Origin of the sequence: Halobiforma nitratireducens JCM 10879, from assembly GCF_000337895.1 — an archaeon.
In the GTDB taxonomy this organism is placed as follows: Archaea; Halobacteriota; Halobacteria; order Halobacteriales; family Natrialbaceae; genus Natronobacterium; species Natronobacterium nitratireducens.
Window position 1 is genome coordinate 1 of the sequence record NZ_AOMA01000045.1, and the last position, 56,791, is coordinate 56,791.

50 protein-coding genes, 1 tRNA gene and 3 pseudogenes (1 of these 54 cut by a window edge) are annotated in these 56,791 nt (G+C 64.2%); 24 read left to right on the plus strand and 30 right to left on the minus strand.

Annotated elements, in window-relative coordinates; genetic code table 11:
* Positions 1 to 110: 110 nt before the first annotated feature.
* Positions 111 to 416: a sulfurtransferase TusA family protein gene (locus tag C446_RS03185; RefSeq protein ID WP_006671621.1), complete on the minus strand. Its 306-nt coding sequence runs from the start codon at positions 414 to 416 to the stop codon at positions 111 to 113.
* A 246-nt stretch (positions 417 to 662) separates the two neighbouring features.
* On the opposite strand from C446_RS03185, the gene C446_RS03190 reads away from it, so the two are divergent.
* Entirely contained in the window at positions 663 to 1,733 is a 1,071-nt protein-coding gene (locus C446_RS03190) for a PLP-dependent cysteine synthase family protein (RefSeq protein ID WP_006671622.1), read from the plus strand.
* Between the two features lie 42 nt (positions 1,734 to 1,775).
* Here C446_RS03190 and C446_RS19815 read toward each other — a convergent pair whose 3' ends face one another.
* Entirely contained in the window at positions 1,776 to 2,345 is a 570-nt protein-coding gene (locus C446_RS19815) for a hypothetical protein (RefSeq protein WP_006671623.1), read from the minus strand.
* Positions 2,346 to 2,545: 200 nt separating this feature from the next.
* On the opposite strand from C446_RS19815, the gene C446_RS03200 reads away from it, so the two are divergent.
* The 4 genes and pseudogenes from C446_RS03200 to C446_RS03215 all read left to right on the plus strand — a co-directional run bounded on the left by C446_RS03200 (position 2,546) and on the right by C446_RS03215 (position 5,633).
* A complete protein-coding gene (locus C446_RS03200; RefSeq protein ID WP_006671624.1) occupies positions 2,546 to 2,989 on the plus strand; it encodes a hypothetical protein in 444 nt (147 codons plus the stop codon).
* 162 nt (positions 2,990 to 3,151) lie between these two features.
* The gene (locus C446_RS19015) at positions 3,152 to 3,853 is read left to right on the plus strand and encodes an HTH domain-containing protein (RefSeq protein WP_006671625.1); all 702 of its coding nucleotides are present in this window, start codon (positions 3,152 to 3,154) and stop codon (positions 3,851 to 3,853) included.
* Between the two features lie 44 nt (positions 3,854 to 3,897).
* Positions 3,898 to 4,351, plus strand: a pseudogene (locus C446_RS03210) (PIN domain-containing protein); the annotation flags it as partial.
* Positions 4,352 to 4,604: 253 nt separating this feature from the next.
* A complete protein-coding gene (locus C446_RS03215) occupies positions 4,605 to 5,633 on the plus strand; it encodes a substrate-binding domain-containing protein (RefSeq protein WP_006671627.1) in 1,029 nt (342 codons plus the stop codon).
* Between the two features lie 205 nt (positions 5,634 to 5,838).
* On the opposite strand, the gene C446_RS03220 is transcribed toward C446_RS03215, so the two are convergent.
* From C446_RS03220 to C446_RS03230, 3 genes are all read right to left on the minus strand, one after another.
* On the minus strand, positions 5,839 to 6,105 hold the full coding sequence (locus C446_RS03220) for an elongation factor 1-beta (RefSeq protein ID WP_006671628.1): 267 nt from the start codon (positions 6,103 to 6,105) through the stop codon (positions 5,839 to 5,841).
* Between the two features lie 10 nt (positions 6,106 to 6,115).
* A complete protein-coding gene (locus C446_RS03225) occupies positions 6,116 to 6,295 on the minus strand; it encodes an HVO_2753 family zinc finger protein (protein WP_006671629.1) in 180 nt (59 codons plus the stop codon).
* Between the two features lie 421 nt (positions 6,296 to 6,716).
* A complete protein-coding gene (locus C446_RS03230; protein WP_006671630.1) occupies positions 6,717 to 8,564 on the minus strand; it encodes a cation:proton antiporter in 1,848 nt (615 codons plus the stop codon).
* A 100-nt stretch (positions 8,565 to 8,664) separates the two neighbouring features.
* Here C446_RS03230 and nreA point away from each other — a divergent pair, with 100 nt between their 5' ends.
* The gene (nreA, locus tag C446_RS03235; RefSeq protein ID WP_006671631.1) at positions 8,665 to 9,966 is read left to right on the plus strand and encodes a DNA repair protein NreA; all 1,302 of its coding nucleotides are present in this window, start codon (positions 8,665 to 8,667) and stop codon (positions 9,964 to 9,966) included.
* A gap of 130 nt (positions 9,967 to 10,096) precedes the next feature.
* Complete coding sequence (locus C446_RS03240; RefSeq protein ID WP_006671632.1) at positions 10,097 to 10,396, plus strand: hypothetical protein; 300 nt, start codon at positions 10,097 to 10,099, stop codon at positions 10,394 to 10,396.
* Positions 10,397 to 10,409: 13 nt separating this feature from the next.
* Here C446_RS03240 and C446_RS03245 read toward each other — a convergent pair whose 3' ends face one another.
* The gene (locus C446_RS03245) at positions 10,410 to 11,477 is read right to left on the minus strand and encodes an AI-2E family transporter (RefSeq protein WP_006671633.1); all 1,068 of its coding nucleotides are present in this window, start codon (positions 11,475 to 11,477) and stop codon (positions 10,410 to 10,412) included.
* Positions 11,478 to 11,622: 145 nt separating this feature from the next.
* A complete protein-coding gene (locus C446_RS03250) occupies positions 11,623 to 12,087 on the minus strand; it encodes a DUF302 domain-containing protein (RefSeq protein ID WP_006671634.1) in 465 nt (154 codons plus the stop codon).
* A gap of 222 nt (positions 12,088 to 12,309) precedes the next feature.
* On the opposite strand from C446_RS03250, the gene C446_RS03255 reads away from it, so the two are divergent.
* The 3 genes from C446_RS03255 to C446_RS03265 all read left to right on the plus strand — a co-directional run bounded on the left by C446_RS03255 (position 12,310) and on the right by C446_RS03265 (position 15,388).
* Positions 12,310 to 13,797, plus strand: coding sequence for a geranylgeranyl reductase family protein (locus tag C446_RS03255; protein ID WP_006671635.1), 1,488 nt, complete (start codon positions 12,310 to 12,312; stop codon positions 13,795 to 13,797).
* 205 nt (positions 13,798 to 14,002) lie between these two features.
* Positions 14,003 to 14,482, plus strand: coding sequence for a redoxin domain-containing protein (locus C446_RS03260; RefSeq protein ID WP_006671636.1), 480 nt, complete (start codon positions 14,003 to 14,005; stop codon positions 14,480 to 14,482).
* Between the two features lie 93 nt (positions 14,483 to 14,575).
* A complete protein-coding gene (locus tag C446_RS03265) occupies positions 14,576 to 15,388 on the plus strand; it encodes an HD domain-containing protein (RefSeq protein WP_006671637.1) in 813 nt (270 codons plus the stop codon).
* A gap of 2 nt (positions 15,389 to 15,390) precedes the next feature.
* Here the strand turns inward: C446_RS03265 and C446_RS03270 are convergent, their stop codons facing one another.
* Positions 15,391 to 15,627 carry a helix-turn-helix domain-containing protein gene (locus C446_RS03270; protein WP_006671638.1) on the minus strand — a complete coding sequence of 79 codons (237 nt, stop codon included), beginning with the start codon at positions 15,625 to 15,627 and terminating at the stop codon, positions 15,391 to 15,393.
* A gap of 161 nt (positions 15,628 to 15,788) precedes the next feature.
* On the opposite strand from C446_RS03270, the gene C446_RS03275 reads away from it, so the two are divergent.
* Complete coding sequence (locus C446_RS03275) at positions 15,789 to 15,983, plus strand: XapX domain-containing protein (RefSeq protein WP_006671639.1); 195 nt, start codon at positions 15,789 to 15,791, stop codon at positions 15,981 to 15,983.
* Positions 15,984 to 16,027: 44 nt separating this feature from the next.
* On the opposite strand, the gene C446_RS03280 is transcribed toward C446_RS03275, so the two are convergent.
* From C446_RS03280 to C446_RS03310, 7 genes are all read right to left on the minus strand, one after another.
* On the minus strand, positions 16,028 to 17,332 hold the full coding sequence (locus C446_RS03280) for a 5'-deoxyadenosine deaminase (protein WP_006671640.1): 1,305 nt from the start codon (positions 17,330 to 17,332) through the stop codon (positions 16,028 to 16,030).
* A gap of 61 nt (positions 17,333 to 17,393) precedes the next feature.
* Positions 17,394 to 17,582: a hypothetical protein gene (locus tag C446_RS03285; RefSeq protein ID WP_006671641.1), complete on the minus strand. Its 189-nt coding sequence runs from the start codon at positions 17,580 to 17,582 to the stop codon at positions 17,394 to 17,396.
* A 139-nt stretch (positions 17,583 to 17,721) separates the two neighbouring features.
* Entirely contained in the window at positions 17,722 to 19,563 is a 1,842-nt protein-coding gene (locus C446_RS03290; protein ID WP_006671642.1) for an FAD-binding protein, read from the minus strand.
* Between the two features lies 1 nt (position 19,564).
* Positions 19,565 to 20,443, minus strand: coding sequence for a succinate dehydrogenase/fumarate reductase iron-sulfur subunit (locus tag C446_RS03295; protein WP_006671643.1), 879 nt, complete (start codon positions 20,441 to 20,443; stop codon positions 19,565 to 19,567).
* Between the two features lies 1 nt (position 20,444).
* Positions 20,445 to 20,810, minus strand: a complete 366-nt coding sequence (locus C446_RS03300) for a succinate dehydrogenase hydrophobic membrane anchor subunit (protein WP_006671644.1) — start codon at positions 20,808 to 20,810, stop codon at positions 20,445 to 20,447.
* A complete protein-coding gene (gene sdhC / locus C446_RS03305; protein WP_006671645.1) occupies positions 20,810 to 21,235 on the minus strand; it encodes a succinate dehydrogenase, cytochrome b556 subunit in 426 nt (141 codons plus the stop codon). The genes C446_RS03300 and sdhC overlap by 1 nt, the downstream gene beginning before the upstream one ends.
* Before the next feature lie 206 nt (positions 21,236 to 21,441).
* Entirely contained in the window at positions 21,442 to 22,563 is a 1,122-nt protein-coding gene (locus C446_RS03310; protein WP_006671646.1) for a succinylglutamate desuccinylase/aspartoacylase family protein, read from the minus strand.
* A 160-nt stretch (positions 22,564 to 22,723) separates the two neighbouring features.
* Here C446_RS03310 and C446_RS03315 point away from each other — a divergent pair, with 160 nt between their 5' ends.
* The 6 genes from C446_RS03315 to katG all read left to right on the plus strand — a co-directional run bounded on the left by C446_RS03315 (position 22,724) and on the right by katG (position 30,357).
* Positions 22,724 to 23,473, plus strand: coding sequence for a GNAT family N-acetyltransferase (locus C446_RS03315; protein ID WP_006671647.1), 750 nt, complete (start codon positions 22,724 to 22,726; stop codon positions 23,471 to 23,473).
* A 35-nt stretch (positions 23,474 to 23,508) separates the two neighbouring features.
* Positions 23,509 to 23,931 carry a VOC family protein gene (locus tag C446_RS03320; RefSeq protein WP_006671648.1) on the plus strand — a complete coding sequence of 141 codons (423 nt, stop codon included), beginning with the start codon at positions 23,509 to 23,511 and terminating at the stop codon, positions 23,929 to 23,931.
* Between the two features lie 284 nt (positions 23,932 to 24,215).
* Complete coding sequence (locus C446_RS03325; RefSeq protein ID WP_006671649.1) at positions 24,216 to 25,697, plus strand: flippase; 1,482 nt, start codon at positions 24,216 to 24,218, stop codon at positions 25,695 to 25,697.
* A 94-nt stretch (positions 25,698 to 25,791) separates the two neighbouring features.
* Positions 25,792 to 26,967, plus strand: a complete 1,176-nt coding sequence (locus tag C446_RS03330) for a putative ATP-dependent zinc protease (RefSeq protein WP_006671650.1) — start codon at positions 25,792 to 25,794, stop codon at positions 26,965 to 26,967.
* A 59-nt stretch (positions 26,968 to 27,026) separates the two neighbouring features.
* On the plus strand, positions 27,027 to 27,272 hold the full coding sequence (locus tag C446_RS03335) for a PRC-barrel domain-containing protein (RefSeq protein WP_006671651.1): 246 nt from the start codon (positions 27,027 to 27,029) through the stop codon (positions 27,270 to 27,272).
* 946 nt (positions 27,273 to 28,218) lie between these two features.
* On the plus strand, positions 28,219 to 30,357 hold the full coding sequence (gene katG, locus C446_RS03340; protein WP_006671652.1) for a catalase/peroxidase HPI: 2,139 nt from the start codon (positions 28,219 to 28,221) through the stop codon (positions 30,355 to 30,357).
* On the opposite strand, the gene C446_RS19485 is transcribed toward katG, so the two are convergent.
* The 3 genes from C446_RS19485 to C446_RS03355 form a co-directional block, all read right to left on the minus strand.
* Positions 30,264 to 30,731, minus strand: a complete 468-nt coding sequence (locus C446_RS19485) for a hypothetical protein (protein ID WP_204365906.1) — start codon at positions 30,729 to 30,731, stop codon at positions 30,264 to 30,266. The two genes, katG and C446_RS19485, sit on opposite strands and share 94 nt — an antisense overlap.
* A 109-nt stretch (positions 30,732 to 30,840) precedes the next feature.
* Positions 30,841 to 31,431, minus strand: a complete 591-nt coding sequence (locus tag C446_RS03350) for a DNA-3-methyladenine glycosylase family protein (protein ID WP_006671654.1) — start codon at positions 31,429 to 31,431, stop codon at positions 30,841 to 30,843.
* A gap of 70 nt (positions 31,432 to 31,501) precedes the next feature.
* Positions 31,502 to 33,367: an L-aspartate oxidase gene (locus tag C446_RS03355; protein WP_049920004.1), complete on the minus strand. Its 1,866-nt coding sequence runs from the start codon at positions 33,365 to 33,367 to the stop codon at positions 31,502 to 31,504.
* A 148-nt stretch (positions 33,368 to 33,515) separates the two neighbouring features.
* Between C446_RS03355 and C446_RS03360 the strand changes: the two genes are divergently transcribed.
* Entirely contained in the window at positions 33,516 to 34,037 is a 522-nt protein-coding gene (locus C446_RS03360) for a metal-dependent hydrolase (protein WP_006671656.1), read from the plus strand.
* A gap of 323 nt (positions 34,038 to 34,360) precedes the next feature.
* Here the strand turns inward: C446_RS03360 and C446_RS03370 are convergent, their stop codons facing one another.
* The 5 genes from C446_RS03370 to C446_RS03390 form a co-directional block, all read right to left on the minus strand.
* Positions 34,361 to 36,910: a heavy metal translocating P-type ATPase gene (locus C446_RS03370; protein ID WP_006671657.1), complete on the minus strand. Its 2,550-nt coding sequence runs from the start codon at positions 36,908 to 36,910 to the stop codon at positions 34,361 to 34,363.
* A 99-nt stretch (positions 36,911 to 37,009) separates the two neighbouring features.
* The gene (locus tag C446_RS03375; RefSeq protein WP_006671658.1) at positions 37,010 to 37,768 is read right to left on the minus strand and encodes a helix-turn-helix domain-containing protein; all 759 of its coding nucleotides are present in this window, start codon (positions 37,766 to 37,768) and stop codon (positions 37,010 to 37,012) included.
* An 86-nt stretch (positions 37,769 to 37,854) separates the two neighbouring features.
* The gene (locus tag C446_RS03380) at positions 37,855 to 38,925 is read right to left on the minus strand and encodes a glucose 1-dehydrogenase (protein ID WP_006671659.1); all 1,071 of its coding nucleotides are present in this window, start codon (positions 38,923 to 38,925) and stop codon (positions 37,855 to 37,857) included.
* A 218-nt stretch (positions 38,926 to 39,143) separates the two neighbouring features.
* On the minus strand, positions 39,144 to 39,797 hold the full coding sequence (locus tag C446_RS03385) for a bifunctional 4-hydroxy-2-oxoglutarate aldolase/2-dehydro-3-deoxy-phosphogluconate aldolase (protein ID WP_006671660.1): 654 nt from the start codon (positions 39,795 to 39,797) through the stop codon (positions 39,144 to 39,146).
* Between the two features lie 155 nt (positions 39,798 to 39,952).
* Positions 39,953 to 41,014, minus strand: coding sequence for a TrmB family transcriptional regulator (locus tag C446_RS03390; protein ID WP_006671661.1), 1,062 nt, complete (start codon positions 41,012 to 41,014; stop codon positions 39,953 to 39,955).
* Positions 41,015 to 41,160: 146 nt separating this feature from the next.
* Between C446_RS03390 and C446_RS03395 the strand changes: the two genes are divergently transcribed.
* Positions 41,161 to 43,278: a hypothetical protein gene (locus tag C446_RS03395; RefSeq protein ID WP_049920000.1), complete on the plus strand. Its 2,118-nt coding sequence runs from the start codon at positions 41,161 to 41,163 to the stop codon at positions 43,276 to 43,278.
* 413 nt (positions 43,279 to 43,691) lie between these two features.
* Here the strand turns inward: C446_RS03395 and C446_RS03400 are convergent, their stop codons facing one another.
* Together C446_RS03400 and C446_RS03405 are read right to left on the minus strand one after the other, a co-directional pair.
* Positions 43,692 to 45,833 carry an alpha-amylase family glycosyl hydrolase gene (locus C446_RS03400; protein ID WP_006671663.1) on the minus strand — a complete coding sequence of 714 codons (2,142 nt, stop codon included), beginning with the start codon at positions 45,831 to 45,833 and terminating at the stop codon, positions 43,692 to 43,694.
* Between the two features lie 121 nt (positions 45,834 to 45,954).
* A complete protein-coding gene (locus C446_RS03405) occupies positions 45,955 to 47,085 on the minus strand; it encodes an ABC transporter ATP-binding protein (protein ID WP_006671664.1) in 1,131 nt (376 codons plus the stop codon).
* A 184-nt stretch (positions 47,086 to 47,269) separates the two neighbouring features.
* Between C446_RS03405 and C446_RS03410 the strand changes: the two genes are divergently transcribed.
* From C446_RS03410 to C446_RS03420, 3 genes are read left to right on the plus strand one after another with little or no spacing between them, the layout of a single operon-like run.
* Positions 47,270 to 48,469, plus strand: a complete 1,200-nt coding sequence (locus C446_RS03410; RefSeq protein WP_006671665.1) for an extracellular solute-binding protein — start codon at positions 47,270 to 47,272, stop codon at positions 48,467 to 48,469.
* A gap of 25 nt (positions 48,470 to 48,494) precedes the next feature.
* Positions 48,495 to 49,532 (plus strand): carbohydrate ABC transporter permease, encoded by a 1,038-nt coding sequence (locus C446_RS03415; protein ID WP_006671666.1) that lies wholly within the window; start codon positions 48,495 to 48,497, stop codon positions 49,530 to 49,532.
* Entirely contained in the window at positions 49,525 to 50,445 is a 921-nt protein-coding gene (locus C446_RS03420) for a sugar ABC transporter permease (RefSeq protein WP_006671667.1), read from the plus strand. The genes C446_RS03415 and C446_RS03420 overlap by 8 nt, the downstream gene beginning before the upstream one ends.
* Before the next feature lie 138 nt (positions 50,446 to 50,583).
* On the opposite strand, the pseudogene C446_RS03425 reads toward C446_RS03420, so the two are convergent.
* The 4 genes and pseudogenes from C446_RS03425 to C446_RS03440 form a co-directional block, all read right to left on the minus strand.
* Positions 50,584 to 51,688 (minus strand): annotated as a pseudogene (locus C446_RS03425) (mandelate racemase/muconate lactonizing enzyme family protein); the annotation flags it as partial.
* Positions 51,621 to 51,938, minus strand: a pseudogene (locus tag C446_RS20675) (hypothetical protein); the annotation flags it as partial. The pseudogenes C446_RS03425 and C446_RS20675, both read right to left, overlap by 68 nt.
* A gap of 456 nt (positions 51,939 to 52,394) precedes the next feature.
* Positions 52,395 to 53,786, minus strand: a complete 1,392-nt coding sequence (locus C446_RS03435) for an alanyl-tRNA editing protein (RefSeq protein WP_006671668.1) — start codon at positions 53,784 to 53,786, stop codon at positions 52,395 to 52,397.
* Positions 53,787 to 53,910: 124 nt separating this feature from the next.
* Positions 53,911 to 54,462, minus strand: a complete 552-nt coding sequence (locus C446_RS03440; protein ID WP_006671669.1) for a helix-turn-helix domain-containing protein — start codon at positions 54,460 to 54,462, stop codon at positions 53,911 to 53,913.
* A gap of 160 nt (positions 54,463 to 54,622) precedes the next feature.
* Here C446_RS03440 and C446_RS03445 point away from each other — a divergent pair.
* Together C446_RS03445 and C446_RS03450 are read left to right on the plus strand one after the other, a co-directional pair.
* Positions 54,623 to 54,707 (plus strand) — tRNA-Leu (locus C446_RS03445).
* 391 nt (positions 54,708 to 55,098) lie between these two features.
* Positions 55,099 to 55,662, plus strand: a complete 564-nt coding sequence (locus C446_RS03450; RefSeq protein WP_006671670.1) for a DUF420 domain-containing protein — start codon at positions 55,099 to 55,101, stop codon at positions 55,660 to 55,662.
* An 18-nt stretch (positions 55,663 to 55,680) separates the two neighbouring features.
* Here C446_RS03450 and purF read toward each other — a convergent pair whose 3' ends face one another.
* Positions 55,681 to 56,791, minus strand: the 3' portion of a protein-coding gene (purF, locus tag C446_RS03455) for an amidophosphoribosyltransferase (RefSeq protein WP_006671671.1). It continues 362 nt past the right edge of the window; the window shows 1,111 of its 1,473 coding nt (coding positions 363-1,473); its start codon lies off the right edge, out of view; the stop codon is at positions 55,681 to 55,683.

Below are 56,791 nucleotides of genomic sequence, written 5' to 3' on the forward strand. Positions count from 1 at the left end.
CGACTCCGGACGGATGTCGACGACCTGTACGTCGTCGTCTTCGAGCTTTTCCTTGACTTCTTCCGGGGTGACTTCTTCGACCATAGTTACGTTTCGTTCGGCGTCTGCTTTTATTTCTTCGAGAGGAAAATCCGGTACAGCCCCGATCCGCTCTTCCAGACCTTCGCGTCGGCGAGGTCTTCGACCGCCTTCGGGACGTTCTCGGTGCTTGGCACGTGGTCGGTCTCCTGGACGAGCAGGTCACCCGACTCCAGGCCCTGGATCGCCTTCTTGGCCTCGAGTTGCGGGTACGGACAGACCTCGCCGGTCATGTCCTGGACTTCGTCGGCCTCCTCGTAGAGCTGTTCGGCCGTCTCGTCGTCGAGTTCGTCTTCCTCCGGGAGGTCGACGACGTCGTCCCAGGTCGGTTTGCTCATGTGATCCCGGTTCGAGTTGGTGTCGGAGACCGTTAACAGCTTTCGGCCGGGTCAGTTCTCTCTCGTATCTGCGACGCCGTCCTGGCCCCGCTCCGCAGGCCGTCATCGACCGAACGCGCCGTCTCCGCCTCGAGCGAGCACGACGAGAGGAATCGACGCCGACGAGCGCCGCTCTCCCGGAACCGAGACGGCCGCGGAGACGGCCGGTTCCGTCGAACCCATATTCGTACCGTAACAAGGACCGGTATGACCGACCAGCGGACGCCGGACGATGTGGCCGGCGGAACCGAGCACGGAGTCGACATCGCCGTCGACGAGTCGACCATCTTCGAGACTCCGCTGCTCGAACTCGAGGTCGACGTTCCCGGCACCGTTTACGGGAAAGCGGAGTGGTTCAACCTCCCTGACGCGCCACACGGCGGTGGCTCCGTCAAGTCCCGTATCGCCAAAGGCATGCTCGATGGAGCGGAAAAGCGGGGCGAACTCGACCCCGAGGATTCGGAGACGACGATCATCGAACCCACCTCGGGAAACACGGGCAGCGAGATCGCCCGCCTCGCGACTGCCCGCGGGTACGACGTCGAGATCGTGATGCCGGACAACGCCAGCAGCGGCAAGATCGACGCAGTCCGGGACGCGGGCGCGGAGGTCCACTTCGTCGACGCCGACCTCGGCTACGACGCCGTCATCGAGCGCTGCGAGGAACTGATCGCCGCGGAGCCCGACGGCTACTACCGACCGAACCAGTACGAGAACCCCGACAATCCGGGAACGCACGAGCGGACGACCGCCAGGGAAATCCTCGCCCAGACCGACGGCGCAGTCACCCACTTCGTCGCGGGGGCCGGCACCGGCGGCACGATCACCGGGACGGGCCGGGGACTGCACGACCGCGGCGACGACATCACCGTCGTCGGCTTCGAGCCCGCCGAGCCCCTCCATGCCATCGACGGGCTGAAATTCCTCCGGACGGGCGACCACTACCACCCCGACACGTACGACGAGTCGGTCCTCGATCGCAAGGAGTACGTCTCGACGAGCGACGCCTACGACCGGGCTCGAGACCTCCGAAACCGGTATCTGGACCGCGACGTTCGGATTCGGAGTCGGGGCCAACACGATCCGGAAACCGTCGATCGACATCTCCGGGTCGACGGGCAGTTCGTCGTCGGCACCTCGAGTGGGGCCGGTATCCAGGCCGTCCACCAGCTCGCCGCCGACGGCGACCTCACCGAGGAGTCGGTGACGGTCGTGATGCTCTGTGATCGCGGGGACAAGTACGCGGACATCCCGCTGTGGGAGGGGTATCTGGACTGACCGCTCCCGGCGAACCGCGGGAGTTCGCCACCCCAAACCCGATCACTCCCGAACGATCTCCCCCTCGAGGTAGTTTTTCGTCTTGTCGTTTGTCGACTGTGTCAGTTTGCGGAAGGTGACGACGCGGTCGCCCTCGCGGACCGTCTCGACGGTATCACGTATCGACAACAGGATCGCCTCCCGAGTTCGTGAGCGTGCTCGCAGGCTCCGTCTCGTCGTCGAACTCGATCGACTGAAACGCTTCCCTGAGACGACTGGACAACAGTCAGTACACACCGATCGCGTCTCGACGCCCGTCGCGGAACTCGACGGCGTCTCGAGACGCGATCGGTGTGCATTGTTTTGGCAGGCAGTATGAGTAGCCGCCGGAAGATAAGCGCCTGGCCGTAGTCGAAGGGGAGGGCGGTTGTCGGGGACGTGACGGTACGTGCGCCCCTCGTAACTGCGTTCCTCGAGGTGTTCGGCGAGCTGCCGGAACGCGGCTCGGCCGATGCCGAGCCGTTTGTGATAGCCCCACTCGAGCAGGGCGTCGGCGTCGAACCCGGAGCCAGGGTCGGGCTCCGAGCCGGAGCGTGAACCCTCGCGGCCCTCTGGAGCGTCGCGGTCGGCCATATCGGCCAGTACGATCCCGCAGACAAAGAAACCGCCCGGCGACGTGGGACTGACAGGCTCGCGTCGACGAGACGTGGGTCCTGAGAGACGAACACGGGGGTCGCGAGTGGAACCTCGAACCGAGGTGAGAGAGCGGATCGTCGACCGGGAAAGTAGCGGAAACGGAATTCTCATCGGTGTCCAGCGATAACGGCCGAGTAATGCGACTCGAACTCCGCGTCTGCCAGCACTGCCTCGATGGCGATCATCCCGGTCACGAGGGGAAAACGGCCCTCCTGCAGGACATGGTCACCTGCGCCGAGCGGATCGAGGAGTACAAGCACGTACTCGACCTCGACGACGTTCACATCCGGAAGGTCCGCGACGACGAACCGGGCAAGCCGGCGGCGTTGCCGGTCGTCGCCGCGACGATCCAGAACGACCAGGTCGTGTTGAACGACACCCAACTCGTCGCCGAGGGCCAGGACGGGACCATGCTGTTGTACGCCAACCCGGACGACATCCTGACGGTACTGGCCGGCAACGTCGACGAGATCAGCAAGGCTATTCCCGAGGACGTTACCGTCGAACTCTCGGAACCGGGCGCGAAGATCGTCTCCGAAGCCGACCTCGGTGCGGACCCTGACCGACAGCCCGATCAGTAACCGTTCTTTTCAGTTTGTACTCGGTCACGCGGTCACGTCGTATCCGTCGTCGTTCTCGAGCGATGACCTGAGCGCGACGGCGAGAGTCGGAGCGAGTGACGGATTGATACCTTTAACCCCAGCGGCGATGCCGGCGATAGTAACGCTGTTTCCCTTCGAACGATGACTGCAACCGATACCCGTCCGCGAGAACCGGTTCGAGTCGACCTCTACCTCCGCGCTCGTGCCCCGTCCGAAGCCGTGACTCGGATACGGTCGCTGGTCGACAGGGCGCGCCAGCTCGAGGAGATAGACCACGTTGCTGACGTCACGGTGACGACGTGGTGCTCGGTACGGCCCGCGCTGGAGACGATCGCCGACGGGCCAGCCTCGGTGACTGCCACCGTGGCCTCGTTCCGGTCGTGGGCCCAGCAGGAAGGCTACAGCCTCGGCCCGGCGTTCAGGCGTCGACGGACCTCGTCACTGCTCGAGACGGGTCGGGACTGTGAGGGAAGCGCTGGCCCGGGAGCCAGCGCCAGCACTAGCACTAGCACCAGTACCAGTACCAGTACCAGTACCAACACCAGTACCAGCACCAGTACCAACACCAGCGACGGCACCTTCGAAGAGCTTCGCGTTCCAGCCGTCTGTGCCGCCGTATATGCGGGTGACACCCTCGAGTGCGTTGCCCCGTGTTCGGACGACGAACGAACCTACTCCGTCGAAGAGTGTCTGACTGCGCTCGAACGCGGGACCGTCGAACGACTGCCGGCGATCGACTCGGAGAGTGTCTCGAGCGTGAGGTCGCGTCCCGACCCATCCACCAGGGCCGGTGGAGGGACGCGACCTCACGAAGACGCCGGGTCGTCCGCGTCGGATCGGTAGCCCGGGCCGACGGCTCACGTGTTTTCCACGCGGGACGAACTTCGAGCCATGCCTGGCTCAACCTCGGAATTACCTGTTACGTCCCGCCGACGATTCACGACGAACTCACGACGATGCTCGATACTCGAGACGTCGACGAAGAGGTCTACTCGAAGCTCAACACCTGGGTCGTCCGCAAGCATCCGGACCGGTACGGGATCGAGATTCCGGGAAACGTCGTCTACAGCTTCGTCGACGAGATGAGCGACCGGGTCGACCGCGGGCTCCGAGTTTCCGAGAACGCGGTTCGACGCGCGGAACGGGCATACTCGACTCGAGAGAGGACTTCGATCTCCTGATCCTCGCCCGCGAACTCGACGCCGGCGTCGTCACGAGGACACGAGGATCATCGACTGGACCGAAGACTTCGGACTGCGATCCATCCGTGGTCGGGAGTTCCCGGACCTGCTCGAACAGTACCTCGTGACGGTCGATCCGGAGACGAAACGGACGCTCGATCGAGACGGACCGCTGCCCCCGAGGACCGCAGTACGGAGTCATCCGTCGGATCGAGTTCGTTCGACTCGAGCCGAACTGGCCACCAGCTCCGCGATAGAAATGCCACAAGCACCCACGACACCACCTATCACGTGCACCAATAACATACGTTTGTCAACCGATATACTAAATAATCGTTCGTTCGTATACGAGATACCTGTAACTCTTGCATGGGCGGCCACCCTTATCATTGAACTAGGGGCTACGGGGGTGTATGGATCGACGAGACGTACTGAAGGGACTGGGTGCGACTGCAGGAGTTTCGATTACCGGCCTCGCGGGGTGCCTCGACGACGAAGGGTCCGGCGACGGTGACACCGGAGCCGGCGGCGACGAGTTCCCGACGGATTCGGTGACGTGGATGATTCCCTGGTCCGAGGGTGGCGGGACGGACGCGTACGCACGCCAGCTCGCTCCGCTGGCAGAGGAGGAACTCGGACAACCTATCGAGATCGACAACCGTCCCGGTGCGGGCAGTCTGCTCGGTATCGAGTGGCTCTCCAGCCAGGACGGGGACGGTTACACGTTCGGAACGGCGAACACGCCGAGCTGGCAGTTCGCCTGGCGGCTCGAGGAGACCGACTGGGAGCCAAGCGATTTCGAACCGATCTCTATTTCCGGAATCTTCGGCTACACGATCATCGTCAACGACAATCACGACATCGACGACTACGCTTCCCTCCGGGATGCGTACCAGAGCGGCGAACTCGAGGACTTCGCGTATCAGGGCGTCGGCCACGACAGCCACGCGATCTCGCATCTGCTGCGTGACGACTACGGCCTCGAGTGGGACAACGCCGTCCCCTACGACGGCGGTGGCGACGTAAACGAGGCCGTCCTCTCCGACGAGGTGCCGGCCGGTATCGCGACGAACACCTCCGCGGCTAGCATCGTCGGCGACGATGTCAGTGCCGTCGTCAATCTCTCCGACACCGAGTTCGCGGCGTTCCCCGAGATCGACCGAATTACCGACTACGGCGACAGTATGGCGTACATCAGCGAGTTCCGGCTCACACAGATCGCGCCGCCGGGAACGCCCGAAGACGTCCGCCAAGAGTTGGCCGACGCCATCGAGTACGCGGCGACCCACGAGGACACCGAAGCCTGGCAGGAGGAGACCGGCAACATCGTCGAGTTCCACGGCGTCGAGGAGACCGCCGAAGACCTCGAGGGCGCAGTCGATGCGCTCGAGGAGAACGTCGACTTCGAGGAGTTCCAACAGCAGATCGAAGCCCAGGAGTAGGCTCCCCGCTCCGATTGCCACCGGGGGTAATTCCCGCTAATTGTTCGGTTTCGCTGGTCGTCGACGACTGTCGTCGGTCTTTGCTGTTACCGTCGTGGCCAGCGTTTTGCAGCGACGGGTGCAGCGGCTCGTCGTCGTTCGTTAGCTGGGGCCGAAAACGAAGTGTGCGTCCGGCCCGTAGAATAACTGATCCGATCTGCTCCGCTCAGATCCGGCCGACGTTATCCACGTCGACGCTTTCGACGCCGTCGACCTCCGTGAAGTTCTCTTCGACCGTCTCCGTCCCACCCGCGCCGTCCGGGACGATCACGGTTGGATAGAGGGCGGTGAGGCCGAACGCGACCTCTTCGCGTTCGACACCGTTGATCTTCGCGCCCTCGGGCAGCGCGCTCTCGAGGTCTTCCTGGAGCGCGTCGAGGTCCATTTCGGGGCTGTCCGGCATGACCTTGATTTTGGCAGCTACTTTTCCCATGGCAGTAGTGTTATGGGCCGGTGAACCCGCAGTCGGGGCACTCGTAGAGGTTGCTCTGTTTGCGACACTTGGCACAGCGGTAGATCTGCTGGCCGCAGTCGGGGCACTTGAACGACGCGGCGTTCGTTCCCGCGATGTTGAGCCCGCAGGAGACGCACGAGCGCGTTCCTCGGTCGTTCGTCGTACTCATACCCCTCCCTTCCCGCCCGGCGTTTTTAACGGTTGTCTTTCGCGTGCTCGCACTGGTCCGATCCCCCGGGTGTTTTCTGGATCGGAAAACGCCCTGCTGGGTATTTTATTCACCCCGTGGTACGGTGACGTGCGGCCCGCAGTCGAGTTCGATGGAGTGCCCGAACGCCGGTGGGGCCGTGCCTCTGACATAACCGGATCGTCGCGGACACCAGACGGTGTCCGGGCGTCCGCTTAGCTTCACTCGGTGTCCAGGGAGAGTACGTTTCGTGTGTTCTGCCGTCCGTTAGCCACAGCACAATACGTTCGGTCGTTCGTCGATCGACGCGTCGGTACACGTCTCATACGGGGTTCTGTCCGTCAGTTCTAGGACAATCACTTCGGGGCACGGTTGCACCGGCACATCGGTACAACACTCCGTCTCAGTCGTGGGGATGGAAGCGCCGTACCGCCTCCTCGACGGCGTCCTCTCGCCCGATGAACGTCACCCTATCCCCGTCCTCGAGCGCGGTGTCGGCTTCGGGCACGTAGGTCTCGCCCTCGCGGGCGATGACGGCGACGATGACGCCGTCCGGAATCTCGGCGTCCAGGTCCGCGATCGTCGAGCCCACCAGGTCGGTCGCGGTGACCGAAATCTCCTGGGCGTCGTGGCCCTCGCCGAGTTCCGTCATCCAGTGGGCGAGGGCGGGCCGTTCGATCTCGTTGTCGATCGACCACGCGGTCGCGCTCGCGACGTCGATCGCCCGGACACCAAGCGTTTCGAACGCGTCGACGTTCCCGGGGTCGTTCACCCGGGCGACGACCGTCTCCACGTCGAAGGTCGTCCGCGCCAGTTGCGAAACCAGCAGGTTGGCGTCGTCGTCGGCCGTCGTCGCCACGACGATCCGTGCCCGCTCGATGTCTGCTTCGCGTAACGTGTCCGGGCTCGTCCCGTCGCCGACGACGGCGGTGTATCCGTCCTGCCGAAGCCGTTCGACGACCGTCTCGTCTTCGTCGACGAGCACGACGTTTTCGCCCCGTTTCTCCAGTCGTGTGGCGAGCGCCCGGCCGATCCGGCCGCCGCCGACGATGATCGCTGGCATGGGTATCACCTCGAGGTACTCCGCGATCTGGCGGGCAAAGCCCGCCTGCAGAATCACGGTCAGGAAGATAACGAGAAAGACCGTCCCCGCGAGCGTCCGAGCGGCTTCGAACTGCCCTGCAGCCTCGAGTTGCAGGGCAAACAGCGTCGCCACCGAGGCCGGGATGATCCCACGGGGGCCGACAAACGACAGGAAGAACCGTTCCTCGCGACTGAACTGACGGTCGGTCGCCGACAGTGCCACCAGTAGCGGCCGGACGAACAGCGTCACGGCGACGACGACGGCGATACCGCCGGTCCCGAGGCCGAAAAGCGAGTCGAAGTCGATCAGCGCCGCCAGCGAGATGAACACGAACGCGAGCACTACGAGCGTCAGGTCGCGGTTGAACGAGAGGATCTCCTCCCGGTGGGGGAGATCGAGGTTCCCGAGCACGATCCCGGTCGTCGCGGCGGCAGCGACGCCCGTTTCGGGGAACACCGACTCCGCGAGCCCGAAGGAGACGAGCGCTCCCGTCAACGTGACGAGCCGTGCCATCTGTGGCGCGTCGCCGGCCGGCGGCTGGACCTTGACCAGCAGGTACCAGACGACGGCGGCGACGACGACGCCGATGCCGACCCCGGCAGCGAGCCGCTGCAGGAATCCGGTCGGTATCAGTTCCGGCGCGTCCCCGACGACGACGGCCTCGAAGATGACGATCGCGAGCACCGCCGCGGTGACGTCGTTGATGATTCCTTCGGCCTCGAGTGCCGCCTCGACGTGCTCTCGGACCGTGACGACGTCGAGGATCGGCGTGATCACCGTCGGCCCGGTCGCGATCAGCAGCGAGGCGATCAGCAGCGCGATCTCCCAGTCGGTACCGAGAAAGAGCCAGGCCGCGGCCGCCGTGCCGGCGAAGGCGATTCCCGCGCCGATCGTCGTCAGTCTGCGGACCGCCTGTGGTGCTCGCTCGAGTTTCTCGCGCCGGAGGTGGAAGGCACCGTCGAAGATGATGATCGCGACGCTGAGGCCGACGACCGTCTCGAGCCCGTCGCCGAAGGTTTCGATCGTCACGAAGCCGAACCCCTCCGGACCGACCAGGACGCCGATGACGATCAGAAAGAGGACGCTGGGGACCCGAAATCGCTTCGCGACTATCTGGGCCCCGATCCCGAGTGCGAGGATACCGATGACGACAGGCAGGACGTCCACGATTTCCCGTTCGTGAGCTAACCGTAAGTAACGGCCACCATACTCGTCTGGGTCGGCAGAAGCTCAAGATTCAAACCCGGCCCCCACCAACGTCCGGTGAATGCGCCTCGACGAGTACATCGAGGATCTCGAGCCCGACGAGGAGGCCAGACGCCGCCAGCTGGCCAAGGAGAAATCCTACGAGATCACCGACCACCTAGAAGCGTTCGAGCGCCGGTTCGACGATGCACTCTCCGGTGACACGCTCGTCGGCTCGACCTCGCCCTCTATCTTCGTCGGACGGTCGAACTATCCCGACATCCCCGTCGGCCTGCTCTCGCCCGTCGGCGACGAGGGCGACGCCGAGGAGTACGTCACCGACGGCGACTGGTACCGCCAGGGGTACGCCATCGACGACGTCCTCCAGCGCCGGACGGGACTGCTGAACTCGAACAAGCGCGCGAACGTCGACTCGCCGTCGATCGCGAGCCGACTGACGCCGTCGGTTCACGACGCCTGGGACGGGTTCGTCGGCGTCCAGCGGGAGGTCGCCATCGCCGACTGCCCCGTCGACCTCGAGATCGGGCTCGACGACACGCCCGATCTCGGACTCGACGCCGGGACCGACGTCGCGACCCCTCGTGGCCCGCGCGCGAACGCTCGTAACGCCGAACTCCGGGAGAACCCCTACGTCCCGCGACCCGTCAAGAAGACCCTCGAGGACGACGACTGGCAGGCCCAGGGTGCAATGACCTACCTCTACCGGCGCGGGTTCGACGTCTACGACATCAACTCGATCCTCTCGGCCGGCGCGCTCGGCGAGACCGAACAGCGCCGACTCGTCCCGACGCGGTGGTCGATCACCGCCGTCGACGACACGATCGGCCAGTTTCTCCGGGGTCGCATCCGAAACGAGCCCAGCATCGACGAGGTTCAGGTCTGGGCCAACGAGTATATGGGCAACCGTTACTGGGTGATCCTCGCCCCAGGCAACTGGGAGTTCGAACTCGTCGAGATGAAAGCCCCCGGCAGCATCTGGAACCCCAACCCCGAAGACGATGTCTGGCTCCAGGCCGCAAGCGAGGGCTACGAGGGCCGCTCGAGTTACGTCGAGGAGACCGCAGGTGCCTACTACGCCGCCCGACTGGGGGTGTTAGAGCACCTCGAGTCGATCGGCCGCCAGGCGAAGTGTCTCGTTTTGCGGGAAGTCTCCGACGACTACTGGGCCCCGGTCGGCGTCTGGCAGGTCCGCGAGAGCGTCCGCAACGCCTTCGAGGGGGAGTACGGCGAGGCGGAGACGTTCCACAGTTCGGTCGCGGAGGTATCGACGCAGTTGCCGGTCTCGTACGACCGATTGCAGCGAAAGTCGGAGCTCGCGGCCGGGCTGCAGGCGAACCTCGACGCGTACGGCCGATCGAACTGACCAGGGGCCGAATCGGTGAGACATCACAAGGCTGGGCCGTCGACCGTGGGGAGACGGTCGTTCCGTCCGAGAGCTTCGGACCGGAATCCAGGGACAACGCCTTTGAACGACCGGAACCGACGCGTACGCAATGGTACTCGTCGCTTCGATTCCCAGCGATCCGGTGACGCTTCTGACGGCGCTTTTCGCGCTGTTTGGACTGCCGTTGATCTTCTTCAGCATCGTCCTCTTTTATGCCGGCTACGTCCGGTACGACGCCGACCAGTCGCTCGAGAAGCTCCAGGCCGATCTCGACGATGCCGAGAAGGCGGCCGAGGGCGGCCGGGACGGCGACCCCGACGACTCCGGCGACCCCGGTGAATCCGATCGAACGGCCGGACAGACCGGACCCTCGACCGACGCCTCGAGTGCGGACGTCGATCGGCAGTGAACGGCTCGGACCCTTACTCGGCTTCCGCGGGATTCGCCGCGCTCGGGGCTCGCTTTTCTGGTGCGTCCCCGTGGGAGTTTACGCGGCTGAAGACCGTCAACCCGGCCTTGAACACCGCGAGCAACACGGGACCGAGGAACAGCCCCATGATGCCAAGCAGATAGATTCCACCGATGACTCCGACGAGGACGACCGCCGGGTGGAGACCGGAGCCACGGTCGACGAAGATCGCCCGCAAGTAGTTGTCGACAACCGAGAGGACGGCGACTCCGTACAGGAACAACGCGATCGCTTGGAGAGGATCGACGACGATCGCAAGGTACACGACCGCTGGCCCCCAGACCAGCCAGACGCCGATCGCCGGCAGGAACGAGACCACGATCATAACGACCGTCCAGAACGCGACGTTCGGAACGCCAAGCAGGTAGAACCCGAGTCCCCCTAATACCCCTTCGACGAGTGCGACGAGGACGTGGCTCTGGATGACGGCCCAGGTGACGACCTCGATCTCGTCGAACAGCTCTTTGCGGACCTCCTCCGAAAGCGGTGCGACCGCGCTGAGCCAGTCGATGAACGTGTCGCCGTCGACCAGCAGATAGTACAGCACGAACACTAACACGAGCAGCCCGAAGCTCATCCGGATGCTCGCGTTCAGCAACCCGACGACCTCCATCAACACGACCTCCACGGCTCCGCCGAGCGACCCCTCGATCTCCGAGAGGAGCTCCGCCTCGATCGACTCGAGGACCTCCGGTTCGATTCCGGCATCGAGGGCCGTCTGTCTGACTGTCTCGATCGCGGCCAGTTCGTCGAACGATTCGATGAATTCGAAAACCGTCTGGAGGATGACGATCGAAAAGTAGAGGATCGGAACGACGGCAACGACGATAGCGAACCCGGTCAGTGCAAGCGCCGACAGCCGTTCGTCGATTCGTTCCTCGAATCGCCTGTGAATGGGATACAGGACGAACGCGAGGAGGGCAGCTGCCATCAGGTACTGCAACAGCGGCATGACCAGGAGCGCGCCGATCGCTCCCAGCACGACGAGCAGGAGACCAAAGAACGTGGTACGGACGTCCATGTCTCGAGGTGATTCGTCGCATACGTAAGTATTGACATCTCGACGCGCCACGGGGTCGATCACCGCGAGTCGTCGCCGACAGTCAGGCCGTAGCAAAAACCTGAGGGGACGAGGCGATCACCGTAGAGACCCGACCTGTGGGGGTTCAGTCGGCGGTCTCGGTCTCGACGGCGTCGAGTCGCTCGAAGGTTTCCTCGACGTAGTCGCCGGTCTCGTCGACGATCGCTGCCCACTCGTCGTTGTCCGGTGCCATCCCGAGCAGTCGTGCGATCTTCATAATCGAGACGTGGTAGACGTGCTGGCGTCCCGGTTCCTCTTCCCAGATGATCATGTTACACGGGAAGAGCCCCCCGATCCGGAGGGTCTCGTCGAGCGCCCGGTCGGCGATCTCCGGATTGCAGGCCCCGAGCACGTAGTACGGGTCACGGTCGGCGTCGACTTTCTCGTTGAGCAACTCGGACGGGGAGAACTCGGCGGGGATACCGAACCCGACCTCTTCGCAGACTTCGCGGACGTGTTCGATCGCTTCGTCGTGGTCCATCTCGAGGACGGCGCGGTTCTCTCCGTACTCGTCGGGGTCGATCGTCGTCGGGTCGATGGGGAGACTCATACTTGTTCGTTGGTCGCCTAGCCCTTAATCGATCCCCTCGTCCCGTACCTGTCGCTGACGATCTCGCGCAACGCCGGCGTCACGGCTGTGCCGACGAGGCACACAGCCGAGCGAAGACGAGCCCCTACGGCCTCGCTTTCGGTTCCGGTCGTCCGCAAAGCACCGCAAAAGCGCAAAAGCAAGAGTTACGTTCCGCATTTCCGAACGGAGGAACAGTACCAAATGGCGCACAACCAGTACGACATCGTCGTCGTCGGGGGCGGGATAGCGGGCTGTTTCGCCGCGGCGACGGCAGCGGCCGAGGGGCTTGAGGTCGTCCAGCTAGAGCGCAAACCGCGCGACCGGGGCGGGTTCATCGCCTGTGGCGACGCGATCAAGAGCCCGCGAGACCCGAGTAACTACCCGGGGCCGATCGACATGGACGCGATCGCCGACGACGAGGCCGTCCTCGTCGACAACAACATCGATCGGATCGAATACTGGGACGAGGAACTCGACGTTCGGAAGGTGTTACCGTACGAGAACGGTAGCAACGTCGTCGGTCGGTACGAGTTCGGGCAGCGCCTCCTTGAGCAGGCCGCCGACTGCGGCGTAGAGCAACATTACGATACCGTGGTCAACGATGTCGTCCAGAACGGCCGGGTCACTGGCGTCGAGGCGGTTCGGGACGGTGAGCCGGCCACCTACGAGTGTGACGTCCTGATCGACGCTGCGGGCGCACAGTCGATCTTGCAGGACCTGATCGATTTCGAAGGGCTGGACGCGGCCGGCGAGTCGACGTTCGAGGTCCCCCACTTCACTCACTTCGGTTCGGCCTACCGTGAAATCATCGAGACCGAAGAGCCGGTCGAGTACCACGACGCCATCGTCGGGAAACCACTCGAGGAGATGGGCTACATCTGGTATTTCCCCCGGACACCGACCCGGATCAACGTCGGGCTGGGGTTCCAGATGAACAAAGAGCCGATCCCGCTTGCGGACCGCCTGCGTCGGGACATCGAGCACCGGTCCGAGTACCAGGGTGCGGCGGTCGCCGAGCGATTCGGCACCGAGAACAAACTCGGCTCGGCGATCGCGCTTCGTCGGCCGCTGGATTCGATGGTCGCGCCGGGCTACCTGGCTGCTGGCGGGGCAGCGGGGACGACCCATCCGATCACGGGCAAGGGTATCCGTGGGGCGGCTTACTCGGGGTACTCGGCTGGACGCGCCGCCGCCCAAGCCGTCGCGGACGGGGACGTTTCCGAAGCCGGACTCTGGGAGCACAACCGCTGGCTGTACCGCGAACACGGGGAGGCCGCGAAACTCGCCTCCTGGGACGCGTACAACGTCGCCGCGAGTTCGATCGACGTGTCGGCCCTTCGGGCGCTCACCGCCCTGTTGCCCGAGACGGAGCTCCGGGAGATCGTCGGCACGTCGGCGGAGGTCGACAGTCTGAAAAACAAGCTGCTCGTGGGCAGTGGCATCCTCAAGAACTTCGTCTCGGAGTCTCGGGCGGGGACCTTCGACGCACTCGGGGTGAGCAAGCGCGAACTAATTGAGGCCGTCCTGACTGTCAGACAGACACGTAACTACGTCGCCGAGTACGAACGCCACTACGAGGCGTACCCGGACGACCGGTCGGGGTACGAACGGTGGCTGTCCCAGCGTGACCGTCTCGATCGGGAGTTCTACGACGCACTCGATCTCCCCGCCAGCGAGCACAAGTACTGACGGTCTTTTCCACTCGTGGAGGCTGGTGCTTTGTCCCAGATATAGGGGCTACTCGCTACTCGAGAGGTGTTCAGCCGCAACGAATTGCAGCCTGGTCACGACAGTTCCGCTCGCCCCTTGCGCTTGTAGCCCCGGCTCGCTTCGGATCGCAAACGCCAGTCCGGTAACGAAACTGACTTTCACCTCGGCGCGAAACTAGATACCGATGGTAGACACAGGAGACGCTGCACCCGATTTCACCGCACCGCTTGCCAACGGCGATGTCACCTCGTTTACGCTGTCGGACCGCCTCGAGGACGAGGCACCGATCGTCCTCGCGTTCTTCCCCGGCGCGTTCACGAGCGTCTGCACTGACGAAATGTGTACCTTCCAGGACCGACTCGCCGCGTTCGACGACGTCGACGCCACCGTCTACGGTGTCAGCCGTGACACCCCCTTCACGCTCAACGAGTTCCGTGCCCAGAACGAACTCGAGTTCGGCCTCATCAGCGACCTCAACGAGGCAGTTATCGAGGAGTACGATGTCGCGATGGACTTCGACGACCTGGGCGTCCACGGCGTCGCCAAACGCTCCGTGTTCGTGATCGACGCCGACGGCGAGGTCACCTACTCGTGGGTCAGCGACGACCCTGGCGTCGAGCCGGAGTACGACGAGGTCGAGGCTGCCGCCGAAGACGCAGCGTAACTGACCACGGCCGTCGGTCGACGATCGACCCGCGTTTTCGCGGTATTGCGGAGCCGGCACAGGGTTTTTCTAAGCGGCAGGCGTCGTTCAGCTATGAGCGACTCTGCAAGCGAATCGGACTCTCGTCGCGTGTACGTTCCCGACAACGAGCACGCGTTCCCCGACGAGAAACTGAACCGCGTCCTCGAGTTCGTCGACGACGACGAGGAGATACAGACGTACCTCGAGGCACAGAACGTCAACGCCGTCGATCGGATGCAGTACAACGATCACGGCGCGAAACACATCGAGATCGTCCGCAACCGCGCACTGTGTCTGTACGACCTGCTGAAAGCCGGCGGCGTCGAATTCCACGCCAAACAGCAGGGGCTTGCGGAGGAAGACGAGGCGGTCGTCGTCGCGCTCGCGGCGACGCTACACGACGTCGGCCACGTCGTCCACCGGGACGAACACGTCTACTACTCGATCCCGCTCGCCGCGGACATTCTCGATCGCGTCCTCTCGGAGTTTTACGACCTCTCGGAGACCGTCCGGGTGAAAGGCGAAGTCCTCCATGCGATCCTCTGTCATCACACTGCCGAGACACCGCTGACGACCGAGGCCGGTGTCATCCGCGTGGCCGACGCGCTGGACATGGAGAGTGGCCGCTCGCGCATTCCGTACGAACACGGCGGCCGCGGGATCAACACCCTCTCGAGTCAGGCCATCAAGCGCGTCTCCCTCCACGAAGGCGATACCCGACCCGTGATGGTCGAGATCGCGATGACCAACGCTGCGGGAGTCTACCAGGTCGATAACCTGCTGAAATCGAAGCTCCGGGATTCGGGGCTCGAGGACGATATCCGGATCGTCGCGGTCAACACCAACGAGAATCGCGAGCAGCTGGTCGAGCGGATCGAACTGTAGCCTTACGCTCCAGCCAGCTCGAACTTGCCATCGGTCCGCTCGAGGTGACCTCGTTTTCTGAGCGTCCCGGTGATCGAAAGGACGGTGCTCTTCGACAGCTCGAGGTCCGTACAGAGCCGGTCGGCCGGACAGCTGCCGTACGCCCCGAGATAGAGGTAGACGAGTTTCGCACGCGGCGACTCGAGGTCGTCGGGCATCGATACGTTCCGCGCTGACGGGGAGTCCGCGCTCAGCTTCATACGACACGCTCATTGGTTCGACAATAATAAAACTGAGTGTCGACGATAGTCGAAATACGACCGACGGCAGCGACACGTTCGCGACTCGCGGTTCGAGATCGAAACCGGCGGTTGGTCGCTGAAAGCGGAGACTTTTCGGTCGTGCCGGCCCGTTGACCGATATGAATTACGAACTCGTCTTGCTCGGACTTCTTACTGGGGCCCTGACCGGTGGCTTCTTTGCCCTGTTCGACGTTCCAATCCCCGCACCGCCGGAGCTGCCGGGGCTGATGGGGATCGTCGGAATCTACCTGGGGTACAAGATCGTCCAGGCACTGGATCTGAGCGTCGACCTAACCGGTACGTTCGGTCTCTAACCGAGAACGTCGATCGTCGAAGAGGGGTTCGGCAAACCCCGTTGTCAGGGAGCGACCTCGAGTGCGCCAGCACGTTCGCGAGCCCGTGCTCGGATCGCGTCGGCGTCGGCCACGAGCACGTCGCCGTCGGCCATCAGGACCTCGCCGTCGACCATCGTAAACTGCACGTCGTCGCCGTGGGCCGCAAACACCAGATGCGAGAGGACGTCGTGGATCGGCGTTCCGCGCGTGATATTGGTTTCGAGGCCGATCACGTCGGCTTTCCACCCTTCGCGGAGTTTGCCGACGCGGTCGAAGCCTGCCGCGCGGGCACCGTTTATAGTCGCCATCTCGAAAACCGTGCGTGCAGGCAGCGCCTGGGGCTCGAGGCGATCGACCTTCTGGAGGAGACTGGCCTGTCGCATCTCGGTAAACGGGTCGAGCGCGTTGTTACACGGGGGACCGTCGTTGCCGAGCGCGACGTTGATCCCCCTGTCGAGATAGTCGTGGATCGGCGCGACGCCGCTTGCCAGTTTCATGTTCGAGGACGGGCAGTAGGTGACGTTCGTGCCGGTTTCGGCCAGCACCGCCCGTTCCGAGTCGTCGGTCCAGACGCAGTGCGCGAGGACGACGTCCTCGCCCGTCAGACCGACTTCGTCGAGCCAGTGGACGTTTCGGCGTCCGGTTTCCTCCTGGACGGTGGCGATTTCGTCGCGGTTCTCACTGGCGTGGGTGTGGATGCGAACGCCGTCGTACGCGTCGGCTAGGTCCCGGGTGCCTCGGAGACACGCCTCGGTACAGCTGACGGCGAACCGCGGAGTCAACGCGTACCGAATCCGTCCGTCGTCGACGCCGTGGTACTCCCGGATGAGCCGTTCACTTTCCCCGAGTGCGTCGTCGGTGTCCTCGAGCAGCCCGTCCGGCGCGTCTTTGTCCATCATCACCTTGCCGAGCCGCCCGCGGAGGCCGAGGTCGCGGGCTGCCTCGAACGCTTCCCCCGCGTGGTGGACCGACAGGTGGTCGATACAGGTCGTCGTCCCGCTCTCGATCAGCTCGAGGTAACCCAGCTCGGCCGCCACGCGCATCTCTTCAGCCGACAGCGAGGCTTCCATCGGGAGGACGTAGTCGAACAGCCACTCGAGCAACGCCGTGTCGTCGGCGATGCCCCGGCCGAGGCTCTGGACCGAGTGGACGTGTGCCCCGACGGTGCCGGGCGCGAGCAGGTCGTACTCGTGGCGCTCGTGGCCCGGATAGCGATCGATACAGTCCGTACGCCCCCCGACGGCGACGATCCGGTCGTCCTCGACGACGACGGCACCGTCGTCGATGACGGTCTCGGCGTCGACGATCACTGTCCCCGACAGCAACATACCGGCCCACGATACCCGCTCGCCCCTCTTATCTCTGTGGGTCCGTTCCGCGACTCCGGCCTCACGACGAGCGAATCGCCAGCGACGCGTTCGAGAGGAGCCAGCCAAACGAGATCAGGAAGACGAACGTCAGGTACGCTACCCCGATCGGGAGGACCAACACCGGGATCGACTCCCAGAAGTAGTAGCCTGCCGCGACGACCAGGGGCGCGAGAACGAGGTTCGCGTAGACGAATCGCTCGAGCGTCATCGGGCGAACGTATCGGCGGTGAACGGATAGCCCTGCTGGTATCCGACGCTCGATCGGTGCAGTGAGAAAACCGCCGACGGATCGATCTCCAGGAATCCGGGCCGGGAGGAGCGCGATGAGCGGCCGGAACGGCCTCGAGTCAGTAGCTCCGCTCTTTGGGTTCGTAGGTCTTCTCCTCGCCTTCGAGGATGACCGGGCGATACCAGACCGACGGCTCGCCACCGTCCCACGAGACCATCGTGTGCTTGAGCCAGTTCTCGTCGTCACGTCGCTGGTTCTCCTGTCGCCAGTGTGCGCCACGGAACTCGTTGCGAACGAGCGCGCCGAGTGCGATCGTCTCGGCCACGTCGATCAGGTTCCGCGTCTCGATCGTGTGCTGAAGGTCCGTGTTGAACGTCCGCGACGGGTCGTCGACGTAGACGTTCTGGTACTCCTGGCGACACTCGCGGATGATCTTCAGTGCCTTCTTGACGCCGTCTTCGGTCCGGAAGACGTTGACGTAGTCGGTCATCGCCTGCTGGAGCTTCGAACGGATTTCGGCGTGCTGGACGCCTTCGTCGCGCTCGAGCAGGCGTTCGACGCGATCACGTTCGCGCTCGACGGCACGCTCGAGCAGCCCCTTGGCGTCGGCGGTGACGCCGCCGTCGGAGGCGATCGCCTCGTCGACATCGTCGAGGCCGGCTCGGCCGGGCGTGACCGGGAACCCGGCGTCGTCTTCGTCCTCGATGTCGCCCGTGTAGCCGGTCTCGATCTCGGGCTCGCCCAGGTCTTCGCCGGCGGCGTGACGACCCGCGCGCTTGCCGAAGACGATCAGCTCGGGGAGGGCGTTTCCACCCAGGCGGTTACCGCCGTGGACGGAGACGCAGGCACACTCGCCGGCCGCGTAGAGGCCGTCGATGTTGGTCTGACCGTTCTCGTCGGTCTCGATGCCACCCATGGCGTAGTGCTGGCCGGGCTTGACCGGCATCGGCTCGACGAGCCCGTCGACGCCCTCGAAGTCCTCCGCGAGGTGCAGAATGTTCTCGAGTCGGTCCACGATGCGTTCCTCTCCGAGATGGCGCATGTCGAGGTGGACGTACTCGTCTTCGATGCCCCGTCCCTCGTCGACCTCGGTGAGTTCGGCGCGGGCGACGACGTCGCGGCTGGCGAGCTCGCCGGAGTTGTTCGCGTAGCCGTACTCGAACATGAACCGTTCGCCCTCGCTGTTGTAGAGGATACCACCCTCGCCGCGGACGCCCTCGGAGATGAGCACGCCCGTGGAGGGAAGCGAGGTCGGGTGGAACTGGATGAACTCCATGTCCTCGAGCGGGACGCCCGCACGATACGCCATCGCGTGACCGTCGCCGGTACAGGAGACGGCGTTCGTGGTGTGATCGAAGGCCTGGCCGGGGCCGCCGGTCGCGAGGACGACGCCGTCGTTGGCCTTGAACCCTTCAATGTTGCCGGACTGGACGTCGTAGGCGACGATGCCGTGACACTCGCGGTCGTTCGGGTCCGGCTCGTTGGTCGTCGCGAGGTTCATCACGTACCACTCGTCGTAGACCTGGATGCCCCGTTTGACGACCTGCTCGTACATGGTATGCAGCAGGTGATGACCGGTCTCGGCACCGGCGTAGGTGGTCCGCGGGTACGAGAGGCCACCGAACGGACGCTGGGAGACGGTGCCGTCTTCCTCGCGGGAGAACGGCATTCCCCAGTGTTCCAGTCGCATGGTGTCTTCGGGGGCGTCCTGTGCGAGGGTCTCGACTGCTGGGGCATCGCCCAGGTAGTCCGACCCTTTCATGGTGTCGTAGGCGTGCAGCTCCCAGTCGTCGCCTTCCTGGAGAGCGGCGTTGATCCCGCCCTCGGCCGCGCCAGTGTGGCTGCGGACCGGGTGGAGTTTCGAGACGAGTGCCGTGTCGGCTCCCGCCTCGTGCGCTGCGATTGCGGCTCGGAGGCCAGCGCCGCCAGCGCCGACCACGATAACGTCGTGTTCGTACATATTACCAGAACTTCAGGTTCTTCTTGACCGCTTCCCGCTTGAGCTCCTGGATGTGCTCGGTAAGCGGGATGTCTTTCGGACACACCTCGGTACAGGAGAACTGGGTCTGGCAGCGCCAGACGCCGTGTTCCTGCTCGAGGATGCGGAGTCGATGCTCTTTGATCTCCTCGCTTTCCCGGTCGTCCATCGCGAACTTGTAGGCCTTGTTGATCGCTGCCGGGCCGAGATACTGGTTGTCGCCGGCCGCGATGTTACACGAGGACATACACGCGCCACACCAGATACACCGCGAGGACATCTTGATCTTCTCGCGGTTCTCGGGGCTCTGGTGTTGCTCCTCGAGGTCGCTTACCTCGGGCGTATCCTCGTCCTGGAAGTACGGCTCGACCGCGTGCATCTGGTCGTAGAAATGACCCATGTCGACGACCAGGTCCTTGACGACCTCCTGGTGGGGCAGCGGTTCGATACGAACCGGCTGCTCGAGTTCGGAGAGCTGTGTCTTGCAGGCCAGTCGCTGTTTGCCGTTGATGAAAAACGCGTCGGAACCGCAGACGGCCTGCCGGCAGGAGTGACGGAACGTCAGTGAGGAGTCGTACTCGTCGCGGGCGTAGATGACCGCATCGAGGACGGTCATCCCCTTCTCGAAGGGGACGTGGAAATCGTCGAAGCGGGGTTCCTGCTTGCCCTCGACTTCGGGGTCGTACCGGAACACCTTGATGTGTACCGTCTCGCCCTCGAGTTCCGCCTTTTTCTCCGACTCCTCGTCGATCGCGCCCGACTCTTTCTCCGCGAGTCGTCGGTCCTGGGGCGACTGGGCCCCTTTCATCTCCGGGTCTTCCGGTGCTTCCTGCGTCTCGGGTTCTTGTTGTTGTGTACTCATGTTAGGTCCACCCCGCCATGGCGAGTGCGACGTAGGTTCCCTGGACGACCAATGCGACGCCAGCGATAGTAAGCACTGCGAGCACTACCTTCTTGGGGGTACCATCGAGACCCTGGTTAACCAGCGCGTTGTAGACGCCGTTGAGGCCGTGGAACGCGCCTGCGATCAGGAACAACACCATCGTCAGGAAGTAGCCGACGTTCGACATTCGAGCCTGTGTTCCTTGGAATGTAACGTCAGCGGCGTGGTTGACGAAGTGTAACTGGAAGAAGTGGAACGCGAGCACGACGACGAGAAACGCTGCCGTGATTCGCTGTAGAAGCCACGCCGTCCCGCCCGGAACGAACGAACTGTAGCGTTCGGCCATTAGAAGCCCACCCCCTTCATGAAGGTCGGGACGCTAGCCACGGTGATCACGCCGGTCAGGATCAACGAGGCGTAGAAGCTCTTGTCCTGTGCTTCGAGGCCGATACCGAGATCGACCATCAGCAGCCGCAGCCCGTTCAGGATGTGGAACACGGCGACGGCGAGCAAGCCGACCTCGAGGACGCGGACGATGAACAGCTCCTCGAGACCCTGGATGGTCGTCGTGTAGATGTCGGTTTCTGCCTGAATCGCCGCGGTGTCCCCGGCCGCGCCGATAGCCGTACTCAACACCGCGATGTGGGTGAACAGATACCCGATCAGCATCCACCCGGTGAACTTGTGGAAGATCCACGCCCACATCCCGGCTGTGAACTCTTTCCAGCGGCCGAAATCCTCGACGAGGCCGCGATTGTAAGACTGACTCATGCGCTCATGTGGACCGTTTGACCGTGGGGGTATAGAAGTTACTTTTATCGCTCCCGTTTACCGTCACTGTGGAATCGATCGACGACAGACGACGGGGTTTCAACTCGGTGTTCGCCGAGACGACTCGCGGAAGTCTCGTTCGGGCCGGTAGTTGTCACGCGTCGTATGGTTTTCGGGAACTACAAGCGCCGTCGTGTTCTCGCCGGTTACTCCCGCAATCGTGCGCGGGAGCGACGCCTGGCGTCGCTGCGTTCTCGCTCGCGCTCGAGTGCGGTCAACGTATCCTCCGAGAGCCCGACGAGGTGACACAGGGGATTCCCGGGGTAGACGACGGGATTCTCGAGCACGCCGACGATGAGGCCGGTAAACGGCGCGTCGACCGTCTCGATGTCGTCTTCCTCCTTGAACGGGTTCGTGATCGTACAGATCGCTTCTCCTTCGCGGACGAGCCCGCCACGACCACGTTTCATATCGACGATGCCGCCGGCGTCGGCGCGGATCCAGGTTTTCTCGTCGTCGTCGTCGATGACGGTACGCCAGCCGGGCCAGTGTACCGTCGAGTCGGGAAGGCAGCCGAACTCGGCGAGGACGCTGGCGACGCCGGTCAGTGCGCGGTCGATGAGCCGGCGCTGGAAGCGGTGGGCCTCGCCCATCTCGATCGTGATCGTCGGCACGCCCGCGTCGGTGGCTTCCCGTCGAAGCGTTCCCGACGGCCCCTCACCGGCGATGATGACGTTCGAGCTAAAGGCGTTGGCGACCCGGGCGACGATCGGGTGCTCGACGTTCGCCCGGACGTGAAGCATGTTCGTCCGGCCACGCGTCGAGGTGTGGAAATCCAGCCCGATGTCGCAGGGTTCGATGAAGTTCGTGAAGATACGGTGAGCCATCCGTCGGGCGCTCGTCGATCCCTCCCGGCCCGGGAACGATCGGTTGAGGTCGCGATCGTAGATCGGCAGGTACCGCTCCTGGGCGAGAAAGCCGGGGACGTTCAACACGGGGAGACAGACGAGCGTCCCGTGAAGCGCCGAGTGGTCCCAGTCGTGGGCCACCTCGCGGACGACCTCGATCCCGTTGAGTTCGTCGCCGTGGGCCGCCGTAGACAGAAAGACCGTCGGACCCGGATGCTCGCCGTTGACGATCGTCACCGGGATCCTGACGGGGTCGCCCAGATACGTCTCGCTGATACCGTACCGAACGTTTGCCGACTCGCCGGGATCGACGCGACCACCGTTGTACGTAAACGGCTCGGGATCGCCCCCGATGTCGGAGCCGAAAGCAAGCGCCTCTTCGGGTAGGTCGTCGTCGCCTCGAGAGGCGTCGTCGCTCATACCCCTCGCTGGACGGGACGACACGTGAATGTTCCCCCTGGAATCAATATCTCGAGCCAGCGGACGGATTTTTGGAAGAATCCGAACCCGTGTTCGGGCGCTGGTGGAAAATCTCTCCCCGTGGGCATACGTTTTGTAGGAGGGGGTGGTACGCCCCCGCATGGAAATACGAGACGCAACCCCCGCGGACGTCGGCGTCGTCCGATCGATCGCCGAGGAGTCACTGAACTCGACGTACACGGAGTTCCTCGACGAGGAGACGATCGAGGAAGCGGTCGAACAGTGGTACGGCGACGACTTCGAAGACGTCCTCGAGGACGACCACGCGCTGGTGTTGGTCGTCGAACGCGACGGCGAGGTCGTCGCCTTCTCCCAGAGCGAACTCGTCGGCCAGCGCTACGGGACGGGGCAGGTCCAGTGGCTCCACGTCGGTCCGGACCACCGCGGGGACGGCACCGGCGTCCGGCTCCTGGTCCGGACCCGCGAGCGACTCCTCGAGGAGGGTGCCGACCAGGTACAGGGGTTCGTCCTCGAAGACAACGAGGGAGGGAACCGATTCTACGAGGAACACGGGTTCGAACGGGCCGGCCAGCGCGAGGTCGACATCGGCTCGGAGACGTTCACGGAGAACGTCTACGTCGAGAGCGACCTCGAGGACGAGGGCTGGGGGGCGGTCGACGAACTCGAGATCGACGACGAACAAGTCTACGTGAGCTACGGCGAGGCGGCACGGGGGTCACAGTCGCCGTTCTACAGCACCTACCGATCCGAAGACCGCAAGGAGGTGTACGCCTGGCTCTGTGGGAGTTGTGACTCGCTGGACAACGCGATGGATACGATGGGGCGCATCGAGTGTAACGTGTGTGGAAACCGTCGAAAGGCGACGCGGTGGGACGCCTCGTACCTGTAGCCCAGCTTTTTGTCGGATCAGTATCTGGTCGGCGTATGGCACACGACCATGCCGACCCCGACAGACTCGGACAGCTCCATCACGTCGAATGCTACGTCTCCGAGCTCGAGGCGGCAGTCGACTTCTGGGGGTGGTGGCTGACCGAACTGGGATACAAACCGAAAGACGAGTGGGATGGCGGCCGCTCGTGGAGCAACGGTCCGACGTATCTCGTACTCGTCGAAGCGGACGGAGACACGGAGGCGTTCGACCGGCGGGCACCCGGTCTGAACCACCTCGCGTTCCACGCGGACACACGCGATCGTGTCGATCATCTAACCGAGTGTGTCCGCAGTCGCGATGACTCGCAACTCCTTTACGAGGAGCAACACCCCTACGCCGGCGGCTACTACGCGCTTTACTGCGAAGGTCCGGAAGGGGTCAAGCTCGAGGCGATCGCCCCCGAATCCGACTCCTAGAGTAAGAGTAACAACTGAAACGGTTTGCACACTGATCGCCGATCCGCCTGGCGAGCAGGTGCGCACTGACTTGCAGTGGCTACTATAGACCGGCGAGTAGTCGGTCAGTATCCGTCGCGTAAGCCGCCGCTTCGACCGACCGAAGGCCGCTGTCGTCCTGTTGTCTCCGCATTACAATTGCTCGACCGGGCTTTCCGTCGACTGCGACGGATTCCACCGACGACGATGGGTTTCGTCGACTGCGACGGCACTGCAAGCCGGTCGCACGCAGTACGTGATTCTCCATGAGCACGAGCACGCGGGATCGGATCGTTCGCGGGTTCAAAGCCACCCTCGTCTCGAGAGCGGTGTACATGCTCTCGAGCGCGCTGTTGATGTTCGTTCTGGCGCGGACGTTGAACCCGGACGGCTACGGCGCGTTGTACTGGGCGATCGGGATTCTGATGGTCGTGCAACTGTTTGCCGATCTGGGGCTTGGCAAGTCGACTGCCAGGTACATCTCCGAGTACAGCGAGAAAGACGCGGGGCAGATTCCGTACCTGTTGCGCTCGGCGATTGCGTACAAGCTGATCGTCCTCGCCGTGGTCGCGTACGCGTTGTTGCTCTTTCACGATCGGATCGCGATCGCACTGGGTGATCCGGACGCGGCCCCGCTTTTGGCCGCGGGCGTGCTCTTCGTCGTCGCCAACTCGTTTAGCGGTTTTTCGATGATGGCGTTCCAGGGGCTCAACCGGCTCGGCTACAGCGCCGCCGTGCAGGCGATCAGCGGCGCGGCGCGGCTGGTCTTTGCGGTCGCGTTCGTCCTGCTGGGCTTCGGTGCACTCGGGGCGTTGTTCGGCTACATCGTCGGCTACGCGATCGCCGGCACCTTCGGGGTAGCCGTCCTCTATTTCAAGTTTTACCGTACGTACGAGCCGGCCGAAGCGTACGAGCAGGGGCTCTCCCGCCGGCTTGCCGAGTACAGCGTCCCGTTGACGGCGACCCGGAGCGCGAACGTCATCGACAAACGACTCGACGTAGTCCTCGTCGGGTTCTTCCTCCCCTCGGCCGCCGTCGGATTCTACCAGCTCGGCAAGCAGGTCGTCGACTTCGTACTCGCACCGTCGGAGTCGCTCGGCTTTACCATCTCGCCGAACTTCGGCGAACAGAAAGCGTCCGGGCAACTCGAGCAGGCGCGACGGATCTACGAGGAGGCGCTGACCCACACGATGTTGGTCTACGTGCCGGCCGCGGCCGGGCTCGTCCTGGTCGCCGAGCCGTTCGTGATGCTGGTGTTCCCACAGTACGGCGGCGCAGTGCCCGTGCTACAGGTGCTTGCCGGGTTCGTCGTCTTGCAGGCGATCACGAACCTGACCAGCGACAGCCTGGATTACCTGGGGCGAGCTCGCCACCGCGCGATCGCGAAGGGTGTCACTTCGGTCGCGAACTTCGCGTTGAACCTGGTTCTCATCCCGACGATCGGCGTCGTCGGGGCTGCGATCGCTACGGTGGCGACGCACACGGTGTACGTCGCGGTGAACCTCTATATCGTCCACAGCGAACTCTCACTTCGCGTTCGCCGCCTCTCGCGGTCGATCGGCACGATCTGTGGGATCACGCTCGTCATGGCCGTCGCGGTTTGGCTCGTGACACCGCTGGTCTCGACGCTCCCGATGCTGTTCGGCGCGATCGGGCTCGGCGTGGCGACGTGGGCCGTGCTCGCGGTCGCCAGCGGACTGCTCGATCCCGGCGAGGTCAGGGCCGCGCTCGCGTCCGGCAGCTCGTGAACCCGTAGGACACGACCGGCGGTAAACGGGTGATCGGGTCGCCGCCCTGTGATTCCCAGCCAATACTTATCCCGCAGGTAGGCGTCTAGAGGCCATGATCGACGACTCCGTCACCGTCACCGTCGGCGTCCTGAGCTTTCATACGAGCAAGGAGACGAAGGCGATACTGAACGCGGTCGAGGAACTCGGCCACGACACCGAGTGGCTTCGACCGGAGAACACGTCGGTCAGCATCGTCGACGGCAGCGTCGTCCTCGAGCCCGACGTCGATGTCATCGCGAACCGTATGCTGCTGTCGAACACCGAACAGCCCTGCGAGGAACTCGGACTGGCGAACACGTTCGCGCAGCTCGTTCCGACGCTCAACGAACCGGCAGCCGTTCTGACGGCTATCCACAAGCTCTCGACGGCGACCGCACTCGCGACCGACGACGTTCGGACGCCGAACGTGACGCTCGCGCTGAGCAACGAGGCGCTGAACGCGGCTCGAGACCGGTACGGCGAGGAGGCCGTCTACAAGACTGCCATCGGAACCCACGGCGGCGGCACCTGGAAAGTGGGTGCCGACGAACCGGTCAACGCCAGGGTCGGGAACCGGTACGCCTTCCTCCAGGAACTCGTCGAACAGAAGGAGGTCCGCCACCGCGACCTACGGGTGTACGTCGTCGAAGGCGACGACGGCTGGTTCGTTCTCGAGGTCAACCCGACCGCGGGCTTCAAAGGACTGTACGAGGCGACCGGTGTCAGTCCTGCCCCCCACATCGCGAAACTGGCGATCGAACGCGCGGGAGGACAGGTCGACGACGAACGGGTCGCCGAACTGGTGTCGGTGCTCGACGACTCGCGGCCGACGGCACAGCCGGTCCAGCGGACCGCGGCCGAGACGGAGCCTGCGATCGTCGGCTACATCGAGGAGGTGGTTCTCGCGGGGACGAGCGGGTCGAAAACGGTCCTCGCGAAGTCGGACACGGGGGCGACCCGGACGAGCATCGACACCGGGCTCGCGGCCGACATCGGTGCGGGTCCGATCAAGTCGATCACGCGCGTCAGGTCGGGAAGCAGCAAGACCGCAAAGAGCCGCCCCGTCGTCGATGTCGTCGTCGGCGTCGGCGGGACCCAGCATACCGTCACGGCAAGCGTCGAGGACCGCAGTCACATGGACTACCCCGTCTTGCTCGGCCGGGACATTCTCGGGAACTATCGCGTGGACGTGAGTCGCCGGGTCGACGGCGATGCGGCCGAAACGGCAGAAACCGAAGAGGAAGAATAACCCGGGTTCCCTTCTCGGCGACCAGTTGTTTTATTTATCTTTTCGTCGTACGGTCGGCCATGACGACGGTCCTCGCTTCGACGCTCTCCGACAGCCCCGTCCTGGGCTCCGACGGGACGGAAATAGGGACGGTACAGAACGTGACGATGAACCCAGAAACGGGAAAGCTGGTCTCTCTGCTCGTTGCGCCGCGAACGGACCGAAGCTACGGGTTCGAACGGACGGACGGCGGCCAGCTTCTGATACCGGCCAGCCAACTGGCCGACGTGGGCGACTACGTGATGATCGACCGTTCGGTCGAGTGATGGACGGCACCACTCCTCTTTGACACTCCCTCTCAAACAGGAGGGGAGGAATTCCCGAAGGGAATATTCAGGTTGCGCGTTTTCTCGGCTCTCAAAGACGCTCTCGCGTGGGGCGTCAGAGGTCGCCGTCCGGTTCCAGCGAGAACAGCGCGAACGCCAACGAGTGAACTCGTGGAATAAAGCGCGTACGCTCGAGTGGCAGGCTGTCCGTAGGATAGCCTCCGAGTTCGGACGCCTACCAACGCCGCTGTCCCGCCCGAGAGCCACACTGAGTTGGCTCGGAACGCCGGAAGCCGGCCGGCGAACGTCCACGTGAAGATGCCCGTCTGTGACCGGCGCTGGTCCGTGGATAGCACACCCTCACGACTGCAGTCGTGGGAGAAGTCCGGGCTGTAACGTACATCTGGAAAATAGTAAAACGGGGGAGTATCAGGGCGACCGACTCCTGTGGTTTGTTCCCAAGTTGTTGGTTTCTTTCACCCGTTCACGACAGGGGTTTCGCCTCGCTACCGCTGTAACGGCGGTGCCGTCGTCTGGCGGAACTAGTTCCGTGATACGAACATTTATTTCGAATGCCGAAACGAGGATTGTCGAACCACGAACCACCGTTGGTGGTCGAACGTCGTCCCTGCCGCGCTCGTTTTTCATCGACAAGGGACGACCGGGACCAGTGACCAGTTCTGATTGGCCGGCGGTTCTATCGAACGTCGATCTGTGCGCCGCTTCCGTTGTATATCGTCGTCACACCTATTACTGGACCTGCCAAGCCGTTCTGGACTCCCTCTGGTGGGAACAATCCTCACGCTTTCAGCCGATTTTGCTGGTCCGTGAGTCCCCGTTATATCGGGGGAAGGATTCGTGGTTTGGAAAAGACATTTCGGGCATGACTAAGACTTTCTTAGCTAAATAGACAATCTTAATAGGCAAAAGTAGCAAACGTAGGATGATGATAGGATCCGACCAAGACTGGTGGCCGAACCAGCTGAGCCTGGAAATTCTCGATCAGAACGCCGAGCAGGTCGATCCCCGTGGCGAGGACTTCGACTACGCCGAGGAGTTCGAAGAGCTCGACCTCGAGGAGGTAAAAGCAGACATCGAAGACGTACTGACGACCTCCCAGGAGTGGTGGCCGGCGGACTACGGTCACTACGGGCCGCTGATGATTCGGATGGCATGGCACAGCGCCGGCACCTACCGCACCGCCGACGGCCGCGGTGGCGCTGACGGCGGCCGACAGCGTCTCCCGCCGCTGAACAGCTGGCCCGACAACGCGAACCTCGACAAGGCCCGACGGCTGCTCTGGCCCGTCAAGCAGAAGTACGGCCGGAAACTCTCGTGGGCTGATCTGATGATCCTGGCCGGCAACGTCTCCCTGGAATCGATGGGCTTCGAGACGTTCGGCTTCGGTGGCGGCCGCGAGGACGACTTCAAGCCGGACAAGTCCGTCTACTGGGGGCCCGAAAACGAGATGGAGGAGTCCGATCGCTTCAGCGACGACGGCGAACTCGAGGACCCGCTCGGCGCGACCGTGATGGGGCTCATCTACGTCAACCCCGAGGGTCCGGACGGCGAGCCCGATCCGGAAGCGTCCGCCGAGCGCATCCGCGAGTCGTTCGGTCGCATGGCGATGAGCGACGAGGAAACCGTCGCGCTCATCGCCGGCGGCCACACGTTCGGGAAAGTCCACGGTGCCGACGATCCCGACGAACACGTCGGAGCCGAGCCCGAAGCGGCCCCCATCGAGCAGCAGGGGCTGGGCTGGGAGAACGAGTACGGTTCCGGAAAGGGAGCCGATACGATTACGAGCGGGATCGAGGGTCCGTGGAACACCACGCCGACCCAGTGGGACACGAGCTACGTCGACACCCTGCTGAACTACAAGTGGTGGCCCGAGAAAGGCCCCGGCGGTGCCTGGCAGTGGACCACGCAGGACGGCGAACTCGACGAAGCCGCACCCGGTGCCGAGGACCCCGAAGAGAAAGAAGACGTGATGATGCTGACGACGGACGTCGCCCTGAAGCGTGACCCCGACTATCGGGAAATCCTCGAGCGCTTCCAGGAGAACCCCATGGCGTTCGGAATGGCCTTCGCGAAGGCCTGGTACAAGCTGACCCACCGCGACATGGGCCCGCCGGAGCGACTCCTCGGTCCGGAAGTGCCGGACGAGGAGATGATCTGGCAGGACCCGCTCCCGGACGCGGACTACGACCTGATCGGGGACGAGGAGGTCGCCGAGCTGAAAGCGGAAATCCTCGACTCGGAGCTCTCGACCTCCCAGCTGGTCAAGACCGCCTGGGCCGCTGCCTCGACCTACCGCGACAGCGACAAGCGCGGCGGCGCGAACGGTGCTCGCATCCGCCTCGAGCCCCAGCGTAGCTGGGAGCTCAACGAGCCCGACCAGCTCGAGACGGTGCTCCAGACCTACGAAGGGATTCAAGAAGAGTTCAACAGCTCGCGCTCCGACGACGTACGCGTCTCGCTTGCGGACCTGATCGTGCTGGGTGGCAACGCTGCCGTCGAGCAGGCCGCTGCCGAGGCCGGCTACGACGTCGATGTGCCGTTCGAGCCGGGCCGTACCGACGCCACGCAGGAACAGACCGACATCGACTCCTTCGAGGCGCTCAAGCCCGACGCCGACGGGTTCCGGAACTACCTCCCGGACGCTCACGAGCGTCCGGCCGAGGAGCTGCTGGTCAACAAAGCCGACCTGCTCGACCTGACGGCCGACGAGATGACGGTGCTGGTCGGTGGCCTGCGCACGCTGGGCGCGACCTACCAGGACACGGACCTGGGCGTCTTCACCGACGAGCCGGAGGCCCTGACCAACGACTTCTTCGAGACCATTCTCGATATGGGCTACGAGTGGGAGCAGGTCGACGGCGAAGAGGTCTACGAACTGCGCGACCGCGAGACTGGCGAGGTCGAGTACACGGGCAGTCGCGTCGACCTCATCTTCGGCTCGCACTCCCGACTCCGGGCTATCTCGGAGGTTTACGGTGCTGAAGACGGCGAAGAGCAGTTCGTCGAGGACTTCGTCGACGCCTGGACGCACGTGATGCAGGCCGACCGGTTCGACCTCGAGTGATCGGACTCGCGTAATCGACCCTCGGTCGCATCGCCGTTATTTCGCTGCATCAGCGAACGATCTCGTTTTCTTTCGGGTTGACGCTTCGGATTCGGGACCAGTATCGGCACCGGCACCAGCATCAGTACCAGCACCAGCATCAGTACCATCATCAGCATCAGTACCAGCACCAGCATCAGTACCATCATCAGCATCAGTACCAGCATCAGCATCAGTACCAGCACCAGCATCAGTACCAGCACCAGCATCAGTACCAGCACCAGCATCAGTACCAGCATCAGCATCAGCACCAGCACCAGCACCAGCATCAGCATCAACACCAGCATCAGCATCAGCGCCGGTACCGGTACCGGTACCAACACTCGCACCGGCACCGACTACAAATCAGGCCACCGTCTCGAGGCCCCTCGGAGAAGTGACGCGTCTCGAGTGTGATCAGTATCGGTAGGGATGTGGTGTCGTCCCACCGTACAGTCCGCCGACCTAATCGGACTCGTACTCCGCCCAAATATATCGCGTCGCGACGCTGCGATAGGGTCGCCACTGTTGTGCGATCTCACGCATCTCCGCGCGGGGTAGCTCCTCGCCGTCGGCGTACAGTTGTTCGATACCCCGACGCACCGCTAGATCCCCCAGGGGAAGAATATCCGGGCGCTCGAGGACGAACAGGAGGTACATCCGGGCGGTCCACTCGCCGATGCCTTTGATCTCGGTGAGCTGGTCGATCACGTCATCGTTGGCGTAGTCGGCCAGTCCGGCTCGCGTGTAGTCGTGTTCCTGGAACGCCCGAGCAGCGTTTCGCATGTACTCGATCTTCCGTCCGGAAAGTCCCGCGTCCCGGAGCGCCTCGTCGTCCGCGGCGAGGACCGTCTCGGGGGTGACCTCGCCGTCGAGCACGTCGAACGTGCGTTCTCGAACGGCCATTGCACTCGCAGTGGAGAGTTGCTGGTTGATGATCGAAATGCAGAGCCGCTCGAACTCGTCCCAGTCCGGTTCGACGTAGGGATCGTGTCGGTCGATCAGGTCCGCCATCACCGGGTCCTCCCGGAGGACGGCGTGAGCCGCTTCGAACATTCGTCGTGTCCGGACACGGGACCGAAGGGGCATATGCGTCTCGGTCGCAGTCGAAGGGGACAGCGTCCGCCTACTCGAGGTGGTGGTAATCCAGCTCGTACCCCTCCTCGAGGGCGTCCTGGACGGCTGGGCTGGGTTCGCCGACGCCGCGTCGACGTGTCGAGAGTTCGCCGTCGTCGACCGAGACGACGAGGTTGACTCGCCACTCTTCGTCCACCTCGGGATGGTCGGTTCGGGAGTGTGCGCCGCGGGATTCGGTCCGTTCGAGGGCAGTCCGAAGCATCGTCTCGGCGACGGTGAGACTGACGGAGAGGTCGACGGCGAACTCGAACGACCGGGAGGTTCGGTCGCCGTCGACGCGCAGGTTCTCCGTCCGCTCCCGGAGCGCGTCGAGTTTCTCGAGGCCCTCTCGAAGCGTTTCCTCGTCTCGAAGAATGCCGGCGTGAGTCCACAGCAGTTCCCGGAGGTCCGCCAGCAGCGCCGTTGGAGTGACGTCACCGTCGGCCCCTGCAAGCGACTCGAGGGCACGGAACTCCCGCTCGGCGATGGCCCGCTGGTCGTCGGCCACGGCCGGATCGGCATCGTCGCTCTCGAGGATGTCTGCGACGTGCTCGCCGACGAGTTTCCCGATCGCGACGGTCTCGGCAAGCGAGTTGCCGCCCAGACGGTTCGCGCCGTGGACGCCGGCGACCGTTTCGCCGACGGCGTACAGTCCGTCGACGCCAGTCTCGCCGGTCCGGAAGTCGACGTCGACGCCCCCCATCGTGTAGTGGGCCGTCGGGGCGACTTCGATCGGCTCCTCGGTGATGTCGACGCCGAGCGACGCGAAGCGCTCGACCATCCGCGGGAGTCGCTCGCGGACGTAGTCGTCGTCGCGGTGGGAGATGTCGAGGTAGACGCCGCCGTGTTCGGTGCCGCGGCCGTCTTCGATCTCGCGGGCGATCGCACGGGCGACCACGTCGCGAGCGTCGAGTTCCATTTGATCGGGCGAATAGCGTTCCATGAACCGCTCGCCCTCGGTGTTGTAGAGTCGTCCCCCCTCGCCGCGGACCGCCTCCGTGACGAGTCGGCCGTCCCACTCCTCGCCGTAGCGTTCGCCGACCATCCCCGTCGGGTGGAACTGCACGAACTCGAGGTCCAGCAGGCTCGCGCCGGCCTCGAGGGCGAGTGCCTGCGCGTCGCCGTTGTTCTCGTCGTCCCGCGAAGAGTGGCGGTCGAAGACGGCGGAGAACCCACCGGCCGCGAGGACGACGTGGTTCGACCGGAACAGCAGCCCTCGGCCCGATTCCATGTCGAACCCGACGGCACCCGAGACCCGATCGCCATCCGAGAGCAGTCGCGTGATCATCACGTTCTCCCGGTAGGGAATCTCGAGTTCTTGGGCTCGATCGATTAGCGTCTCGAGCATGGCCTCGCCCGTCCGATCGCCGACGAAACACGTGCGCCGGTAGGACTGGGCACCGAAGTACCGCTGGTTGATCTTGCCGTCCGCTGTCCGGTCGAAGCCCATCCCCCACTCGTCGAGTTCACGGATGCGATCGGGCATGTGCTTTGCCGTCAGTTCGACGGCCTCCGGGTCGTTCAGGTGGTGGCCCTCGTTCAGCGTGTCCGCGGCGTGGATCGTCCAGTCGTCGTCCGGATCGAGCGAGCCCAGCGCGGCGTTGACCCCGCCGGCAGCCCACGTCGTGTGTGCGTCGCCGTGATCCCGCTTGCCGATCACCAGCGGGTCGACGCCCGATTCGGCGAGTTCGATAGCGACGCGGGCACCGGCCGCACCCGCGCCGATCACGAGCACCGGTGGAGTGACGACGCCGTACTCGAGGTCGTCGACTGGACCGTTCGCGTCGTCGAGCCTATCGGCGACCGCGGCGGCTCGAGTGTCGCTCGGCCGTCCCAGTTCGCGCGACCGGTCCGTCCCGGACGGTGGTGGTGTCATCAGTTTGAAGGAGGGAGCGAACACCTATACGTGTCTCCCCAAACCACGTCGATCGGGCGAGAAACTGTGTTTGAGTGGCTTTCGAGTTGATTTTTCGCTCTGCCGCTCCGGCCGGAAATTTAGGGCGATCGCCGCCGTAGAGTCGGCCGTGCAACCGATCGTTCACCCGGTGGTGGGATATCTCTGTTACGCGGTCTACGCCCGGTGGGCCGACGGCGAGCCGCCAGCATCGACCCCGGCAGCAGTAGCGATCGTCGCTGCCGCTTTCCCCGACCTGCTAGATCAACCGCTGTACCACGTGGGAGTGACGCCGGTCGGCCGAACGGTCGGTCACTCGTTGCTCTTTGCGATTCCCCTCGTCGCTATCGTGTGGCTCGTCGCTCGACGCCACGGACGGGAACGCCTCGGCGTCGCCGTCGCGATCGGATACGGGTCCCACATCGCGGCCGATGTCCCCTGGCACGTTCTGGCCGGCGACTACCACGAACTCGGCTTTCTCCTGTGGCCGGTCACGTACATGCCCGAGTACAGCGGCGTCAAACCGCTGGGGACGGTGCCCGGACTGGGGCTCGAGGCGACGACGCTGTGGCTCGAGGCAGTGATCTTCGTCGCTGGACTCGCGCTGTGGTGGCACGACGGGCGGCCAGGACTCGAACGAGTGCGACCGTGACAGGAACGATGATCGCGTTCGCCATCGTGGACTCCGCTTACGGAGGACTCGAGATTCCAACCCGACCGGTCCCGGTTCGGCTGGTGATCGTGTTACCCGCCGTTGGCGGGCCTACTCGTCGTCGTGACGAGACTCGTGAGAGGAACGTTCGGGATGGAGGGCTACCCGAACCGAGAACTGCTCGACCTCGTGGTCGGGACGGGATTGGTGCCCGGCACGGTGGCAGTCGAGTGATCGGCGTTCAAGGCGAGCCGGGAGACCGAGCCGAGCGGATTTGCAACCCGGTCGTACCGACCGATCCGTAGGAGTCGTCGCCGCTCGAGTTACTGCTCGATCTCGGCTATCGCTTCGGGTGTCTCCGGCTCGACGTTCGCGAGTCGCATCGCGTTGCCCATCACGCCCAGACTCATCCCCATGTCGCCGATGACGACCGCGTGGATCACCGTGACGATGCCAAACGGTGCGCCAACAGCGAGCACCGCCTTCACCGCGAGACTCGACCAGACGTTCTGCCGGATGACGCCGTTTGCCTTCCCCGAGAGTTCGTAGAGGTACGGCAGCCGGGTGAGATCGTCGCCCATCAACGCCACGTCGGCCGTCTCGAGTGCGGTGTCAGTTCCAGCGGCACCCATCGCGACGCCAACGGTGGCGGTCGCGAGGGCAGGGGCGTCGTTGATGCCGTCGCCGACCATGGCGACGTGGGCGTCGTCCTGGGAACTGTCCCCGTCGTCCTCGTTGTTCTCGAGTCGTCGAATCCACTCGAGTTTCTCCTCCGGCAGGAGTTCGGCGTGGTACTCGTCGATTCCGACCTCGTTCGCGATCGCTCGCGCGGTGCCCTCGTTGTCGCCAGTGAGCATCACGACGCGAACCCCCTGGTCTTGCAGTTGGGAGACGGCCCACTCGGCCTCGGGCCGAACGCGGTCGGCGACGGCGATCACGCCGAGTGGTCCGTCCTCGGAGCCGACGATCACGACCGTCTTCCCCTCGGCCTCGAGTTTCGGCACGACCTCAGAAAGGACGTCGAGACAGCCCGGTCGGTCGCATTGGGAGGCGGACTCGTCTCCCACAGACTCGAGTGTAACGCCACCGTCGGTCGTCACGTGGACGTGCTCGAGGTCCGCGAGCCCGTCGAACAGGTCCGGTTTGCCGACGTAGTGGGTCGTGCCGTCGATCTCCGCCCGGACGCCTTTGCCCGTGAGTGCCTCGAACTGCGAGACGTCGGCGTCGGGGTCGATCCCCTGTTCGTCCGCGTAGCCGACGATCGCCTGACCGATCGGGTGTTCGCTGCGTCGTTCGGCTGCACTCGCACGCCGGAGAACGTCGTCCTCGTCTGCCCCCTCGAGCCCGATTACGTCGGTCACCGAGAGGTCCCCCTCGGTCAACGTCCCCGTCTTGTCGACCGCGAGGACGTCGCTGTCGCCGACCGCCTCGAGGTGGCGTCCACCCTTGATGAGGACGCCGTTGCGTGCGGCGCTCGTGATCCCCGAGACGACGCTGACCGGCGTCGAGATGACCAGTGCGCAGGGACAGGAGATCACGAGCAGCGTCAGGCCGACGACGAACCAGTAGCTCCAGGACGCGCCGAAGGCAAGCGGCGGTACGACCGCAGCCGCGGCCGCGAGTACGACCACGATCGGCGTGTAGACGCTCGCGAAGCGGTCGATAAACTGCTCGCGTTCGGTCTTCTCGCGTTCGGCGTCCTCGACCATCCGGATGATCCGGGCGAGCGTCGAGTCGTCTCCTGCACTCTCGACTTCGACCTCGAGATAGCCCGATTCGGCGATCGTGCCGGCGTACACCTCGTCGCCCTCGGTTTTGTCTTCGGGGACGCTCTCGCCCGTGATCGGGGACTGATCGACCGCACTCTCGCCGTCGCGGACGATCCCGTCCGCGGGAATCTTCTCGCCCGGTCGGACGACGACCACGTCGCCGACGGCGAGCTCGTCCGCGGGGATCGTCTCCTCACCCCCGTCGCGTTTGACCGTCGCGGTGTCCGGCGAGAGATCCATCAGTTCCCGCAGCGAATCCCGGGCACGGTCCATCGAGAACCGCTCGAGAAGCTCCGCGACCGAGAACAACACGGCGAGCAACGCCCCCTCGAACGGATGGTGGGCCGCGACGGAGGCGACGATACCGATCGTCATCAGGAAGTCGATGTCCAGACTCCGATTTCGCGCCGAGTAGTACCCGTTGCGTAGGATCGGCGCTCCGGCGACCCCAGCGGCCACGATAAAGAGGAGCTGGGACAGGGCGTACTCGCGACCAGCGACCGTCCCCAGCAGCGGATCGATACCCGGGACGACGAACTCGAAGGTGACTCCGGCGGTCACGAGGACGGCACCGATCGCGGTGCCGACGGCCCTGCGACTCCGCCAGACCGCGCGCTTCTCGGAGAGGGGGTCGCCGTCGTCCGACACCGGTGTTGCGTCGTAGCCTGCGCTCTCGACGGCGTCGACGACGGTCGCCGCCTCGGTTCCGTCCGCGACCGACACCGTCACGCGACCGGACGTCGGCCGGGTCTCGATCCCGTCGACGCCCTCCAAGTCGCCGAGCGCGTTCTCGACTTTGCCGGCACAGGAGGGACAGTCCATCTCGGGGACCGACAGCGTGAGCTCGCCGCTTGCATCCTCGATCGTGTAGCCTGCTGCCCGGACACGCTCCCGAATCTCGGCGGGACCGGTGACCGTCGGATCGTAGTCGACGACCAGGCGGCCGCTCGTCACTCGTGGTTCGATCTCGTCGATGCCCTCGAGCGTCGCGACGCTTTTCCGGACTTTCTCCGCACAGGAGGGACAGTCCATCTCCGGCACTCGGAGCTCGAGCCGACGCTCGGCGCTCGAGTCCGGCGGTTCCGTTGGTGGCGACTTACTCATCACTCTCAGGTAGTCGCCGGACGATTATACGGGTTGTTTGGCGTGTGCCAACTCGAGAGTCGTCACGGACCGAGAAGAGCGTGGGCTAAGAACGGACGGCTACAGCCGGCTCGCCAGCTGTTCGATGGAGTCGTCCGCGTCGACGAACGCGGTCGCGAGCTCGGCCTCGGCACGGCGGAGCCGGTAGGACAGCGTCGATCGTGGCACTTCAAGTTGCTCGGCGAGTTCCGAGAGCTCGATTCGACGCGGCGTCTCGTAGTAGCCGTGGTCGACGGCTGCACGCACGGCCTCACGCTGTTCGTCCGGCAAGGTTCCGCTCGCCCCCGTGTCGTCCTCGTCGGAGCCGTATCCCGGCTCGAACTCGGTCAGCCTGAGCATCTCCATGCCCGTGCAGTCCCCGACCTCGTCGCCCAGAGCGTCGAAGAACTCGTGGACCGGCGCAGCGTCGTCGAGGACGATCCGCCAGCGGTAGCGCCGCCCCTCGCGGTAGGTCTCGAACAGCAGCCCCTCTCCCAACTGCTCGAGCGCGACGTGGGGGACCGAAGTACAAACGTCCGACCGCTTCCAGTAGGTGTAGACGACGAGTTCGCCGTTCGAGCGGTCGAGTACCTGCACGTCACAGCCGGTTCCACAGCCGTCGTTGACGAGGCAGTCGGCGAAGTAGTCGTCGTTCTCGTAGGCTCGCTCGAGAGCAGCAAGTGCCTGTGTGGACCCTTCGGCGTGGTCGACACGCCAGAGGCCGTCGTCGCTGACGTGACACGACAGCGACCGGATCGAGGCACCGGGGTACTCCGCGAGTACGTCGGCGACCGGGTTCGTTCCCGGCTCGTACTCCAGGGCGAAGACGAACTCTCTCATTACGTTCACGGAGGGGCGCGTCGGACAAACGTCTCCCGGTTCCGGCCTCGGTTCCGGCTTCGGTTCCCCGTCGGGTTCGTCGTCCGTTACAGCGTGCCGAACTCGACTGCCGTCTTCACGACCTCGTCGCCGGTTTCGAACGCGCGCTGGTACTCCTCGAGATCGTAGACGCCCGTGACGAGATCGTCGGTGAACGCCTCGGGCAACTGGCTGAGTGTGTCGACGGCCGTCTCGAACTGGCCGCGATGGGAGTTGACCGTCCCGACCAGTGCCTTGTTGTGGAGGACCATTTCACGATGGAGCTGGCCGCCGTCGACGTCGAACTCCCAGGGCTCGGGGACGCCAAGCAGCGCGCCGACGCCGTTGGGTGCGAGGGCCTGTACTGTCTCGACGGCGTGTTTCGCGTATCCAGTCGCCTCGTAGACGAAGTCGATCGGTTCGTAGGCTTCCGGTACGTCGGCCACCGGGGTCTCCCGCGAGTCGACGTAAGTCGCGCCGAGGTCCTCGATAATGTCGATCGTCGGGTCGGGGCGGTCTCGCCGGCCGAGACAGTACGTGCGCTCGAACTCGAACACTTCCTTGAGCATCGCGAGGGTGAGCAGGCCAAGGGAGCCGTTGCCAAGCACCAGTGCGGACTCCGGTTCCCAGTCGAACGCCGATCGGGAAGCAAACGCGTGTTCGAAGGCCTTCTCGGAGATGCTGACGGGCTCGACGAGAAAGCCCAACTCCGCGAGCTCTTCGGGGATCGGCACGAGGTACTCCGCGGGACTGGTGAAATACTCCGACATGAAGCCGTGTGCACCGACGATTCCGCGCTCGACGTACTCGCCTTCGGGAGCCATGTCGGGCTCGCCGGACTCGAAGTACTCGTTGGTGCCGTCGGCGGGTGGTCGCCGCACGGTCGGAACGACGAGTTGTCCCTCCGCCAGTTCGGTTCCGTTCGGGTCCTCGACGATCCCGACAGCTTCGTGACCGAGCACCAGCCGGTCGTCGCCCGCGGGAACCTTCCCGTGGTGACCCGCGATGACCTCGTGATCGGTGCCGTCGACGCCGACCCGCAGCGTTCGAACGAGCGCCTCGCCGGCGTCCGGTTCGGGGATCGGACGCTCGACGAGCGTCGGCTCGCCGGCACCGGGCTCGACTGCGATCGCTTTCATACCCGAATCAACGAACTGACGGACTAAAGAATTTACCCTATCAGTAGTAAATTGTAGAATCTCGCGATCGCTGACGCACTCCACTCACGGACGATCGGCTGACGGGGGACAGTTTCCACTCAGAAGTGAAGTGAAATGGAGGCGTGCGCTCGGCTAACGTCACCGTGACTCGACGCGGGTCGTCGACGGTCGAGACACGGCTCCCCGGCGGTCGGCGCTCACTCGCTTCGCGCTTCCTCGACCGCCTCGACGAACGCCGCGGCCGTCTCCCGTACCTGCGCCATGTCGCCCTCGGCGATCGCCTCGTCGTCGACGATCGCGCCGCCTGCACCGACGGCCATCGCGCCCGCCTCGAGGTAGTCGGCCGCGTTGTCGGTCGAGATTCCGCCGGTCGGGATCACGTCGACGTCCCCGAGTGGCCCCTTGATCGCGCCGATGTGGCCCGGCCCGACGGTCGAGGCGGGGAACAGCTTGAGAACGTCGGCACCGGCTTCCATCGCGGTCACGGCCTCCGTCGGGGTCATGATTCCCGGCGCGGCGAGTACGCCGTGGCGGTTACAGGTGCGAACGACCTCGACCTCGAGGTGGGGTGAGACGACGAACTCCGCGCCCGCGTCGATTACCGACTCCGCGGTGGCGGCGTCTAGCACTGTCCCGGCTCCGACCACTGCGTCCGTGTCGGCGAGTTCGCGCGACACGGCGGCCATCTTCTCGCGGGCGAAATCGCCGTCGGCCGTAATCTCGATGGCTGCGACACCACCCTCGTGGATCGCTCGAGCGACGGGAACGATCTCGTCTTCGTCGACCCCGCGCAGGACGGCGACGGTTCCGCCCTCGGCGATACGGTCACGAACGTCACGTGTGTCACTCATGGGTCCCCTCGCGAACCGTTGGTTGCGACGCGGTGGAACCGTTCTCGACCGCTACCGGTGACTGGAAGTCTGCTCGGTCGAATCATCACGCTCGACGTTCTCTCGCTCGCGGCATGAAGTTTACTCACTGCAAAGTAAAGGAAACCGACAGTCGGCTACCTCTCGAGGCGACGGAGCGTCACCGCCTCGGCCTCGAAGTCCTCGAGGAACGCCCCGCTTCCTCCGATACTGTACCGGTCACCGTCGACGTCGATCTCGAAGGCGTTCTCGATCGGGACGGACGAAGTGACGGGCCGGACCAGACTCTGTCGGACGTCGACGACCTCGCCCGAGAGTTTCGTCGGGCGGTCCCGGTCGCCGACCGGCGAGCCCTCCACGGTCGCTTCGAGGCGGGTGTCGTCTCCGTGGTGGAGTGCGATCTGGAAGACGGCGTTGCGAAAGCCTCCGTAGGTACTCGGCAACGGCGAGGGGGAGGTGACGTGTCGCTCTTCGGCGGTCGGCCAGTAGTTCGCCAGAAACGAGCCGGCGAGGACGGGGGCGAGCTGTCCCTGAGAGAGGGAGATCGCTCGCGTATCGCTCGTCGAACTCGTGAGGATCTGACTCGGGGCGAGCAGGCCGTGTCGTCTGTCGACCGTCAACATCGTCGGAACGAGGGCGTCCCAGGTCCGGACCGTACTCGCGGTGCCGGCAAGCGACGCCGGGTCGATCTCGCTTCCGTCGGCAGTCCCGACGAGTAACAACACCAGCACGTCCCGGTCGGTAGTTTCCTCGAGCGTCGATCGGATACGGGGAAGAACCGTCGCGGGAACCGACAGTGTCACCTCGTGTTCGGCCATCGCGAGCAGTTCTTCGATGCGCTTGAGCACCGTCTGCCGGGATTTGATGACCTCGAACTGCTCGCCGCTGCGCTCGGTTCGTGTGTAGCGGGACTGCAGTTCCGGCTCCATCTCCTCGACGCTACGAGTGAGTCGCTGAACGACCGTCTCGGGTTCCACCGGTCGGATTACTGTCGGGACCGCGTGGTCGTTGACTTCGACGAACCCCCGTTCTTCGAGCTCTTCGCTGATGCTGTAGACGTACCGCTTGGAGACGTCGGCAGCGTCCGCGATCGTGCTCGCTTTCGATTCACCGTGATCCAGAATCGCGAGGTACGTATCGATCTCCTTCTCGGAGAGGCCGAAGCGCTCGAGCAGTTCGGCGAGGCCGTCAGCATCCATGAGTAGTCAGTATTTCACGAATTGTGTCGCCGGCTGAAAAAGATTCGCGCTCGCCTCGAACGAATTCGGTCGACGGAACCGATGTGAAAAGTGGGAATACATTTTACAACAAATTTTAGACGGTGGGGGTCGTACCGGACGATACGATGAACCTTCACAGTGCCCTGAACGACGTCAAACGGTCGCGGGGCGACTCTCGTCGGTTCCCCGGCGAGCGGCGGTCGACGGCGGGCCTGTTCTCGGGGCTCGACGATCGGCTCGTCCACGTCGCCCCCGACGGGTCGGTCAGGGATTACTCCTATCCGCTGTCGGGGCTGGTCGGCATCGAACAGTCCCGGTTCGGGCTCGAACTCGAGGGCGGCGATGGGGACGATGTCGACTGGCTCGAGGGCGGCGAGCAGCGCTACGTCGGCGACACTGCGGTCGTCGAGACCACGCACCAACTAGACGTCGGCACGCTCGTCCAGTACGACGTGACGATCGGGCGGCTACATCTCACCCACTTCGAACTCGAACTCGAGCACGAACTCGAGCGCGAACGCAAACGCGAGAACGCGGACGACGACCGCGCGCACCCGTCGATTCACGCCTGTCTCGGCTTCGCTCCCGAGGGACGGGTCGGTAGAACCGGCCAGCTCCGTCACGACGATGCCGTCGAGATATATCACGACCGGGAGCGGGATTTCGTCGCGGCCTCGACCCCGCTCGAGGTCGACGGCCAGATTCCCCCGAACTTCGAGGAGTTGCTCGACGACGAGCCCGTCGAACTCCCACGACCCGACGCGGACGGTCGTTACGAGGAGACCTCGCTCAGCCCGATCGCGATGCTTGAGGTCGCGCTGACCGGGGAGCGACCGAGCGCGACGATCGCAACCCTGCTGACCGGCCCCACGGACGGCGACCGGCCCGACGCCCTCGAGCGAGTTCGGGCCGGCGTCGCCGACCATGCCGACCGAACCGCCGTACTCGAGGCCGGGCGGTCGCAGGCACGACAGCGTTTCCAAGGGGCGGACGGCGAGAGCGACGAGAGTGCGCTCGGCGGGACCGTTCACGACCTGCGTCCCCTCTGTCTCCTGCGTGGGCCGAACGGCTCACGGATCGCCGGCCCCGAGTTCGACCCCTTCTTCCGGTACTCCGGGGGCTACGGCTACACCTGGTTCCGCGACGACGCCGAGATCGCCGCGTTCCTGCTCGCCGCCGATCGGCGTGCCGACCTCGGTCTCGAGGAGTGGCACCGTCGTAGCGCGCAGTTTTACGTCGAGACACAACTCGAGGACGGTACCTGGCCCCACCGCGTCTGGCCCCACAACGGCGAGATCGCGCCCGGCTGGGCACACGGGCGACTCGAGGCCGGCACCGACGGCGTCGACTATCAGGCCGACCAGACTGCAAGCGTCGCGGCGTACCTCGCGACCTATCTGCGGCTCGTCGACGACGAGGACGACGACGTTCGATCCGCACTCGTCGCCGCCCTCGACGGACTCGACGACACTCTCGGGGACGATGGGCTCCCGGAACGCGTTCAGAACGCCTGGGAGAACATGACCGGGCGCTTTACCCACACTGCCGCGACCTACCTCGAGGCCTACGCGGCGATCGCCCGCGCGCCGATCGACGACGAACGCCGCGAGCGAGCGGCCGATCGCGCCCGCGAGGTCTACGAGGGGCTGGACCTGCTGTGGGCTCCCGACCGGGAGTGTTACGGCCTGCGACTCGACGACGGCGATCTCGACGATCGTCTCGACGGAAGCACCTTCGCGCTCGCGAGTGCGCACCTCGAGTACGACGCCGTCGCCGATCTCGATGTCGACGAGAACCGCCTCTCGCGGCTGGTCTCCCACTTCGAGACGGCGATCGATGGCCTCTATCGTGATCCCGACGGCCCGATCGAGGGGCTGGCCCGATTCGAGGACGACCCCTGGCGCGTTCGTGACCAGGGCGAACCGAAAATCTGGACGGTGACTACCGCCTGGGGTGCTCACGCGGCTGCCGAACTGAGCACGCTGCTGGCCGACCACGACCACGACGGTGCCGACGAGTTCGATGACCGTGCACGCGGGCTGCTCGCGCTCGTCGAACCGGGCGGCACGCTGCGCCGTGCCGGCGAGTACCTGCCGGAACAGCTGTTCGACGACGGGACGGCTGACAGCGCGACGCCGCTTGGTTGGCCCCACGCGCTCCGACTGGCGACGGCGACCGCACTCGAGGAAGCGGACAGGTCCGACGTCGATGCGGCTGCTGACGAGCCGGCGGCACAGGACTGATTTTCGCTCTCGTTCTCACTCTCACTTTCATCTCTCCGTTCGTGACACCGCCAGCAGCGACTGTCAGTGCCACGTGAGACACGAGTCAGCGACTAGTATCGCCTCACGGTTGCGATCGTCATAGTTACTCCGTCACTTCTACCCTCGGCTTCCACAAAAGACACGACAGAACCGACTTCCGGAGTCTCTCCAGAACGGTGGTGTGTGCCGCCGCTCCGTTCCCGAACGGCCGATCGTTCGCAGTTACAGCGAGAACAGCGCGAACGCCCACGAGTGAACTCGTGGGATGAAACGCGTACGCTCGAGTGGCAGGCTCCCCGTAGGGTGGCCTGCCGAGGTCGGGCAAGCCCAGCGTGTCTCGCCCGGGAGCCACACTGACTTCAGAACATCGACAGCCGACCGGCGAACTGCCGTTAGCCGTCGTCTGCAACCGCCAGGACCGCTGCGTCCTCGACCTCGAGGGCGGTGCCGCCGTCGACGCGCTCGAGGTTTCGATCCTCGCCGGTCACGAGATCCGTCGGCTCGAGGCCGCGGTCGACGCGAACCCGTTCCGACCCGGGGCCGAAGTTCAGGACGACGGCGACCGTCTCGTCGTCGTGTTCGCTTTCCCGAGCGTACGCAACGACGGTGTCGGCGTTCGCTTCGTACTCGAGGTCGACGAGTGCTCCGCGTGACAGCGCCGACGATTCGTGGCGGGCGGCGACGAGTCGTCGGTGGAACGTCGTCGCCTCGCCGTCGCCCTCCCAGGGCATCAACTGTCGATACTCGGTTGCGCCGCGTTCCTGCCCGTAGTAGATCATCGGCACGCCCGGCAGCGTGAGGACTGCCGTCACTGCAGCCCGCTGGGCGTCCGGGCCGCACTCCTCGAGATAGCGCGTCTCGTCGTGGTTCTCGACGTAGCGCATATGCAGTGACCACTCCGGGAACCCTTCACGACGGGGTGCGCGGGCGGCCTCGAGGACGGCGTCGGCCGGCCGGTCGCCGTTGCCCACGTCACGGAGCGCGTAGTACAGCGTCGTGTCGTAGTGGACGTCGAACTCGGATTCGGCGTACTCCGGCTCTCGGGGAACGGTCTCGTCGAGCAGGAGGAACTCCGGATCACGGGACTTGACCCGCTCGTAAATCTCCTTCCAGTAGCCGTGTGGAACGCCCCAGGCGACGTCACAACGGAAGCCGTCGACGACGTCGACCCACTCGTCGACGACCTCGAGGAAGAACGACCGGACGGCAAGCGAGTCGTAGTTGACGTTCGGAATGCCACGCCAGTTGAAGTAGTACTGGGCGATTTCGGTCTCGCCGTCCGGTGTCGTCCGTGCCGGCGGCGCGTACTCCTCACGGGGGTTCTCGGACCCGATCTCGGGAGCGAGGTCGTCGGCGTCGACGCCGGTCTCCTCGAGGTCCTCCCAGACGTACCAGTCCTCGTACCCGGGAACACAGGCCCCACTCATGTCGAAGGCAGCGTGCTCCCGTGCGGTGTGGTTGATCACCAGGTCGAAGACCACACGAATGTCGTGCTCGTGACAGCGGTCGACGAACGACTCGAACTCCTCGCGCGTCCCCAGGTCCGAGGCGGTGTCGAAGTAGTCGGTAATGTGGTAGCCGTGTGTCGTCGGGCTCTCGAGGACGGGCGTCAGCCAGAGACAGTCGACACCCAGCGACTCGAGGTAGGGGACCCGGCGCTCGAGCGATTCGAACGTTTCCTCGTCGGTGAACGAACGAACGAAGATTTCGTAGACGACGGCGTCGCGGGCCCACGCCGGCGGGTCGTTTCGCCGCTCGACGCGTCCGTCGGGGGAGACGAGCACACAGTCGGCGACGCTGTGGCGCTCCCCGACGGCGACGGCGTGGAGCCGCACGGGTTCCTCGAGGTCGGTGACCAGTACGCGAGCCTCGTGGCCGTCGATCTCGAGGTCGTCGTCGGTCAACTCGTCGCGGTCGTCGACGTAGAACTCGACGGCGAGGTCCGTTGCGTCGTACTCGCTGTCCGTGCCCGGCGTCGCGTCGGCCGTGACCGTCGTCTCGCTGCCGTCGACTGCTTTCTCCGGCCCCTCGAGGAAGACTCGCGGTTTGCCGGGGCCGGGGACCTCGAGTTCTTCCCAGACGGCGTTCTCGAAGTCCTCTCCCGCGATGTAGCCGTAGCGGTGAGTTCCGGGTTGACATTCGAGTTCGTAGCTGTAGACACCGTCCTCGAGCGTCGGGTGTTCCCGGTCGAAGAGGTGTTCGTTGAACGGCCCCATGAGCGAGACCTCTTCGGGATCGTGATCGGGGAGGCGGTCGCGCTCGAGGTCGAAACTCGCCGAGCGGCGGACGTCCGGGAACGCACGGACGCGCTGTTCGAACCGTCCGCTCGGAGCCTCGAGGGCGAGCCGATAGAGTCCGGGCTGGTCCGGCTCGAACTCCCAGACGGCTTCCTCCGGTGCGGTGGCGGCACTCCCATCAGGGGCATCGACGACGGCCCATTCGTAGATCGACGCACGTTCCGGATCCGGCTCTCGCGGAGCCAGTTCGACCGATTCGCCGACGGCGCAGAAACGCGGCGGGCCCGGCTGTTGCATACGGGGCCGAACGTCGGCGCTCGCTTTATTGTTTATGGATGAAGAACTATTACACCATGGTTAGGACGATGCGAGAAGAGACGACGGGACGAACGGCGTCCCCGAAACACAGCGCGGTCGCTTACGGCGTCGGGGTCGAAATCGCTTTGCTCTCGTGGAGCAGCGAGTCGCCGGTCTCCTCGTCGAAGAGGCGAACGTTCTTGTCCTCGAACGTGATCGTGACGCGTTCGTCCGGCTCGGGCTTGAAGTCGGCGGGGACGCGAGCCATGAAGTCGTCCACGTCGCTGCCGAGATCGAGGTAGAGGTAGTTGTCGCTGCCGACCGGTTCGACGACCTTGACGGTCGTTTCGATTCCGTCGCCGTCGGCCGGGAAGACGTGTTCCGGCCGGATGCCGACGATCACGGAGTCGCCCCGTTCGATCGGGAGCTGGCTCGAGTACTCCGAGGAGAGCGGGTAGCGGAACCCGTCGTCGTCGTGCAACACGAGCTGGTTGCCGGCCTCTTCGACGCCCACGTGGACGAAGTTCATCGACGGAGACCCGATGAATCCTCCGACGAACCGGTTGGCCGGCTCGTTGTAGACGGTGTTTGGCGCGCCGACCTGCTGGAGCTTGCCGTCTTTGAGGATGACGATCTTGTCGCCCATCGTCATCGCTTCCTCCTGGTCGTGTGTGACGTAGACGGCAGTGATGTCCAACTCCTCCTGTAGCCGCTGAATCTCGGCGCGCATGGTCGTCCGGAGCTTGGCGTCGAGATTGCTGAGTGGCTCGTCGAACAGGAACACGTCGGGCTCGCGGACGATCGCTCGTCCGAGCGCGACCCGCTGTTTCTGTCCCCCGGAGAGCTCGTCCGGCTTGTCCTCCAAGAGCTCGTCGATATCCATCATCTCGGCGGTTTCGACGACGCGTTCCTCGCGCTCTTGCTCGCTCATGTCGGTGCTCATTCGGAGCCCGAACGCCATGTTCTCGTAGACGGTCTTGTGGGGGTACAGCGCGTAGTTCTGGAAGACCATCGCGACGTCGCGGTTCTTCGCGTGTACGTCCGTGACATCTTTCCCACCGATCTCGATCGTTCCGGAGGTCGGCTTCTCGAGGCCCGCCAGCATTCGAAGCGTCGTCGTCTTTCCACAGCCCGACGGCCCCACGACGGTGACGAACTCACCGTCTTCGATCTCGAGGTCCAGGTCGTCGACCGCGACGACCCGTCCTACGTCGTACTCCTTGCGGAGGGAGTCTATGGTGACCCGTGCCATTTGGCAGCAGTTCGTCCCGATAACATAAAATCTTTCCCAAAAACGTCAATTAGGGATGTAATATTTCACCACACGTTCTAGGCGTAACTTCGAAATACGTCATTTTCCGTATGAGTAGGGGCGAGAGCGCTCAACCCTAACGATTAAATATATGAAGACATAATTCGTAACTACTTTCATGCCAATGCAACGCAGGAAGCTCCTGGCGGGGATCGGTGGGATGGCTACGCTAACCGTCGCCGGTTGTCTCGGCGGCGACGGCGACGAGGGGACGACTCTCTGGCACGACTTCACCGACTCGGAAGAGGCGGACCTCGAGGACCACGTCGCAGCGTTCAACGAGGGTCGTGAGAACGAGATCGGTGTCCAACAGGTGCCGGAGATCGTCGACCAGCTCGACACGGCGATTCCGTCCGGTGAGGGGCCTGAGACGTTCGCGTGGGCCCACGACTGGGTCGGAACGTACTACGACCGCGACTTCGTGTACGACGCGTCAGACGACCTCTCGATCGACCTCGACGAGACGTTCACGAGCGCGGCGGCCGACGCCGCACGCTGGGAGGGTGGCGTCTACGGCATCCCGTATGCTTCCGAGACGACGACGCTGATGTGCAACGAGGAGATGGTCGACGAGCCACCGGAGACGCTCGACGAGATGGTCGAGATCATGGAGGAGTACCACAACCCCGAAGAGGGAATGTACGGCCTCTCCTGTCCGCCCGCTGACCCGTACTTCATCAGTTCGTTCGTCCAGGCGTTCGGCGGTCGGTTCTTCGACTCGGAGACTGAGGACACTCACATCGACGAGGACGAGTTCATCGAGGGCGTCGAACTGCTCGAAGAGAACCTCTGGCCGTACGTGCCGGCTGACCCGGAGTACGACGTCCAGATTCCGGTCTTCGCCGACGGTAACGCACCGTTCGCGATCAACGGACCCTGGGAGGTCGACGGCTTCCGTGAGTCGGGCGTCGACGTTACCGTCACCTCTATGCCCGATATCGAGGGCGGCGATCCGACGCCCTACACCGGAGTTCAGCTCTGGTACTTCACCAGCAATCTCCAGGACGCACCCGAAGAGGAAGTCGAGACGGCCGTCGAGTGGGCCGAGTGGCACGCCACCAACGAGGACGCGATCCTCACGAACGCCGAGAACCACGGGTTCATTCCGGTTCATCAGGACTACGCCGACGACGACGATCTCGGTGACGATGTCGCCGCGTTCGCCGAAACCGTTTCCATGGGCGTCCAGATGCCCGCTCACGATCGCATGGACCAGGTCTGGAACCCGGTCGAGGACGGCCTCGAGCAGGTGTTCAACGACCAGGAGACCCCCCGCGACGCGATGGAAGCGGCAGCCGAAGAGATACGGGATCGCTGGGACTAATCACGGTTCGGTCGTCTAACTTACCATGTCCACGTCATTCTTCGAGCGCGTCACGGAACGCGGTCAGCAGCGGCTTCCCGCTTCTTTGCGGGATCGTGACTGGCTCGCGTTCGTTCTGGTCGCGCCCGGCATCGTCCTGTTCCTCTCGTTCATGCTGTTCCCGATCGCGTTCCTGATTTACCTCTCCTTTACGGACGCGACCCACACCGGGACAGTTATCGGGGGTGAAGCGAACTTCATCGGATTCGACAACTACATCTCGCTGTTTACCGACTCCCAGTTTTGGAACTCACTGGGCGTTACCTGGCTGTTCCTGACGGTGAGCGTGGTCGCCAAGATAATCGTCGGGATCGCCATCGCGATGATCCTCACGCACGCTCGCGTCCGTGGAAAACGCTACATGCGAGCGCTGGTAATCGTCCCGCTCGGGTTCCCGGAAATTTTCTCCATCACCGTCTGGCGGGGAATGTTCAGCAGCGCGCGGTTCGGGCCGTTCAACGAAATCCTCTCGATGTACAACTCCGCCGTGACGAGCCTCGTCGGCGTGATCGATTCGGTAATCTTCTTCGCCGCAGTCTCTGCACCGGAGTTCCTGCTTGCCGACGTTCCGATCGCGTGGTTCGGGAGCCGCTGGAGTACCTTCGCCTCCTACGTGACGACCGAAGTCTGGCTGGCGTACCCGTTCATGGTGATCATCATCGTCAGCGCCCTACAGGACGTACCCAAGGAACTCCACGACGCCGCCAAGGTCGACGGTGCGGGCTACTTCCATCGGTTCCGTCACGTGACGTTGCCGGCGATCAAGCGACCGACGATGTTCGCCTCGATTCTCACCGCGGCAGCCTCGTTCCAGCAGTTCCTGGTCCCGTGGGTGTTCAACCGCGGGGGGCCGGCCCGTGACAACGAGCTGATCCTCGTCTACGGGTTCCGCGAAGCGATCGAGCTCAACGAGTACGCGCTCTCCTCGGCGATCATGGTCACGGCGCTTGCGTTCGTTGGTATGTTCATGTGGCTGGCAGTGAAGAAAGGCGACCTCGCCGACGGGGTGGGTAACGATGATTGACGACCTCAAAACGACGATCAAGCAGGTTCGAACGGGACGACGAAGCGTCGCCGACGTCGGGAAGACGATCGCCGGTAGCGCGGGCGCGGTCGCGCTAGTGCTCGTCGTGATGTTCCCGGTGTATTGGATCATCTCCGCCTCGTTCTCACAGGGTACTGCCCTGCTGAGTTCCGAGGGGCTGTTTGCCGATCCCTCGACGTACAACCTGGACGCCTACCGCTGGGTGCTGTTCGAGTCGGACTTCTTCTGGGAAGACGGCGAGTTCGGTCAACCCGGCGCGGTGTTCAACAGCCTAATCGTCGTCTTCGTAACGGTCAGCGTCTCACTGTCGGTCATCATCCCCGGTGCGTACGCACTCTCGAGGCGGAAGTTCCGCGGCCGTGAGAAGATACTCTACGGCTACGTGCTGTTCACCCAGGTCGGCGCTGGGCTGTCGATCGCGACGCTGGTCGCGCTGTATGCCCTGTTCGTCAACCTCGGACTGAGCAACAACCTGCTCGTACTCGGGTTGTTCTACGCCGCGGGCGCGATTCCGTTCAACACCTGGTTGTTGAAGACGTTCATGGACAACATCCCCATCTCCTACGAGGAAGCGGCGATCGTCGACGGCGCGAGCCAGTGGCAGGTCATCCGCGAGGTCATTCTGCCGCTCTCGAAGCCAGGTATCGCCGTCGTCCTGATCTTCACGTTCCTCGCGGGATGGAACGAGTTCATCATCGCACAGACGCTGTTGCAACCGGAGAACTACACGCTATCTGTCGAACTCTACGCGCTCGCTACCGACGAGTACCAGACGCCGTGGACCGAGTTCGCGGCCTTCGCGATCCTGTTCGCGCTCCCGGTCGCGATCATCTACTTCGCGGCCCAGAACTACGTCGAGAGCGGGCTCTCGTTCGGCGGCATGGAAGGCTAACTCTCCTCCCGTTCTCGCCGTTCTTGCCGCTCGCGTCTGGACGCTTCCTGTGTGGCTGAACAGTCGAACAGTGAAAACCCGAGTTTCGGACTCGACACGGCGAAGCCCTCGAACACCGAACGCTGCCGACTCGAGAGGTTAGGCTTCGTCGAAGAGTTCCTCACCATCGACCATCTGCTCCTCGACGACATCCATATCGAGCGTCACCCCCAGACCCGGCTCCTCCGGCACCTCGATGTAGCCGTCCTCGATGACGTCCTCTTCGACGAGGTCTTCCCACCACTCGAGTTCGTAGGAGTGAAACTCCACTGCGAGCACGTTCGAAATCGCAGCACCCACGTGTGCGCTCCCCATCGTCGCGACGGGCGAAGCGACGTTGTGCATCGCCACGGGGACGTAGTAGAGGTCGGCGAGGTCGGCGATCTTGCGGGTCTCGCGCATGCCACCGACTTTCGGCATGTCCGGCGCGATGATGTCTACCGCCTGCTCCTCGAGCAGTCGGCGCTGGCCGTGGGTACGGTAGACGTTCTCGCCGACGGCGACTGGTGTCGCGGTCCGTTTGGTGATTTCGCGTTGCACGTCGTGGTTCTCCGGCGGCACCGGGTCCTCGAGCCACCAGACGTCGTACTCCTCGAGCCGTTGTGCCAGTCGCTTCGCGCTTTCACCGGCGAACGACCAGTGGCAGTCGAAGGCAACGTCGGCTCTAGAACCGACACGCTGTGTGACCGCCTCGACGATCGAGGCTTTGTGCTCGATCTCGGGTTCGCGCAAGTGGCGGTTCGCGCGGTCTTTCTCGTGGCCGGACGGAACGTCNGTGCTCGATCTCGGGTTCGCGCAAGTGGCGGTTCGCGCGGTCTTTCTCGTGGCCGGACGGAACGTCGAGGTCGAATTTGAGGGCGTCGTACCCGAGTTTCTCGACGACGCGTTCGGCTTCGTCCGCGCAGGCAATGGGGGCTGCTTCCTCTTCGGTGTGACAGTCACAGTAGACACGGACCTCGTCGCGGTACTTCCCACCGAGCAACTGGTACGCCGGCACCTCGAGGATCTTGCCTGCGAGATCGTGTAACGCGACTTCGATGCCGGAGATGGCGGTGACGGTGACGCCGCCGATCGAACCCTCGCCGGACATCTTCTGGACGAGGTGTTCGGTAAGTCGGTCGATATCGAGCGGGTTCTCACCCCGGAGGAACGGTGCCATCCGCTCGATCAGTTCCGGTGCACCAGCACCCCAGTAGGCTTCGCCNGTGTAACGCGACTTCGATGCCGGAGATGGCGGTGACGGTGACGCCGCCGATCGAACCCTCGCCGGACATCTTCTGGACGAGGTGTTCGGTAAGTCGATCCAGATCGAGCGGGTTCTCGCCACGAAGGAACGGTGCCATCCGTTCGATCAGTTCCGGCGCACCGGCACCCCAGTAGGCTTCGCCGGTACCGACGAAACCGGCGTCAGTGTAGACCCGAACGAGCGTCCACGGGAAGTTGCCATCGACCATCGTCGTCTGGACGNGCACCCCAGTAGGCTTCGCCGGTACCGACGAAACCGGCGTCAGTGTAGACCCGAACGAGCGTCCACGGGAAGTTGCCATCGACCATCGTCGTCTGGACGTCCGTGATTTCGACGTCACGGCCGCCACCACGCTCGCGGGAGACGTTCATCGCCTCCGCCGACAGGTCCCGCATCGTGTACTCCGCGTTCGGATCTCGGAGCTTCGAGTAATCGACGCTCATGGGCTCCCCTTCACCGGGGGCGCAAGAATAGGTTACACCGGCGAATGAACGCCGTCGATACAGTGCCGGTCCAGTTCTCGTCCAACGCCGACGCCACGGGTCACGGACCGATAAACGAACGAAACAGTTTAGTATCGGTAACAGTCACTACCGGTTGCTGTCGGTCATGCCTGTACGGACACCCCCATGTTACCGTCCACGATGCGACAGCACCCCGATCCTTACTCGATGTAGCGCCTGAGTTCCTCGGGCGCGGCATCGAATCCTCCGCCTTGCGCCACTCGATCGGAGCCACCGCCACCGCCGCCGAACTCGGAGCCGAGTTCGTCGAGAACGGCTGTGGCCGATGTCGTCGCCGAGTCGGCCGCACCGGCGACCGCGAACGTGGCGTCGTCACCGCCGACCGCGACGACGATGTCCACGCCCGTTTCGGCCTCAACCGCGCCGGCGACCGGAGCGTCCGGCTCCGAACTCGAATTCACACGCTCTCGAACCCCCTCACTGACTGCGTCGATCGGCAGGTCACCGACCGTCGCCGTGAGCCAGGTTTCCCCGTCGCGATCGAACGTCGACACGTCCCCTCCTGCGAGCCGTGCCGCGGCGAGCGCCTGCTCCCGCCCCGCAAGTCGGTCCGCGAGGTCGTCTCTCTCGTCGACGACTCGAGACAGCTCCTCGGAGACGCCGTCGATCGTCGCATCGAGCGTCCGTTTCGCGTCCAGTGCCGCCCGCTTTTCGGCGGTCCGGCGGTCGATCGCCGACGGCCCGACCGCGAACTCGATCCGCGTAAGTCCTTCTCCAGGATTAGCGCGACCAAGCAGCGTCACCGGTCCGATCTCCCGCGTGTTTCGAACGTGGGTACCGCCGCAAGCGGCGACATCCCAGACTCCGTCCGAAAGCGCCAGCCCCGAGCCATCGCCCATCGTCTGGTCGTCGCCGGCGCTGCTCGAGGTGACCACTTTCGGCCCCGTACCGTTGGTTCCGAAGCCGCTCGAACGACCTCCGTTCCCCCCGTTTCCGTTGTCGTCTTTGCCACCGATCGTAACGAGCCTGACACGGCCCTTCTCGAACGCGCCGTCCTCGGTCGCCTCGTTGAACGCGACGTCGTCGCGCTTGCGGGCCTGTGCGACCGGAACGTCGTCCCAGGAAACCGGCCGGGACTCCCAGACGGCACGGTTTACGAGTTCGTCGAGTTCGACCACCGTCTCGTCGTCGATCGTCGTGCTCGTCTCGAGGTCGACCCGGACCTTCTCCTCGCCGATATCGAACCCGCCGTACCCGAGATCATCGAGCAGACGTCGCCCGGCACCGTAGAGGACGTGACTGGCCGTGTGTGCGCGCATGCAGTACATTCGAAACGACCAGTCGATCGAGCAGAGTACGCGCGTGCCGGCGCGAAACGACGGCTCCTCCGCGAGGACGTGGACTGGCTCGCCGTCGACGAGGTGAACGTCGACGACTTCGGCGTCACCGATGCGGCCGCGATCGGCCGGTTGCCCGCCGCTCTCAGCGTAGAAGTAGCTTCGCTCGAGCCAGACGCGCGTACCGTCGATCGCCGTCACTTCGGTCTCGAACCGGGTCGCGTACGGTTCCGCTGCCGCCAGTTGCCCGCTCATCGGTTTCACTGTGACGGCCGACAGTAAAAGTCTGCCCGCCGATGGTGGTTTCGATAGCAACACCAATAGAAGTAGCAATACCGACACCGTTGCCGGAGTCGCAGTCGACGAGTCGTCCGCTCCTTTACTCCGACAGCGTCACGTCTAGACGCTCCTCGAGGGCCTCGATCAACCCGCCTCCGATTCCGGCCTGCGTAGCCCGCCCCTGTTCGACCGCGAGCAGGTCCGTCTCGGGAACCTCGAGTTCGTCGGCAAGCTCTTCTCGCTGGAGGCCAGCGTCCTGTCGCGCCTCGACGGCTTTTTCGCCGTAGTCCGAGACGAGATACGGCAGCGGATCGTCGTCGTAGTTCGTCCCCTCTTTCTCCCAGTGTTCGGAGTCACCGTCCCAGACGGGATTGGCTTTCGCGACGTTCTGGGCCGCTTTCTGCTTGCGGTTCGGCTCGTCCGTGTCGCCGGAACCGCCCGAACTGCTCGAGCCCGATTGCGAGCCGGACCCGGAGCGCGAGCGGGAACTCGACTCGGTCCGCTTCTGGTCGTCGTGTGGTGCACAGTTCGGACACACCTCCAGTTCCGCGCCGGCAACCGACGCGAGTTCGAGGGAGTCACTCTCCGCACCGCAGAGTTCACAGTTCGTCCCACCGCCGCCGGAGGACGAACCCGTCGAGTATTTGGCCATGGTCTAGTTAGGCAACTGCGCCATTTCAACCTTTACAGGCGGCGGCCAGTCGGTCGTCGTCATCCGTCCCGTGTGACCTCTTCGCAGGCCCCGTCGGAAAGGAAAGTGCTTTATAATCACACTGGATACGAATGAGTGCGGAAAGACGGAACGACTGCGAGCGTGGGTAGCCAAGCCAGGCCAACGGCGCAGCGTTGAGGGCGCTGTCCCGTAGGGGTCCGCCGGTTCGAATCCGGTCCCACGCATCGCACACGCGGTCAACGACCGCGAACCGCGAGGCGACCCCGGAACCAACGGTTCCGGTGTCCGCCGAGCACGACGATGCAGGTGATCTCCCTTCGTGGACATCACCCACGCACAATTCCTTCGAAGAACTACACCGAGTAGCGACGGGTCTCACCGGAAGTCCTGTCGAGGCCCGTCGACGAACGAACGGCAGTACTGCTTCCTGTCTCGACCGTTGTCAGGAGACGACTGGCATGCGGTATCCAGCAAACGACTCCGACAGCAGATGCTATGGACCCATGGGTCCGACGCGATAGTCGAGAGCGCGACCGTCTGGCTACTCGTCTTCGAGCTATCACGTGGTTCGTCCGGGACAGAAACCGATTTCCCCTCCCAGTCGAACGTCAAAATATGGAATACGTCCCCCGAGAACGCGTCCGGACGCTGACGGCCGTCCTGAGTGTCGTTTCGCTGGCGGTCGTCTTCGCGGCCGCCGGCGGTCGAATTCCCCAGTCGACGGTGCCGGCCGCGCCCCAGTGGGTGCTCGATCTGATCCCGCACGTAAACGTCGCGATCAGCGCAGCCGCGATCGGCACGATTACGGTCGGCTGGCGGGCGATCCGTCGGGGTAACGTCGACAGACACCGTCTCGCGATGCTCGCATCGTTCTCCCTGTTCGTGGCCTTTCTCGTCCTCTATCTCTACCGACTCGTCGCGACCGGCGGCCCACAGCCGTTTCCGGGACCAGACGCCGTCTACCAGTTCGTCTACCTGCCGCTACTCGCGATCCACATCTTCCTCGCGGTGGTCTGTATCCCGTTTCTCTACTACGTGCTGTTGCTGGCGTTCTCCCATCCCATCGACGAACTCCGCCGGACGGCTCACGCCCGGTTCGGTCGCATCGCCGCGAGCCTGTGGTTGATCTCCTTTGCGCTCGGAATCGTCGTCTACGTCCTGTTACACGTCGTCTACTGACGACGGGCGAGTCGAGAACTAGTCGTCGGCCGCCATCGTCGGCCCCTCGAGGTCGGGCCGGCTGACGTCCCGGTCGGTCTCCTCGCCCTCGATGTCGTAGGGGTACTCGCCGGTCACACAGCCCAGACAGAGGTCGATCCGGTCCTTGCCGAGCACCGCTGCGACGGCGTCGGTCGAGAGGTACGCGAGACTATCTGCGTCGATGGCTTCGCGTATCTCCGCGACGCTTTTGTCGGCGGCGATCAGTTCCTCGCGGGTTGCCATATCGATCCCCATATAACACGGCGCGGCGATCTCGGGCGCACCGATGCGCATGTGGACCTCCTCCGCGCCGCAGTCTTTGAGGAGTTGGACGAGTTGTGTCGAGGTCGTCCCACGGACGATGGAGTCGTCGATGAGGGTTACGGTCTTGCCCTCGACCGTGGACTTGATCGGATTGAGCTTCAGTCGGACGGCACGTTCGCGCTCGTCCTGGGTCGGCATGATGAACGTTCGGCCGACGTACCGGTTTTTCATCAGTCCCTCGGCGAACTCGACGCCGTCGTCGTCTTCTGCACGAGGCTCACCGTCTGCGGTCGTCTCGCCGGCTGCGTCGGCATAGCCCGAGGCGAACGCCCGACCGGAGTCGGGCACCGGCATCACGACGTCGGTTTCGACGCCACTTTCGTCCCAGAGCTTTCGGCCGAGGTTTCGGCGAGCTTCGTAGACCAGCGTCTCGTCGATGACACTGTCCGGGCGGGCGAAGTAAACGTGTTCGAAGAAACAGTGGGCCGTGTTCTCGTGTTCGACCAGCTGGTAGGAGTCGAACCCGTCGCCGTCCTCGTCTAGCACGATCAACTCGCCTGGTTTGACATCTCGGACGAGTTCGCCGTCCAGGGTATCGATCGCCGCCGACTCCGAGGCGAGGATGTAGCCGTCCTCGAGTTTCCCGATACAGAGCGGGCGGTTCCCCTGTGGGTCCCGAACCCCGAGGACGGTGTCGTCGTGGCTGATCGTCAGCGCGTAGGAACCGTGAATCCGACCCATCGTTCGCTTGACCGCGCGCACGAGGTCCTCCTCGAGCAGGTTGCGCGCGAGGTCGTGGGCGATGACCTCGGTATCGCCATCGCTGGTGAAGGCGTGGCCGACG

Coding starts and splice junctions, on each gene's coding strand:
- C446_RS03185 (WP_006671621.1), bottom strand. CDS start 416: ATGAGCAAACCGACCTGGGACGACGTCGTCGACCTCCCGGAGGAAGAC.
- C446_RS03190 (WP_006671622.1), top strand. CDS start 663: ATGACCGACCAGCGGACGCCGGACGATGTGGCCGGCGGAACCGAGCAC.
- C446_RS19815 (WP_006671623.1), bottom strand. CDS start 2,345: ATGGCCGACCGCGACGCTCCAGAGGGCCGCGAGGGTTCACGCTCCGGC.
- C446_RS03200 (WP_006671624.1), top strand. CDS start 2,546: ATGCGACTCGAACTCCGCGTCTGCCAGCACTGCCTCGATGGCGATCAT.
- C446_RS19015 (WP_006671625.1), top strand. CDS start 3,152: ATGACTGCAACCGATACCCGTCCGCGAGAACCGGTTCGAGTCGACCTC.
- C446_RS03215 (WP_006671627.1), top strand. CDS start 4,605: ATGGATCGACGAGACGTACTGAAGGGACTGGGTGCGACTGCAGGAGTT.
- C446_RS03220 (WP_006671628.1), bottom strand. CDS start 6,105: ATGGGAAAAGTAGCTGCCAAAATCAAGGTCATGCCGGACAGCCCCGAA.
- C446_RS03225 (WP_006671629.1), bottom strand. CDS start 6,295: ATGAGTACGACGAACGACCGAGGAACGCGCTCGTGCGTCTCCTGCGGG.
- nreA (WP_006671631.1), top strand. CDS start 8,665: ATGCGCCTCGACGAGTACATCGAGGATCTCGAGCCCGACGAGGAGGCC.
- C446_RS03240 (WP_006671632.1), top strand. CDS start 10,097: ATGGTACTCGTCGCTTCGATTCCCAGCGATCCGGTGACGCTTCTGACG.
- C446_RS03245 (WP_006671633.1), bottom strand. CDS start 11,477: ATGGACGTCCGTACCACGTTCTTTGGTCTCCTGCTCGTCGTGCTGGGA.
- C446_RS03250 (WP_006671634.1), bottom strand. CDS start 12,087: ATGAGTCTCCCCATCGACCCGACGACGATCGACCCCGACGAGTACGGA.
- C446_RS03255 (WP_006671635.1), top strand. CDS start 12,310: ATGGCGCACAACCAGTACGACATCGTCGTCGTCGGGGGCGGGATAGCG.
- C446_RS03260 (WP_006671636.1), top strand. CDS start 14,003: ATGGTAGACACAGGAGACGCTGCACCCGATTTCACCGCACCGCTTGCC.
- C446_RS03265 (WP_006671637.1), top strand. CDS start 14,576: ATGAGCGACTCTGCAAGCGAATCGGACTCTCGTCGCGTGTACGTTCCC.
- C446_RS03270 (WP_006671638.1), bottom strand. CDS start 15,627: ATGAAGCTGAGCGCGGACTCCCCGTCAGCGCGGAACGTATCGATGCCC.
- C446_RS03275 (WP_006671639.1), top strand. CDS start 15,789: ATGAATTACGAACTCGTCTTGCTCGGACTTCTTACTGGGGCCCTGACC.
- C446_RS03280 (WP_006671640.1), bottom strand. CDS start 17,332: ATGTTGCTGTCGGGGACAGTGATCGTCGACGCCGAGACCGTCATCGAC.
- C446_RS03285 (WP_006671641.1), bottom strand. CDS start 17,582: ATGACGCTCGAGCGATTCGTCTACGCGAACCTCGTTCTCGCGCCCCTG.
- C446_RS03290 (WP_006671642.1), bottom strand. CDS start 19,563: ATGTACGAACACGACGTTATCGTGGTCGGCGCTGGCGGCGCTGGCCTC.
- C446_RS03295 (WP_006671643.1), bottom strand. CDS start 20,443: ATGAGTACACAACAACAAGAACCCGAGACGCAGGAAGCACCGGAAGAC.
- C446_RS03300 (WP_006671644.1), bottom strand. CDS start 20,810: ATGGCCGAACGCTACAGTTCGTTCGTTCCGGGCGGGACGGCGTGGCTT.
- sdhC (WP_006671645.1), bottom strand. CDS start 21,235: ATGAGTCAGTCTTACAATCGCGGCCTCGTCGAGGATTTCGGCCGCTGG.
- C446_RS03310 (WP_006671646.1), bottom strand. CDS start 22,563: ATGAGCGACGACGCCTCTCGAGGCGACGACGACCTACCCGAAGAGGCG.
- C446_RS03315 (WP_006671647.1), top strand. CDS start 22,724: ATGGAAATACGAGACGCAACCCCCGCGGACGTCGGCGTCGTCCGATCG.
- C446_RS03320 (WP_006671648.1), top strand. CDS start 23,509: ATGGCACACGACCATGCCGACCCCGACAGACTCGGACAGCTCCATCAC.
- C446_RS03325 (WP_006671649.1), top strand. CDS start 24,216: ATGAGCACGAGCACGCGGGATCGGATCGTTCGCGGGTTCAAAGCCACC.
- C446_RS03330 (WP_006671650.1), top strand. CDS start 25,792: ATGATCGACGACTCCGTCACCGTCACCGTCGGCGTCCTGAGCTTTCAT.
- C446_RS03335 (WP_006671651.1), top strand. CDS start 27,027: ATGACGACGGTCCTCGCTTCGACGCTCTCCGACAGCCCCGTCCTGGGC.
- katG (WP_006671652.1), top strand. CDS start 28,219: ATGATAGGATCCGACCAAGACTGGTGGCCGAACCAGCTGAGCCTGGAA.
- C446_RS03350 (WP_006671654.1), bottom strand. CDS start 31,431: ATGTTCGAAGCGGCTCACGCCGTCCTCCGGGAGGACCCGGTGATGGCG.
- C446_RS03355 (WP_049920004.1), bottom strand. CDS start 33,367: ATGACACCACCACCGTCCGGGACGGACCGGTCGCGCGAACTGGGACGG.
- C446_RS03370 (WP_006671657.1), bottom strand. CDS start 36,910: ATGAGTAAGTCGCCACCAACGGAACCGCCGGACTCGAGCGCCGAGCGT.
- C446_RS03375 (WP_006671658.1), bottom strand. CDS start 37,768: ATGAGAGAGTTCGTCTTCGCCCTGGAGTACGAGCCGGGAACGAACCCG.
- C446_RS03380 (WP_006671659.1), bottom strand. CDS start 38,925: ATGAAAGCGATCGCAGTCGAGCCCGGTGCCGGCGAGCCGACGCTCGTC.
- C446_RS03385 (WP_006671660.1), bottom strand. CDS start 39,797: ATGAGTGACACACGTGACGTTCGTGACCGTATCGCCGAGGGCGGAACC.
- C446_RS03390 (WP_006671661.1), bottom strand. CDS start 41,014: ATGGATGCTGACGGCCTCGCCGAACTGCTCGAGCGCTTCGGCCTCTCC.
- C446_RS03395 (WP_049920000.1), top strand. CDS start 41,161: ATGAACCTTCACAGTGCCCTGAACGACGTCAAACGGTCGCGGGGCGAC.
- C446_RS03400 (WP_006671663.1), bottom strand. CDS start 45,833: ATGCAACAGCCGGGCCCGCCGCGTTTCTGCGCCGTCGGCGAATCGGTC.
- C446_RS03405 (WP_006671664.1), bottom strand. CDS start 47,085: ATGGCACGGGTCACCATAGACTCCCTCCGCAAGGAGTACGACGTAGGA.
- C446_RS03410 (WP_006671665.1), top strand. CDS start 47,270: ATGCAACGCAGGAAGCTCCTGGCGGGGATCGGTGGGATGGCTACGCTA.
- C446_RS03415 (WP_006671666.1), top strand. CDS start 48,495: ATGTCCACGTCATTCTTCGAGCGCGTCACGGAACGCGGTCAGCAGCGG.
- C446_RS03420 (WP_006671667.1), top strand. CDS start 49,525: ATGATTGACGACCTCAAAACGACGATCAAGCAGGTTCGAACGGGACGA.
- C446_RS03435 (WP_006671668.1), bottom strand. CDS start 53,786: ATGAGCGGGCAACTGGCGGCAGCGGAACCGTACGCGACCCGGTTCGAG.
- C446_RS03440 (WP_006671669.1), bottom strand. CDS start 54,462: ATGGCCAAATACTCGACGGGTTCGTCCTCCGGCGGCGGTGGGACGAAC.
- C446_RS03450 (WP_006671670.1), top strand. CDS start 55,099: ATGGAATACGTCCCCCGAGAACGCGTCCGGACGCTGACGGCCGTCCTG.